Annotated in this window: 35 protein-coding genes and 2 pseudogenes (1 of these 37 running past the window's edge); 14 read left to right on the forward strand and 23 right to left on the reverse strand. The window is 69.3% G+C overall.

The features are described 5' to 3' along the window. Positions 1-24 precede the first annotated feature (24 nt). From JHW38_RS04745 to JHW38_RS04755, 3 genes are all read left to right on the forward strand, one after another. The gene (locus JHW38_RS04745) at positions 25-1,575 is read left to right on the forward strand and encodes a M4 family metallopeptidase (protein ID WP_207524870.1); all 1,551 of its coding nucleotides are present in this window, start codon (positions 25-27) and stop codon (positions 1,573-1,575) included. Positions 1,576-2,367: 792 nt separating this feature from the next. Further along, positions 2,368-4,275 carry a M4 family metallopeptidase gene (locus tag JHW38_RS04750; protein WP_207524871.1) on the forward strand — a complete coding sequence of 636 codons (1,908 nt, stop codon included), beginning with the start codon at positions 2,368-2,370 and terminating at the stop codon, positions 4,273-4,275. Between the two features lie 342 nt (positions 4,276-4,617). Next, a complete protein-coding gene (locus JHW38_RS04755) occupies positions 4,618-5,508 on the forward strand; it encodes a S1 family peptidase (RefSeq protein WP_207524872.1) in 891 nt (296 codons plus the stop codon). A 63-nt stretch (positions 5,509-5,571) separates the two neighbouring features. Here JHW38_RS04755 and JHW38_RS04760 read toward each other — a convergent pair whose 3' ends face one another. Beyond that, on the reverse strand, positions 5,572-5,925 hold the full coding sequence (locus tag JHW38_RS04760; protein ID WP_207524873.1) for a DUF1428 domain-containing protein: 354 nt from the start codon (positions 5,923-5,925) through the stop codon (positions 5,572-5,574). Between the two features lie 410 nt (positions 5,926-6,335). Here JHW38_RS04760 and JHW38_RS04765 point away from each other — a divergent pair, with 410 nt between their 5' ends. Continuing rightward, positions 6,336-6,890: a GNAT family N-acetyltransferase gene (locus JHW38_RS04765; protein WP_207524874.1), complete on the forward strand. Its 555-nt coding sequence runs from the start codon at positions 6,336-6,338 to the stop codon at positions 6,888-6,890. A 94-nt stretch (positions 6,891-6,984) separates the two neighbouring features. On the opposite strand, the gene JHW38_RS04770 is transcribed toward JHW38_RS04765, so the two are convergent. From JHW38_RS04770 to smc, 10 genes and pseudogenes are all read right to left on the reverse strand, one after another. Continuing rightward, a complete protein-coding gene (locus JHW38_RS04770) occupies positions 6,985-7,581 on the reverse strand; it encodes a YceI family protein (RefSeq protein ID WP_207524875.1) in 597 nt (198 codons plus the stop codon). 550 nt (positions 7,582-8,131) lie between these two features. Continuing rightward, positions 8,132-10,831: a DNA gyrase subunit A gene (gyrA, locus tag JHW38_RS04775; protein WP_207524876.1), complete on the reverse strand. Its 2,700-nt coding sequence runs from the start codon at positions 10,829-10,831 to the stop codon at positions 8,132-8,134. A 751-nt stretch (positions 10,832-11,582) separates the two neighbouring features. After that, positions 11,583-12,641: an S-methyl-5-thioribose-1-phosphate isomerase gene (mtnA, locus tag JHW38_RS04780; protein ID WP_207524877.1), complete on the reverse strand. Its 1,059-nt coding sequence runs from the start codon at positions 12,639-12,641 to the stop codon at positions 11,583-11,585. A 237-nt stretch (positions 12,642-12,878) separates the two neighbouring features. Next, positions 12,879-13,643 carry a DUF3011 domain-containing protein gene (locus JHW38_RS04785; RefSeq protein WP_207524878.1) on the reverse strand — a complete coding sequence of 255 codons (765 nt, stop codon included), beginning with the start codon at positions 13,641-13,643 and terminating at the stop codon, positions 12,879-12,881. 218 nt (positions 13,644-13,861) lie between these two features. Then, a complete protein-coding gene (locus JHW38_RS04790) occupies positions 13,862-14,632 on the reverse strand; it encodes a DUF3011 domain-containing protein (protein WP_207524879.1) in 771 nt (256 codons plus the stop codon). A 173-nt stretch (positions 14,633-14,805) separates the two neighbouring features. Continuing rightward, positions 14,806-15,792: an EF-P lysine aminoacylase EpmA gene (gene epmA, locus JHW38_RS04795; protein ID WP_207524880.1), complete on the reverse strand. Its 987-nt coding sequence runs from the start codon at positions 15,790-15,792 to the stop codon at positions 14,806-14,808. Continuing rightward, a pseudogene (locus JHW38_RS25875) lies at positions 15,789-16,028 on the reverse strand (BRCT domain-containing protein); the annotation flags it as partial. The gene epmA and the pseudogene JHW38_RS25875, both read right to left, overlap by 4 nt. A 185-nt stretch (positions 16,029-16,213) precedes the next feature. Further along, a pseudogene (ligA, locus tag JHW38_RS04800) lies at positions 16,214-18,149 on the reverse strand (NAD-dependent DNA ligase LigA); the annotation flags it as partial. Between the two features lie 275 nt (positions 18,150-18,424). Beyond that, positions 18,425-19,198, reverse strand: a complete 774-nt coding sequence (gene zipA / locus JHW38_RS04805) for a cell division protein ZipA (protein WP_207524882.1) — start codon at positions 19,196-19,198, stop codon at positions 18,425-18,427. A 229-nt stretch (positions 19,199-19,427) separates the two neighbouring features. Then, positions 19,428-22,931: a chromosome segregation protein SMC gene (gene smc, locus JHW38_RS04810; RefSeq protein WP_207524883.1), complete on the reverse strand. Its 3,504-nt coding sequence runs from the start codon at positions 22,929-22,931 to the stop codon at positions 19,428-19,430. Between the two features lie 457 nt (positions 22,932-23,388). Between smc and JHW38_RS04815 the strand changes: the two genes are divergently transcribed. From JHW38_RS04815 to JHW38_RS04840, 6 genes are all read left to right on the forward strand, one after another. Beyond that, positions 23,389-24,402 (forward strand): LacI family DNA-binding transcriptional regulator, encoded by a 1,014-nt coding sequence (locus JHW38_RS04815; protein WP_242691200.1) that lies wholly within the window; start codon positions 23,389-23,391, stop codon positions 24,400-24,402. A gap of 264 nt (positions 24,403-24,666) precedes the next feature. After that, entirely contained in the window at positions 24,667-25,467 is an 801-nt protein-coding gene (locus JHW38_RS04820) for a hypothetical protein (RefSeq protein ID WP_207524884.1), read from the forward strand. 303 nt (positions 25,468-25,770) lie between these two features. After that, entirely contained in the window at positions 25,771-28,797 is a 3,027-nt protein-coding gene (gene pgmB / locus JHW38_RS04825) for a beta-phosphoglucomutase (RefSeq protein ID WP_207524885.1), read from the forward strand. 123 nt (positions 28,798-28,920) lie between these two features. After that, positions 28,921-31,290: a TonB-dependent receptor gene (locus JHW38_RS04830; protein WP_207526251.1), complete on the forward strand. Its 2,370-nt coding sequence runs from the start codon at positions 28,921-28,923 to the stop codon at positions 31,288-31,290. 194 nt (positions 31,291-31,484) lie between these two features. Then, on the forward strand, positions 31,485-32,741 hold the full coding sequence (locus JHW38_RS04835) for an MFS transporter (protein WP_242691203.1): 1,257 nt from the start codon (positions 31,485-31,487) through the stop codon (positions 32,739-32,741). 155 nt (positions 32,742-32,896) lie between these two features. Then, positions 32,897-34,960 carry a TerD family protein gene (locus JHW38_RS04840; RefSeq protein WP_207524886.1) on the forward strand — a complete coding sequence of 688 codons (2,064 nt, stop codon included), beginning with the start codon at positions 32,897-32,899 and terminating at the stop codon, positions 34,958-34,960. A gap of 272 nt (positions 34,961-35,232) precedes the next feature. Here the strand turns inward: JHW38_RS04840 and JHW38_RS04845 are convergent, their stop codons facing one another. The 4 genes from JHW38_RS04845 to JHW38_RS04860 all read right to left on the reverse strand — a co-directional run bounded on the left by JHW38_RS04845 (position 35,233) and on the right by JHW38_RS04860 (position 39,138). After that, on the reverse strand, positions 35,233-36,297 hold the full coding sequence (locus JHW38_RS04845; RefSeq protein WP_207524887.1) for an SDR family oxidoreductase: 1,065 nt from the start codon (positions 36,295-36,297) through the stop codon (positions 35,233-35,235). Between the two features lie 153 nt (positions 36,298-36,450). Further along, entirely contained in the window at positions 36,451-37,023 is a 573-nt protein-coding gene (locus JHW38_RS04850) for a hypothetical protein (protein ID WP_207524888.1), read from the reverse strand. A gap of 38 nt (positions 37,024-37,061) precedes the next feature. Then, the gene (locus JHW38_RS04855; RefSeq protein WP_207524889.1) at positions 37,062-38,486 is read right to left on the reverse strand and encodes a phospholipase effector Tle1 domain-containing protein; all 1,425 of its coding nucleotides are present in this window, start codon (positions 38,484-38,486) and stop codon (positions 37,062-37,064) included. A gap of 118 nt (positions 38,487-38,604) precedes the next feature. Beyond that, a complete protein-coding gene (locus tag JHW38_RS04860) occupies positions 38,605-39,138 on the reverse strand; it encodes a hypothetical protein (RefSeq protein ID WP_207524890.1) in 534 nt (177 codons plus the stop codon). A gap of 641 nt (positions 39,139-39,779) precedes the next feature. On the opposite strand from JHW38_RS04860, the gene JHW38_RS04865 reads away from it, so the two are divergent. Continuing rightward, positions 39,780-40,568, forward strand: a complete 789-nt coding sequence (locus tag JHW38_RS04865; RefSeq protein WP_207524891.1) for a TetR/AcrR family transcriptional regulator — start codon at positions 39,780-39,782, stop codon at positions 40,566-40,568. 200 nt (positions 40,569-40,768) lie between these two features. Here JHW38_RS04865 and JHW38_RS04870 read toward each other — a convergent pair whose 3' ends face one another. Continuing rightward, complete coding sequence (locus JHW38_RS04870; protein WP_207524892.1) at positions 40,769-41,863, reverse strand: ABC transporter ATP-binding protein; 1,095 nt, start codon at positions 41,861-41,863, stop codon at positions 40,769-40,771. 413 nt (positions 41,864-42,276) lie between these two features. On the opposite strand from JHW38_RS04870, the gene zwf reads away from it, so the two are divergent. The 3 genes from zwf (at position 42,277) to pgl (ending at position 45,750) form a co-directional block, all read left to right on the forward strand. Then, entirely contained in the window at positions 42,277-43,698 is a 1,422-nt protein-coding gene (zwf, locus tag JHW38_RS04875) for a glucose-6-phosphate dehydrogenase (RefSeq protein WP_207524893.1), read from the forward strand. Beyond that, complete coding sequence (gene glk / locus JHW38_RS04880) at positions 43,695-44,684, forward strand: glucokinase (protein WP_207524894.1); 990 nt, start codon at positions 43,695-43,697, stop codon at positions 44,682-44,684. The genes zwf and glk overlap by 4 nt, the downstream gene beginning before the upstream one ends. Positions 44,685-45,003: 319 nt before the next feature. Beyond that, positions 45,004-45,750, forward strand: a complete 747-nt coding sequence (gene pgl / locus JHW38_RS04885; RefSeq protein ID WP_207524895.1) for a 6-phosphogluconolactonase — start codon at positions 45,004-45,006, stop codon at positions 45,748-45,750. A 247-nt stretch (positions 45,751-45,997) separates the two neighbouring features. Here pgl and JHW38_RS04890 read toward each other — a convergent pair whose 3' ends face one another. The 7 genes from JHW38_RS04890 to JHW38_RS04920 form a co-directional block, all read right to left on the reverse strand. Beyond that, positions 45,998-49,210 (reverse strand): discoidin domain-containing protein, encoded by a 3,213-nt coding sequence (locus JHW38_RS04890; protein ID WP_207526253.1) that lies wholly within the window; start codon positions 49,208-49,210, stop codon positions 45,998-46,000. Between the two features lie 134 nt (positions 49,211-49,344). Further along, positions 49,345-50,181 carry a carbohydrate ABC transporter permease gene (locus tag JHW38_RS04895; RefSeq protein WP_207524896.1) on the reverse strand — a complete coding sequence of 279 codons (837 nt, stop codon included), beginning with the start codon at positions 50,179-50,181 and terminating at the stop codon, positions 49,345-49,347. After that, positions 50,178-51,056, reverse strand: coding sequence for a carbohydrate ABC transporter permease (locus JHW38_RS04900; protein ID WP_207524897.1), 879 nt, complete (start codon positions 51,054-51,056; stop codon positions 50,178-50,180). Before JHW38_RS04900 ends, JHW38_RS04895 begins: the two co-directional genes overlap by 4 nt. After that, on the reverse strand, positions 51,053-52,351 hold the full coding sequence (locus tag JHW38_RS04905) for a sugar ABC transporter substrate-binding protein (RefSeq protein ID WP_207524898.1): 1,299 nt from the start codon (positions 52,349-52,351) through the stop codon (positions 51,053-51,055). Before JHW38_RS04905 ends, JHW38_RS04900 begins: the two co-directional genes overlap by 4 nt. A gap of 103 nt (positions 52,352-52,454) precedes the next feature. Then, complete coding sequence (locus JHW38_RS04910; RefSeq protein WP_207524899.1) at positions 52,455-54,113, reverse strand: glucoamylase family protein; 1,659 nt, start codon at positions 54,111-54,113, stop codon at positions 52,455-52,457. 144 nt (positions 54,114-54,257) lie between these two features. Then, on the reverse strand, positions 54,258-57,218 hold the full coding sequence (locus JHW38_RS04915; protein WP_428995309.1) for a TonB-dependent receptor: 2,961 nt from the start codon (positions 57,216-57,218) through the stop codon (positions 54,258-54,260). 209 nt (positions 57,219-57,427) lie between these two features. Next, positions 57,428-57,671 carry the final stretch of a LacI family DNA-binding transcriptional regulator gene (locus JHW38_RS04920; protein ID WP_242691208.1) on the reverse strand. Its footprint extends 815 nt past the window's final position, so the window shows 244 of its 1,059 coding nt (coding positions 816-1,059); its start codon lies off the right edge, out of view — the gene reads right to left on this strand; the stop codon is at positions 57,428-57,430.

The raw sequence follows: 57,671 nt of genomic DNA on the forward strand, positions 1-57,671 counted from the left end.
TCCCTCACCTCCGGAGCCTTTCCCATGAATCGCAACGTATCGGTATTGTCCCTCGCTCTCTCGCTGGCCCTCGCCGGCGGCGCCGCCGACGCGGCCCAGGTGATCGATCTGCACAGCGTCGACGTGGCCAAGCTCAACCGCCAGTACCAGGCCGCCACCGCCAAGTCCGGCGCGGTCGCCAAGGCCGACGCGCGCCACGCCGAAGTGATCGCGCTCGACACCGACTCGGCGCTGAGCCAGATCAAGAGCAGCGTCGACGCCGACGGCTCGCGCAACTACCGCTATCAGCAGACCTACCAGGGCGTCGCCGTGTTCGGCGAGCACGTGGTCGTGCGCGAAGACGCGCAAGGCAACGTGCGCGCGCTGTTCGGCCGCTCGGTCGCCGGGATCAAGGCCGACCTGCCCAAGCTCGACGCCAAGCTCAGCGCGAGCCAGGCGCTCGGCCTGGCCAAGGCCGCCGCGCACGGCAAGCGCGCGGTCGCGCTGCAGACCCGCAACGAGAACAGCCGCAAGGTGATCTTCATCGACGACGCCGGCCAGGCGCGTCTGGCCTATGCCGTCGACTTCGTCTCCGATTCGGCCGCCGGCGGCGAGCCGAGCCGTCCGTTCGCGATCGTCGACGCGTCCAGCGGCAAGATCCTCAAGCAGTGGGACGGCCTCAACCACGCCCAGGTCGGCACCGGCCCCGGCGGCAACCAGAAGATCGGCCAGTACGAGTACGGCAGCGGCGGCCGCCCGTTCCTCGACGTCGCCCAGAGCGGCAGCACCTACACCTTCAACACCACCAACGTGAAGACGGTGAACCTCAACCACGGCACCAGCGGTTCGACCGCCTATTCCTATACCGGCCCGCGCAATACGGTGAAGACGATCAACGGCGCCTACTCGCCGCTCAACGACGCGCACTACTTCGGCAAGGTGGTGTTCGACACCTACCAGGCCTACGTCGGCCTGTCGCCGCTGACCTTCCAGCTGACCCTGCGCGTGCACTACAGCCGCAACTACGAAAACGCGTTCTGGGACGGCCGCGCGCTGACCTTCGGCGACGGCGCGACCACGTTCTATCCGCTGGTCTCGCTCGACGTGGTCGCGCACGAGGCTTCGCACGGCTACACCGAGCAGCAGTCGGGCCTGATCTATTCCGGCCAGTCCGGCGGCATCAACGAGTCGTACTCCGACATCGCCGGCGAAGCCGCCGAGTTCTATTCGCGCGGCAGCAACGACTTCCTGGTCGGCGCCGACATCTTCAAGGCCTCCGGCCGCGCGCTGCGCTATTTCGACGACCCGACCCGCGACGGCCGTTCGATCGGCCATGCCAGCAACTACACCAACGGCCTCGACGTGCACTACTCCTCGGGCGTGTTCAACAAGGCCTTCTACATCCTGGCCAAGAAGCCGAACTGGGGCACGGTCAAGGCGTTCAAGGCCTTCGCCAAGGCCAACAAGGACTACTGGACCCCGAGCACCAACTTCAACCAGGGCGGCCAGGGCGTGCGCCAGGCGGCCGCGGACCTGGGCTACAGCTCCGCCGACGTCATCAACGCCTTCAGTCAGGTCGGCGTGAACGCGCAGTAAGCGCTGCGACCGCAGCGCCGGCGCGGCCACGGCCGCGCCGGCCTCGTACGCTATTGGCGACCCCGGCCCCGGCCGGGGTTTTTTTTCGGATTTTCGCCTCCGGCAAAAAACCGCAGCGAGGCCGGCACGCGACGTCGCGTTATCCGGCGACGATATGAGGCGCCGTTCCTGTTTCCGCACTGCGCCCGGACTCATGAAGAAACATAATGATCGGGTATTGCAATGGGCCGAGCAGAACCGTGCGTGCACGGGTCACACCAGCCAGTGGACATAATCCGGGAAAAGGAAACTGAGAAATCCATACGACTGCGGCGAAACCCAGCTGCGGCGCGGGTTTGCGGCTGCAAGCGCTTCCATCCGACCGCAGTCACAGTAATTGAACGCGCGACGCGCCGAAACACCCTACCCCGACCCGCAATATCCTGCTGCATCGCAGCAATATCGGTGAAACATTATTACGCCGATGTTTCGAAGCCCGATTTCGCGACCTCGCGCCGCAGCCGAGGCGGCGCAATGCTTTCAGCAGAAACCGTGTCGCCGGCACGCCCGCGCACGTCGCATTCGCACTGTGAACTGCGCAACCCGCGTTGACGGTTTTTTTGCCCCGCCCCTAGCGTCCCTCCGCCGCGTGGCGCCATCGCGGTATCCGCACGAAGTCCGGCAACGCACGCGCCCTCGCGGCACGGATCGTCCGAGAGCGCTGCCGCGGGCTACGGGGGAGCGGATTGCACGAGCACTGAGAGCCGGCCGCGAACGCGGCCACCATCCATAACTCGTTTGGGGGTAATACCAGTGAATCGCAACGTATCGGCCCTGTCCTTCGCCCTGTCGCTCGCCCTCGTCGCCGGCGCCGCCGGCGCCGCCCAACGCGTCGACCTGCACAGCGTGGACGTCGCCAAGCTCAACCAGCAGTACCAGGCCGTCGCGGCCAAGTCCGGCGCCGCCGCCAAGGCCAACGTGCGTCACGCGGAACTGATCGCGCTCGACGCCCAGTCCTCGCTGAAGCTGCTCAAGAGCAGCGTCGACGCCGACGGCTCGCGCAACTACCGCTATCAGCAGACCTACAACGGCCTGGCCGTGTTCGGCGAGCACGTGGTCGTGCGCGAAGACGCCAAGGGCAACGTGCGCGCGCTGTTCGGCCGCTCGGTCGCCGGCCTCGCCGCGGAACTGCCGGCCGGCCTGAAGGCCAAGTTCGACAGCGCCCAGGCGCTGAGCGTGGCCAAGGCCGCGGGCATGGGCAAGAGCGCCGGCTCGCTGCAGGTGCGCAACGAAAGCAGCCAGCAGATGATCTACGTCGACGACGCCGGCAAGGCCCACGTCGCCTATGTCGTCAACTACTTCGCCGACGCCCCGCAGGGCGGCTCGCCGATGCGTCCGTTCGTGATCGTCGACGCCAACAGCGGCAAGGTGCTCAAGCAGTGGGACGGCCTGAACCACGCCCTGGTCGGCACCGGCCCCGGCGGCAACCAGAAGACCGGCCAGTACGAGTACGGCACCGACTTCGGGTTCAACGACGTGACCCAGAGCGGCAGCACCTGCACGATGAACAACACCAACGTGAAGACGGTGAACCTCAACGGAGGCACCAGCGGCACGACGGCGTTCTCGTACACCTGCCCGCGCAACACGGTCAAGACCATCAACGGCGCGTTCTCGCCGCTGAACGACGCGCACTACTTCGGCCATGTCGTGTTCGACATGTACAACAGCTACGTCGGCACCCCGCCGCTGACCTTCCAGCTGAGCATGCGCGTGCACTACAGCAGCAACTACGAGAACGCGTTCTGGGACGGCTCGGCCATGACCTTCGGCGACGGCCGCACCACGTTCTATCCGCTGGTCGCGCTCGACGTCGCCGCGCACGAGGTCTCGCACGGCTTCACCGAACAGCAGTCGGGCCTGGTGTACTCCGGCCAGTCCGGCGGCATCAACGAAGCCTACTCGGACATCGCCGGCGAAGCCGCCGAGTTCTACATGCGCGGCACCAACGACTTCCTGGTCGGCGCGCAGATCTTCAAGGGCACCGGCGCGCTGCGCTACATGGCCAACCCGCCGCAGGACGGCCAGTCGATCGGCAACGCCGCCGACTACTACAACGGCCTGGACGTGCACTACTCCTCGGGCGTGTACAACAAGGCGTTCTACCTGCTCGCGCAGAAGTCGGGCTGGGGCACGGTCAAGGCGTTCAAGGTGTTCGCCAAGGCCAACAAGGACTACTGGACTCCGAGCACCGACTTCAACCAGGGCGCCTGCGGCGTCGAACAGGCGGCCACCGACCTGGGCTTCACTCTGGCCGACGTGTCCGATGCGTTCCTGCAGGTCGGCGTGGACTGCCCCGGCGGCGGCCCTGGCCCGGGCGGCCAGACCTACACCAACGAAACCGACTACGCGATCAACGACAACGCCACGGTCGACAGCCCGATCACGGTCTCCGGCCGTACCGGCAACGCGCCGACCAACGCGCAGGTCTCGGTCAACATCATCCACACCTACCGCGGCGACCTGAAGGTCGACCTGGTCGCGCCGGACGGCTCGCTGTACAACATCAGCAACCGTTCGGGCGGCAGCGCCGACAACATCGTCGGCACGTACACCTTCAACCTCTCCAGCGAACCGCTCAACGGCACCTGGAAGCTGCGGGTGAACGACAACGCCAATGCGGACACCGGCCGCATCGACAAGTGGAGCATCACGTTCTGATCGCTTGAACCAGCGCAAGGATGCGTCGAGGACCGTTCATGGTTCTGAAAAACCCCGGCTTCGGCCGGGGTTTTTTCGTTTGCGCGCGGCGTGCACGGCGCATGCAGGCGATGTAATCGAATTGTGTTCTGGAATCGGATAAGCACAACGCGGCGCGAACGCGGCGTTCGCCGCGCGCCTTCGCGCTGCGCGCGGCGGTATCTGTGGTGTGCGGCCCGCGCGTCCGCCCCCACGTCCCGCATCGCGCGCGCACGGCTTCCCGGCCGGCAATCGATCTGTCGCGTACGCGCGACGGAGCGGGACGGCTCGTTCCTGCAATTCGCCACCAAGGAGCATCACCCCATGAAAGCTTCGCACTGCATCGGCCTGGCCACCGTCCTGGCGCTGGCCGGATTGAGCGCTTCGGCGCAAGCGGCGCAAAAAGACGCCGGCGACATCGTCCGCCCGCAGATCATCGGCGGCATCGACGTCGGCAACGGCAAGTACCCGTTCATGGTCACCGTGCAGCTCAAGCTGCTCGGCGGCGACAACGCCTACGACAACCACTGGTGCGGCGGTTCGCTGATTTCGCCGTGGCTGGTGCTGACCGCGGCGCACTGCGTCGGCTTCGACGCCGCGCAGTACACGGTGATCGCCGGCCGCACCGCGCTGAAGAACGAGGCGCAAGGCATCAAGGCCGAAGTCGCCGCGGCCTATGTGCATCCCAAGTACCTCGCCGGCGACGGCGGCTACGATGTGGCGATCCTGGAGCTGAAGGCGCCGATCACCAAGATCAAGCCGGTCGCGCTGGTCACCGCCGGCACCGATGCGCTCGAACGTCCCGGCACGCAGCTGACCAACATCGGCTGGGGCAACACCATCCAGCAAAATCCGTTCCCGCCCGGCGGCAACGGCGTGAACCAGCCCAACCGCCTGCAGGAAGTGCAGCTGCCGGTGGTGTCGTACGCCGAATGCGAATACGCCTACCGCGGCACCGGCATGCTCGCCTCGCAGGCGCTGGACCTGTGCGCCGGCCGCACCGGCAAGGACGCCTGCCAGGGCGATTCCGGCGGCCCGCTGTTCGTGGCCCTGCCCGGCAGCAAGAACTTCCTCCAGGTCGGCGTGGTCAGCCGCGGCGCCGGCTGCGGCGCGACCGGTTATCCGGGCATCTTCACCCGCGTGGCCAACGAGGAGATCTCGGCCTTCATCGCCAATCCCGCCGCGAAGGGCGTGAAGCTCGGCAAGGCGAAGTGACGGCGCATTGAGCGCATCGCCGCCGCGCCGGCCGGGCCGGCGCGGCGGTTCGCGCTGTCGCGCTTAAAGCACCACCAGCGGCTTGAAGCCGCCGAAGATCATGCGCTTGGCGTCGAACGGCATCTTGCTCGGGTCCATGTCCAGGCGCGGGTCTTTCATCACCTGCGCGTTGACCTTGTCGCGATGCTTGCGCGACTTGAACACGATCCACGAGAACGCCACCACTTCGCCGGGCTTGAGCTTGACCGCCAGCGGGAACGAGGTGACCTTGCCCGGCGGCACGTCGTCGCCGATGTTCTCCCAGTACGCCACCGCGCCGTACTCCATCCAGATCTTGCCGGCCTTGCGCGCCAGCTTGCGGTACGCGGCGATGTTGTCCTTCGGCACCGCCAATACGAAACCGTCGACGTAACTCATGCGTCCTCCTGCGGGCGTCTGGCCCTGTGTGGGGAAACCGCTGCGCGCCGCCGTCGCGGCGGCGATTCGAATGCGTCCGTGTTTCGGCGCACGATGCCTCGTGCGCATCCGCACGGCCCGACTATCGGCGCTGCGCGCGGCGCGCCCCAGTGTGGTTTGTCATGCGCGCGTTCGAACGAACGTACGGCCTGAATGCGCAGCTTCGCGACGATTCCGGAACATGTTTCTGCGTTGTGCGCTTGCGCAAGCGGAAGTCTTGTTTCCGCAGCTGTCGGCGGCCTGTCGCATCGCGACGCGAATGCGCGCGGCCGCGCCGCCATCGCCGCGCACGCGGCGTCCGGCCATCGTTGCGGCGCCTGCGCCGCTCGTGCCGGCCGGCCTTTATACTGCCGCGAAATTCCGACGATCCGATGCGCGCCGATCGCCCGACCGAGCGTGCCGACACCGGCTCGTCGCCACGTTCGACGGATGCAAGCACACCGATGGATCACCGCAACCTGCGCCTGCGCGACTGGCGCGCCGACGACCGCGACGCCGGCCTGGCCTTGTTCGACAGCAATACGCCGCGTTTTTTCGCCGCATCGGAACGGCAGGACTTCATCGACTTCATCGACGACCTGCCGGGTCCGTACTTCGTCCTCGAAGACGCGCACGGACGCGCGCTGGGATGCGCAGGCTATGCGGCCGCGCGCAACGACGCATCGAAAGCGGTGTTGTGCTGGGGCATGGTGCATGGCGAACTGCATCGCAGCGGCCTGGGTTCGGTCCTGCTCGCGCAGCGGCTCGCCCGCATCGCGGCCGATCCGGCCTGCCGTTCCGTGTCGATAGAAACCTCCCAGCACAGCTGCGGATTTTTCGCGCGCCATGGCTTCGTGGAGCTCCGCCGGACCGTCGACGGCTTCGCTCCGGGCATGGATCTGGTCGAGATGATGCTGGTCCTGGCCCGGCCCGCACCGACGGGCTGAGCCGCTCGCGTTTTTCCGCCGCCGCGCGTCGCCGGCTGTCGACGCCGCGCGCGAACGCGATCGCGCGTCCGCGCACGGGCCCGAGCGCCGCGGCTCACTTCGCCGCGGGCGTTTCCTCGGCGATGGCTTCGATCTGGATATGCAGCGCTACGGTCATGTCGAAACCGTAGTCCTTGCCCGCCGCCATGCCGAACTGATCGCGCTGGAAGCTGGCGCTGGCGTCGGCGCCGCAGACCTCGCGCTTGTACATCGGATGCGGCATGCATTTGAACTGGCCGATGCGCAGCTCCAGCGGCTTGGTCACGCCGTGCAGGGTGAACTCGCCCTCGACCTTGCCCGGCTTGCCGTCCTTGAAGCCGGCGAGCTTGCCCTTGTAGGTCGCGGTCGGGAACTTGGCGGCGTCGAACAGCATCGGCTTCTTGGCTTCCTCGTTCATCGCATCCAGACCGAAATCGATGCTGGCGATGTCGATGCTGACCTCGACCGTACCGGTGCCGGCCTGCTTGTCGAGAACGATGCTGCCCGCGGACTTGTCGAACTTGCCGCGCCACTTCGACAGCCCGCCCATGTGGTCGGCTTCGAAGCTCGGATAGGTGTGGCTGGGATCGATCTTGTAGGTCGTCGGCGCGGCCGCGGCGGAGCCGGCGAACAGGGCGAGCGAGGTCAGCAGGCAAAGCGCAGTCAGGTTCATGAGGATCTCCGGGGCGGGCGATGAGGGAAAGCCGTGGGACGCTAGCACCGGCCTCGCCGGCGCCGCAATCGCAGCGATGCGCCGGTGGGTTGCGCCGATGCCGGCAATCCGGCGGTTCGTGCGGTGCAGCATGGTTGCGGTCCGTCGTGGGGCGACGCGCCGAAACCGGGCTGCTGTCAGTACGACGATCCAGCCGCGGCGGTTTCGACATGGGCGGGCAAAAAAAAACGCCGCCCGGAGGCGGCGTTGGTTCGTGCGGATGACGACCCGTTGAACGCGGCGCCCCCTCCTATCGTCATTCCCGCGAACGCGGGCTCCGCTTCATTTCGGCGCAGCCGAACATCCAGGGCGTCATCGAGGCATGATTCTGAAGTCTCTGGATCCCCGCCTTCGCGGGGATGACGGCTGGGAGAACGCGGCGAAACCCGCCTGCCCGCCATTCCAGCGAAGGTGGGCTCCGCTTCATTTCGGCGTAGCCGAACATCCAGGGCTTCACCCAGGCACTGCTCTCAGCCTCCAGCCGCGGCCTCGCGGCCGCGGCTGAAACGCATCAAGCCTCCGGCGCCGGAGTCTCCGGCCCCTCGCCCGCGGCGTCCGCGACCGGCGGCGCGGCCAGTTCGCCTTCGCCGTCCTCTTCGTCCAGCGACGCGTCCACGCGCTCGATGGTCTGCAGGGTCTCGCCTTCGGACAGCCGCATCAGGGTCACGCCCTGGGTGTTGCGCCCGACCTGCGAGATCTCCGCCGCGCGCGTGCGCACCAGGGTGCCGCCGTCGGAGATCATCAGCACTTCGTGGTGGTCGCTGAGCTGGATCGCGCCGACCAGGGTACCGTTGCGCTCGTTGGTCTTCAGCGCGATCACGCCCTGGGTGCCGCGGCCCTTGCGCGGATAGTCGCCGACCGGCGTGCGCTTGCCGTAGCCGCGCTCGCTGGCGGTGAGGATGTCGCCGTCGCCTTCGACGACGACCAGGCTCACCACGTAGGTGCCGCTGTCGTTCGGCGCATCGACCGCGTCGACGTCGCCTTCGACCGCCGCCGCATCGTCGCCCTCGCTGTCGGCCGCCGACGCCGCGAGCAGGCGCATGCCGCGCACGCCGCCGGCGGTGCGGCCCATCGGCCGCACGGTCGATTCGGCGAAGCGCGCGGCGCGGCCGTTGGAGGCGAACAGCATCACGTCGCGCTCGCCGTTGGTCAGCGCCACGTCGACCAGCGCGTCGCTGTCGTCGAGGTTGATCGCGATCTTGCCGCGCGCCAGCTTGAACGCGAACTCGGTCAGCGGGGTCTTCTTGACCCGGCCGTTGCGGGTGGCGAAGAACACGAAGTGGTCCTCGTCGTACTCGCGCACCGGCAGCACCGCCTGCACCTGCTCGCCGGCTTCCAGCGCCAGCCAGTTGATGATCGGGCGGCCGCGCGCGTTCGGGCCGGCCTCGGGCAGCTGGTGCACCGGCAGCCAGAACACCCGGCCGGTGCTGGTGAAGGTCAGCAACGTGTCGTGGGTGTTGACCAGCCACAGCTTGTCGATGAAGTCCTCGTCCTTGGTCGCCGCCGCGTTGCGACCCTTGCCGCCGCGCTTCTGCGCGCGATAGGCGCTGACCGGCTGGCGCTTGGCGTAGCCGGCGTGCGACAACGTCACCACCACGTCTTCCGGCGCGATCAGGTCGAGGATGTCGAGATCCTCCTCGCTGGCGCGGATTTCGCTGCGGCGCTCGTCGCCGAATTCTTCCTTGAGGTTGCGCAGCTCGGTGCGGATCACTTCGAGCAGCACGTCGGGATTTTCGAGAATCTCGATCAGGCCGCGGATCGCCTCGAGCAGCTGGCGGTATTCCTCGGTGAGCTTTTCCTGCTCCAGGCCGGTCAGGCGGTGCAGGCGCATTTCCAGGATCTGGTTGGCCTGGACCTCGGTCAGCTGGTAGCGGCCGTCGTGCAGGCCCACGCCCTGCGGCAGGTCTTCCGGACGCGAGGCTTCGGCGCCGGCGGCCTGCAGCAGCGCGCCGACCAGGCCCGGTTCCCAGGTCTTGGCCAGCATGCGCTCGCGCGCTTCGTTCGGGTTCGCCGAGGTCTTGATCAGCTCGATCATCTCGTCGATGTTGGCGAGCGCGACCGTCAGGCCTTCCAGGATGTGCGCGCGCTGGCGCGCCTTGCGCAGTTCGAAGATGGTGCGCCGGGTCACCACCTCGCGGCGGTGGCGCACGAACGCTTCCAGCACCTGCTTGAGCGTCAGCAGCTGCGGCCGGCCGTCGACCAGGGCGACCATGTTGATGCCGAACACCGACTCCATCTGCGTCTGCTGATAGAGGTTGTTGAGCACCACTTCGGCCGCTTCGCCGCGCTTGACCTCGATGAAGATGCGCATGCCGTCCTTGTCGGACTCGTCGCGCAGCTCGCTGATGCCTTCCAGGCGCTTTTCCTTGACCAGCTCGGCGATCTTCTCGATCAGCCGCGCCTTGTTGACCTGGTACGGGATCTCGGTGACGACGATCGCCTCGCGGCCGGTGTCCTGGTTGACTTCGATCTCGGCGCGCGCGCGCATGCGCACGCGGCCGCGGCCGGTGCGGTAGGCGGCGACGATGCCGGCGGTGCCGTTGATGATGCCCGCGGTCGGGAAGTCGGGGCCCTGGATGTACGCCATCAGGCCGTCGACGTCGATCTCCGGTTCGTCGATCAGCGCGATGGTCGCGTTGATGACTTCGGTGAGGTTGTGCGGCGGGATGTTGGTCGCCATGCCGACCGCGATGCCGGCCGAGCCGTTCACCAGCAGGTTCGGCACCCGCGTCGGCAGCACGATCGGCTCGAGTTCCTTCTCGTCGTAGTTGGGCTGGAAATCGACGGTTTCCTTGTCGATGTCGGCGAGCAGTTCGTGGGTCAGGCGCGTCATGCGCGCCTCGGTGTAACGCATCGCCGCGGCGTCGTCGCCGTCGACCGAGCCGAAGTTGCCCTGGCCGTCGACCAGCAGATAGCGCAGCGAGAACGGCTGCGCCATGCGCACCAGGGTGTCGTACACCGACTGGTCGCCGTGCGGGTGGTACTTGCCGATCACGTCGCCGACGATGCGCGCGGACTTGACGTGCGGCTTGTTGGCGTGGGTGCCGAGCTCGTTCATCGCGTACAGGACGCGGCGGTGCACAGGCTTGAGGCCGTCGCGGACGTCGGGTAGCGCGCGCCCCACGATCACGCTCATGGCGTAGTCGAGGTAGCTGCGGCGCATCTCGTCTTCGAGATTGACCTGGATGATTTCCTTGGCGAGTTCGGCCATCAGGGTTCCGTTGCGTGCGGTGGTCGTGCGGAGGTGTCGCGGTCGTCGCACGCCCCGTGCGCGGACCCGCATCGGGCCGGAAATTCCGCGAGAAATCCCGGCCGGAGCGGCTGGCGCCGAGCCACAGGCTACGCCCCAGCGGGCATGTCCTGCAGCGCGCTAGGGGCGGCAAAAAACAGACGTGAAATCATAGCACGAAACCGCGCCTCATGGGTGCGCGATTCTTTCGCAGAAACAAGCACTTGCCGGGCGTTTTCAGCTGCATTGCAGCATCGCGGCGGGGGTGGCGCACCGGGCTGCGGTACGCGGCGGTATCGAAGCCGGTGCGAAGGGTCGGAAATCGCGGTTTGCGGGCGCGCGGGAACGTCGCCGGCGCGGGGCTGCAGTAGCGCGGACGTGGCGGCCGGATGGCGCTGAAGTCTCTGGACCCCCGCGTTCGCGGGGATGACGGCTTGCGGGAGCGCCGCGAAACCGACTTGCCCGTCATTCCCGCGAACGCGGGAATCCAGGGCTTTATCCAGGCATGACGCTGAAGTCTCTGGATCCCCGCCTTCGCGGGGACTACGACTCGTGAGAGCGCAACACCACCCAACTGCCGTCATTCCCGCAAACGCGGGCTCCGCTTCAATTCGGCGTAGCCGAACATCCAGGGCTTTATCCAGGCATGACGCTGAAGTCTCTGGATCCCCGCTTTCGCGGGGATGACGACCGGCAAGAACGCGGCGAAGCCCACCGTCGCCCTCGCCCGCCCTCAGCCGCCGAACGCCGCCCGCATCGCCGCCGCATCCGGCCGCTCGATCACGCCGCGCTCGGTCACGATGGCGTCGATCAGCGCGTGCGGGGTCACGTCGAACACCGGGTTCCAGGCGCCGACCCGCTCGGCCGCGGTGCGCGCGCCGCCGACCGCGAACAGTTCGCCCGGGTCGCGCTCCTCGATTTCGATCAGCTCGCCCGATGGGGTGTCCATGTCCACGGTCGAGGACGGCGCCACCACCATGAACTTGACGCCGTGGTGGCGCGCGGCGATGGCGAGCTGGTAGGTGCCGATCTTGTTGGCGGTGTCGCCGTTGGCGCAGATGCGGTCGGCACCGACGATGACCCAGCCGACCTGGCCGCTTTTCATCAGGTGCGCGGCGGCCGAGTCGGCGATCAGGGTCGGGGCGATGCCGTCCTGTTCGAGTTCCCACACGGTCAGGCGCGCGCCCTGCAGCCACGGCCGGGTCTCGCCGGCGAACACGCGGCCGATCCGGCCCTGGGCGACGCCGGCGCGGATCACGCCGAGCGCGGTGCCGAAGCCCGCCGTGGCCAGCGAGCCGGTGTTGCAATGGGTCAGCACGCCGAGGCCGGGTTCGATCAGGGCCGCGCCGAGCGCGCCCATGCGGCGATTGGCGGCGAGGTCTTCGTCGGCGATGGCCTGGGCTTCGCGCTCCAGCACCTCGCGCCAGTCGGCGCCGGCGCCGGCCAGCGCGCGGCGCATGCGCGCCAGCGCCCAGGCCAGGTTGACCGCGGTCGGGCGCGCGGCGTTGAGCCGCTGCAGCGCCGGTTCGATCAAAGCCAGCGCCTGCGCGCCATCGCCGGCCTCGACCGCGCGCGCGGCCAGCACCGCGCCCCAGGCCGCGGCGATGCCGATCGCGGGCGCGCCGCGCACGGTCAGCGCGTGGATCGCCGCGGCGACGGCGTCGCTGTCGGCGCAGGTCGCGTATTCCACGGCGAACGGCAGCTTGCGCTGGTCGAGCAGTTCCAGGGCCTGGCCGGTCCAGCGGATCGGGCGGATGCGGTCGTAACGGTCGAAATCGATGGCGTCGTTCATGGCTCGCAGTTTAGCGGATGCGTGTGTCGGGCTCGAATGCGGTGTGCGGCGGCTGAGGCAAAAGCGCCCGACCTGAAGGCCCTCCGGCAACAGCCAAGCCCAGGCGGCGCTGCGTTTTTGCGAAGGCCTTCGGGCCCGACGCTTTGCGCTCAGGTCGAGGTTCGCGCGGTCGACGCTTACGAAAACGCCCCGGCTTGCGGCCGGGGCGTTGGTCGTTTCCATGCGCAGCAGCGACGATCAATCGACCTGGAAGCGCCCGCGGCAACCGCCGGACACCCACACGCCGGAGCGGTCCCAGCCCCAGGTCTGGCCTTCGATGCACGGCGAGCCCGAGTTCTGGCGGATCAGGCGCACGTCGCGGCGAATGCTCATGTTGCAGCGGTTCTGGCGGTTGTTGTTGGACTCGCAGCTGATCTCGCGGCCACCGCCGCCCCAGCCGCCGCCGTTGTTGCCGCCGCCGTTCCAGCCGCCACCGCCGCGCCCGGCGACGAACTCGCCGCGGCAGCCGTTGTTGACCCACACCTCGCCCGGACGCGAACCCCAGCTCTGGCCCTCGATGCACGAGGTGCTCGACAGCTGGCGCTGCAGGCGCGCGCGGTTGCCGTTGATCGGGCAGCTGCGCCAGCGGCCGCCGTCGGATTCGCAGCGCACCACGTCGCCGCCGCTGCCGCCGCCGTTCCAGCCGCCGCCGCCGCCCCAGTTGCCGCCGCCGCGGCCCAGATCGAATTCGGCGCGGCAGCCTTCCGACACCCACACGCCGTTGCGGTCGGAGCCCCAGCTGCGGCCCTGGATGCACGACGAGCTCGACAGCTGGCGCGACAGGCGCACGCCGCCGCGGGTGTCGGCTTCGCAGCGGCGATAGCGGCCGCTGTCGGATTCGCAGCGGATGGTGCCGCCGCCACCGTAACCGTCGTTGTACTGCGGCGCGGCCTGGGCGGCGCCTGCGGCGCCGAGGCCGAGGGCCAAGGTGAGACCAGCGGTGGAAAGCATGCGTGCGGACATTGTTCGTGCTCCTTGTCGTCGTGATCGGTTTGTCGAGGACTCTAGCGTCGTTCGCTTAACGCCAGCTCAAGATTCCGGTGCGCGGACGAAGCCGATTGCGAATGTAAAAACCGCATTCATCGCGTGCTTATTGTTAAACGTTTACAGGCCTGAAAGCTGCCGTTGGTCGCGTGACTTTCGACCTAGACGCGCCGCGCGACGCAAGCTTCGCGCAAGCTTCAGCCGCCGCTGCCGCGGTAGTCCAATTCGAACTCCGCGCGGCAACCGCCTTCGACCCAGACGCCGTGCGCGTCGTAGCCCCAACTGCGGCCTTCCACGCATTCGGTCCGCGACAGTTGCTTGACCATGCGCACGCCCGATCCGGTCTCGCCATCGCAACGGCGCGCGCGGCGGTCCAGCGATTCGCACTTGAGCAGCTTGCGCGCATCGCTCGCGGCCGCCGCCGCGGCGGCATGCTCGTCCTCGGGTTGCGCGCCGAGCAGTCGGAACTCGCCGCGGCAGCCGCCGGCGACCCAGATGCCGCTGTTGTCGGTGCCCCAGGTTTGATTGCGCAGGCAAGGTTGCTTGGACAACTGCTGGGCCAGCGCCACGCCGTCTTCGCTGCGCGCCGCGCAATGGTTCCAGCGGCCGCCGACCGACTCACACTTGATCACCCGCGCGCCGCTGGTGCTGTCGGCGCCGCTGCCGCCGCGGCCGAGCACGAAGTCGGCCGAACAGCCCTGCGCGACCCACACGCCGCCGCGATCGGCGCCCCAGCTGGTGCCTTCCACGCACGGCTTGCCGGAGGTGCGCCGGACCAGGCGCACGCCGCCGCGGGTATCGGCCGGACAACGCACGGTTTGTTCGCCTTCGGACGTGCAGCGCAGCAGATTGCCGCCGTACAGCCGCTCGCCCGCGGGCTCGGCGAAGGCCGGGTCCGAAAAGGCCGCGCCGGCGCCGGTCACGGCGGTCAAGGCGCACAGCTGGATCGCGGCTTTCAGACTACCCATGCACGGCCCCCTGCGAGTGGTGCCAACACTCTAACCGCGAACCGTGAACTTGCAACGTAAAACGCCTAGCCGGCCGATCCGGGCAGGCACCCGGTTCACCGCGGTCAAGCGCAGGTGAAATCGAATGCGCCGGCGCCGTCAAGCGCAGGTGAAATCCGCCGCGGCCGGCGCGTTCAAGCGCGCGCGAAATCGAACGCCACGGTGTCGGCGATGCGCGCGCTGTCGAGCATCGCCATCAGCAAGCGGTCGACGCCGAGGGCGACGCCGGCGCAATCGGGAAAACCGGCGGCCAGCGCGGCCAGCAAGGCCTCGTCGCGCGGCGGCGCGGCGACGCCGCGTTGCGCGCGCACGCCGCGGTCGCGATCGAAGCGCGCGCCCTGCTCGGCCGCGTCGCGCAGCTCGTGGTAGCCGTTGGCCAGTTCCAGCGGCCCCAGGTACAACTCGAAACGCTCGGCCACTTGGATGCCGTCGGCGTCCGCGCGCACCCGCGCCAACGCGCATTGCGAGGCCGGGTAATCGCGCACGGCCAGCATTTCGTCGCGGCCGAACTGCGGTTGCAGGCGATGGGTCATCAGCAGGTCGAGCCAGTCGTCGCGCTGCAGTCCCGCGGGATCGATGACGACCTCGCCGAGCGCGGCGCGCAGTTCCTCGTCGCTGGCCGCGAACGGATCCAGTCCGAGACGCTCGCGGTAGAGCTCGCGGTAAGTCATTTCGCGCAACGTCGCCTCGCGCCCGACCAAAGCCAGCGCCGCGCGCACCAGTTCGGCGGTCTCGCCGATCAGGCGGCGGTGGTCCCAGCCGAGCCGGTACCACTCGAGCATGGTGAATTCGGGGTTGTGGCGGCCGCCGGCCTCGCCGTCGCGGAACACCCGGCCGAGTTCGTAGCAATCGCCGAACCCCGCCGCGAGCAGGCGCTTGAGCGCGAACTCCGGCGAGGTGCGCAGCCAGCGCGTGCGCGGCGCGCCGTCGAGGCGGCCGCTGAATTCCAGCGAGAACGAAGCGATGTTCGGATCGGTGTTGCCGGCGCGCGACAGCACCGGGGTTTCCACCTCGGTGACCGCACGCGCGGCGAAGAACGCGCGGATTTCGGCGTTAAGGCGCGCGCGCAGGCGCAGGGCTTCGAAGTCCGCCGAAGGCCGCCAGTCCGCCGTCGCGCTCATTCGTGTTCGGCCAGGAACGCCAGCAGCTTCGCCTCGTCCCACACATCCACACCGAGTTCCTGCGCCTTGGCCAGCTTGGAACCGGCGTCGCTGCCGGCGACCACGAAGCTGGTCTTCTTCGACACGCTGCCGGAGACCTTGGCGCCGAGCTTCTCCAGCCGCTCCTTGGCTTCGTCGCGGCTCATCGCGTCCAGGCCGCCGGTCAGCGCCGCGGTCTGGCCGTCGAGCGGTCCAACCGAAGAGGACTGAGCCACAGGCGTCAACGCATCGAGCCGCTTGAGCGCGTCGCCCACCCGCATCAACAAGCGCGCGTTCTCGTCCACGCTGAGCCACGACGCCAACGCCTGCGCGCTTTCCGCCGGCAAGCCCGCGGTCACGTACGCATGCTCCGGCGCGTCGAGCAGCTTCTGCGCGTCGCCGAACGCGGCGCCGAGCTGGTCGGCGCGGATCTTGGTGACCTTGGGAATCTCCATGTCGACCAGCAGCGTCGCCAGGTTCAGGCCTTCGCGCAGTTTGGCCGAAGGCGCCCGCACCTCGCCGACGCCGACCCCGCGCGCGAGCAGATCGTCGATGACCTGCTGGTTGCCGGGCTGGTCGAAGAAATGGCCGAGCGCGCGCGCGACTTCGCCGCCGACATCCGGCAGGCGCTTGAACACCGGCCACGGCAGCGAGCGGATCAGGGCCAGATCGCCGAGCCACAGCGACAGCGCCTTGGCCGTGCTCTCGCCGACGTGCTGGATGCCGAGCGCGAACAGGAAGCGCTCGAGCGTGCTGGCGCGGCTGTGGTCGATGGCCTCGATCAGGTTTTCGGCCCACTTGGTCGCGACCTTGCCGGCCTTCACCGTCTCCGGCGTGGTGCCGTCGCGCTCGTCGGCGCGGCGCTTCATTTCCAGCAGGTCGTCGAGTTCGAGCTTGTACAGGTCGGCGACCGACTGCACATAGCCCAGGTCCGACAAGTCCTCGATGTAGCGCTCGCCGAGGCCTTCGATGTCCATCGCCCGGCGCGAGGCGAAATGGCCGATGGCCTGCTTGCGCTGGGCCGCGCAGGTCAGGCCGCCGGAGCAGCGCCAGACCACGCCGTCCTCCTCGCGCAGGATTTCCGAACCGCACACCGGGCAGTGTTCGGGCATGCGCCATTCCGGCGCGTCGGGCGCGCGGTATTCGGGCACCACTCGCGCGACTTCCGGGATCACGTCGCCGGCGCGGCGCACGATCACCGTGTCGCCGACGCGCACGTCCAGGCGCGCGATCTGGTCGGCGTTGTGCAAGGTGGCGTTGGTGACGACCACGCCGGCGACCTGCACCGGCTTGAGCCGTGCGACCGGGGTGGCGGCGCCGGTGCGGCCGATCTGGATGTCGATGCCTTCCAGCAGCGTCGACTGCTCCTGGGCCGGGAACTTGTGCGCGATCGCCCAGCGCGGCGCGCGCGAGACGAAGCCCATTTCGCGCTGGCCGGCGTAGTCGTCGAGCTTGTAGACCACGCCGTCGATGTCGAACGGCAGCGAATCGCGCTTGGCGCCCATCTGCCGGTAATAGCCGAGCAGCCCTTCGGTGCCGGCGACCACGCCGCTTTCGGTGCTGACCGGGAAGCCCCAGTCGCGCAGTTGCTTCAAGGTCGCCGAATGGCTGGCCGGCAGTTGGTAATCGTCCGCGACCACGCCGACGGCGTAGGCGTAGAACGCCAGCGGCCGCAGCGCGGTGACGCGCGGGTCGAGCTGACGCAGCGAGCCGGCCGCGCCGTTGCGCGGATTGGCCAGGACCTTGCCGCCCTCGGCGATGGCCTTTTCGTTGTAGGCCTTGAACGCGGCCAGCGGCATGTAGACCTCGCCGCGCACTTCCAGCAACGCCGGCCAGCCTTGGCCGCGCAGCTTCATCGGGATCGCCTTGACCGTGCGCAGGTTCGCGGTGACGTCCTCGCCGGTGGCGCCGTCGCCGCGGGTCGCGCCCTGGACGAAGGCGCCGTGTTCGTAGCGCAGGCTGATCGCCAGGCCGTCGAGCTTGGGCTCGACCGAGAACTCCGGCGCCGTGCGGTCCAGGCGCTCCTCGATCCGGCGCACGAAGTCGGCGACTTCCTCATCGGAGAAGGCGTTGCCTAGCGAGAGCATCGGCACCGCGTGGCGCACTTCGGCGAACTGGCCCGACGGCGAGCTGCCGACGCGCTGGGTCGGCGAATCGGCCGTGGCCAGTTCGGGGTGTTCGGCTTCCAGCGCTTCGAGCTCGCGCAGCAAGCGGTCGTACTCGATGTCGGCCAGGGTCGGATCGTCGAGGACGTAATAGCGGTAGTTGGCGTCTTCGAGCCGGGCGCGCAGTTCGGCGGCGCGTTGCGCGGCGGGGGTCGCGGTGGTTTTCGGGGTCACGGGTCGGCGTCCTGGCGCGGCGATGGCGGCATTTTGAACGGGAATCGCGCAATTGTGCATGGCGGATGTCGCCCGAAGTGCGACTGCTCGCTGTAGGAGCGGCGCGAGCCGCGACTGCGGAACATCGCTTGCGACGCGCGCCGGAAGCCCGATGTTCGGCCATGACGACGATTGCGGAGGTTCGTCGTTGTTTCGTTGGCGCGGTCGCGGCTCGCGCCGCTCCTACACAGGAAAGCCTCGAACGACGACGCCCCGCCGAGGCGGGGCGTGAGGGCTTACCAGCGCGTCGGCTTGCTCAGCGGCGGCGCTTCGCGCTGGCGGTCGTAGGCGCGCAGTTCGTCGCGCAGGTGGGCGATGCGCTGGCGGCCCAGGGCGTTGCGCTGTTCGTCCAGGACCACCGCGTCGAGCAGTTCGGCCATGCGCTGGGCGGTCGGCAGCATGGTTTCCCAGGCGTCCAGCGCCGGCACCGGCGCCGGCAGGGTCAGGAAGAAGGCGATCGCCGGGGTCTCCAGCGCCTGGATCTGGCTCATGTCGAAGCTGCCGGGCTTCATGATGTTGGCCACGCTGAACACCGGGCCGCGCTCGGGATGGCCTTCGACCAGGCGGTGGAACACGCCCATGTGGCCGTAGACCAGGCCGGCCTTTTCGGCGGCGACGACGATGTCGGGGCCGTGCAGCTTCTGCCCGGCGCGCGCGGCCAGGTACAGGGTCACGATCTTGTCGAACTCGTCGCTGACGCGCCGGCCGAGCTCGCTGGTCGCGGCGTTGCCGCCGCCTTCCAGGGTGCGGTCGAACAGCTCCAGCTCGGCCTGGGTGGTGGCCTCGCCGGGCGGCTGGCCGCCCTCGCCGAGTTCGTGTTCGAGCTGCTCGCCCAGGGTCGGTTCCTGGCGCGGCGCGGCCGGCTTGCGCTCGCCGGCGCGGGCTTCGTCCTCGCGGGCGATGCGCTTGCCCTGGCCGGGCTTGCGCGGACGGCCGAAGAACACGATCGCGCCGATCAGGATCAGGCCGGCGATCAGGATGCCGATCCTCATCAGGGTCACGTCGGACATTCGGTTGCTCCTTTTGCTGCTGGGAATCGGAAGTCGGGAATCGTCGCGGCGCAACGCAGCCGTTCGTCCGCTTACCCATCGTTCCGATTTTTGTTGATCTTGTAGTGGAAACGGAAACCGCGAGATAGAAAATCGTTAAGGCCCGTCGCTGCGATCCGGCGCGATCCGAACGCCGGAAGCGAAGCGACCGCCGCGACGATTCCGGCCCCGGTTCCCGACGCAGCGCGGCTTACGCAGCGCCGGCCAGACGCGTCGCCTCGGCCAGGTCCACCGACACCAGCCGGCTCACGCCGGGCTCGCGCATGGTCACGCCCGAGAGCTGGTGCGCGGCTTCCATCGTCGCCTTGTTGTGGCTGACGAACAGGAACTGTACCTGTTCGCTCATCTCGCTGACCATCGCGGTGAAGCGGCCGACGTTGGCTTCGTCGAGCGGCGCGTCGACCTCGTCGAGCAGGCAGAACGGCGCCGGGTTCAAGCGGAAGATCGCGAACACCAGGGCCACCGCGGTCATCGCCTTCTCGCCGCCGGACAGCAGCGAGATGTTCGACACGCGCTTGCCCGGCGGCCGCGCCATGATCGCCACGCCGGTGTCGAGCAGGTCCTCGCCGGTGAGTTCCAGATAGGCGTGGCCGCCGCCGAACAGGCGCGGATACAACTCCTGCACGCCGGAATTGACTCGGTCGAAGGTGTCCTTGAAGCGGCCGCGGGTTTCGCGGTCGATCTTGCGGATCGCCTCTTCCAGGGTTTCCAGCGCGGTGGTCAGGTCGGTGTTCTGCGCGTCCAGGTAATCCTTGCGCTGCGCGGCCTCGGCGTGCTCGGCGATCGCCGCCAGGTTCACCGGTTCGAGCCGGCGCAGCTTGTTGTCGAGGTCGGCGACGGCGCGTTCCCAGGTCTGCGGGTCGGCGTCTTCGTCGAGCGCGTTGACCACGTCCTGCAGCACCGCGCCGGCTTCGGCGATGGCTTCGGTCAGGGTTTCGGCCTTGAGCACCAGCGCCTGCTGCTCCAACCGGCGCTGGCCGATGCCTTCGCGCTGTTGCAAGGCCTGTTCGTCGCGCTGCTGGCGGGTCTGCTCGAACTTGCGCAGGTCGTTGTCGATGCCGTCCAGCGCGGTGCGCGCGCCGGTCAGGTCCTGCTCGGCGACGACCCGCTGTTCCAGCGCGACCTGACGCTGCTGCTCCAGGTCCTGCACCGGCCGGTCGCCGTCGCTGAGCTGCGAGGTGAGCTCGCTCAGGCGCGTATCGAGCTGGCCGCGCTGGCCGCCCATGCGCTGCAGGGTCTGGGCCAGCCCGGCGATCTGCGCGCGCTGGGTTTCCAGGCTCAGCACCAGGGCGTGGGCGGCGTCGCGCGATTCGCGCGCCATGTTGCGCGCCGAATCGCGCGCTTCGAACAGGCGGCTGCGCTCGGCTTCCAGGCGCTGGCGCTGGTCTTCGAGTTCGCCCATGCGTTCGACCGCGGCTTCCTGGCGCAGCCGCGCCTCGCGCGCCTGCTCGTTGCCGGCGTCGAGCGCGATCAGCAACTGCTCCAGGTCGGCGTCGATCTTGTCGATGCGGTTGCGGGCCTGATCGAGCCGGCCCTGGTGGCTCTGCAACTGGCCGGCCAGCTCGGACACGCTGCGGTGGGCCATGTACAGCGAGCGCTGCGCGTCTTCGCGGTGCTGCTCGGCGGCCAGGGCGCGGTCGCGCAGCTGGATCTGGGTCTGTTCGAGCTCGCGCTCGCGTTCCTGCAGTTCTTCGATTTCGCTGCGCAGGGTCTGGATCTCGCGCTCGCGCAGCAGCGCGCCCTGCTTGGCCGCGCCGGAGCGCAGCACCCGCAGCCAGCCGGCGCCGAGGCGCTCGCCGTTGCGGGTGATGACGGTCTCGTCCGCGCCGATCTGCGCGACCAGCGCGCGCGCCGCGGCGAGGTCGTCGGCGCCGTGCAGGCGCGCGAGCAGGCGGCGGATCGCGGCCGGCCCCTGCACTTTCGAAGCCAGCGAGGTCGCGGGATACGTCGCTGCGTCGCGCTCGGGCGAGACCAGCGCCAGCCGGCCCTCGCCGAGTTCGCCGATCGCGTCGACCAGGGTTTCCGGCGCTTCCACCAGCACGCCTTCGATCAGCTGGCCGAGCGCGCTTTCGACCGCGTTCTCCCAGCCCGCCTCGACGCTGAGCGCTTCGCCGACGCGCTGGGCCGAATCCAGCCCGCGCGCCTTGAGCCAGGTCAGCGCCGCGCCCTGCTCCTGGCCGAGCGCGGCGTGCTGCAGGGTTTCCAGCGACGACAAACGGCCGCGCGAGGTCTGCGCCTGCTTGCGCACCTCGGCCAGTTGGTTCTGGGTGCCGCGCTGCTGCTCCTGCAGGTCGCTGAGCGAGGTCTTACGGTTTTCGAGTTCTTCGGTGAGGCTGTCCAGCGACTCTTTCTGCAAGTCGTGCTGGCTCTGCAATTGTTCGAACGCCGCGGCCAAGGCGGCGACGTCGAGTCCCGAGCGCTCGCTGGTCAAGGCTTCGCGGCGGCGATCGGCGTCGAGGGTCTGGCGGTCCAGGCCTTCGATGCGGGTGCGCTCGACTTCGGCCGCGCGCGCGGCTTCGGATTGTTCGCGGCTGTGGCCGTCCCAGCGCTGCTGCCAGTCCTGCAGCTTGGTTTCGGCCTCGCGCAGCGCGTCCTGGCGCGCTTCGTCGTCCTCGCGCAAGGCCTCCAGGCGCGGCTCGGCGTCGGCGACCGCGGCGGTCAGCACGTCCAGGCGCGACTGGTCGCTGCCGATGTGCTCGCCGATTTCCTCCAGCTGCGCCAGCGCTTCCTCGCGCGCCTTGCGCAGGCGGCCGGACAGGTCGCGCTGGTGCTGGATCTGCTGTTCGATGCGGGCCAGCGCGCCGCCGACTTCGTAGCTGGCGGCTTGGGCCTTGTTCAGCGCCGCGGCGGCTTCCTCGCGGCGCACGCGTCCGGTTTCCAGTTCGCGCTCGGCTTCGCGCTGCTCGGCGATGAGCTGCTGCAAACGGGTTTCCTGCGACGCCAGCTTCTCGCGCTGGGCCTGCAGTTTCTGGTCGAGGGCGCGGTATTCCAGCGCCTTCCACTCCACGTCCTTGACTTTGCGCTCGGCCTGGATCGTCTGGTACTGCTCGGCCTGGCGCGCCTGCCGGCGCAGGTGTTCGAGCTGCTTGCCGACTTCTTCGCGCAGGTCGCTGAGGCGGTCGAGGTTCTCGCGGGTGTGGCGGATCCGGGTCTCGGTTTCCTTGCGCCGTTCCTTGTACTTGGAGATGCCGGCGGCTTCTTCCAGGTAGACGCGCAGTTCCTCGGGCTTGGCCTCGATGATCTGCGAAATCATGCCCTGCTCGATGATCGAGTAGCTGCGCGGGCCCAGGCCGGTGCCGAGGAACAGGTCGGTGATGTCGCGGCGGCGGCACTTGGCGCCGTTGAGGTAGTACTGGTTGACGCTGTCGCGGCTGACCGTGCGCTTGACCGAGATCTCGTTGAACGCGCCGTATTCGCCGGTGATGGTGTGGTCGGAGTTGTCGAACACCAGCTCGACCATCGCCTGCGAGACCGGCTTGCGCGCGGACGAACCGGCGAAGATCACGTCGGTCAGCGAATCGCCGCGCAGCCGGCTGGCCGAGCTCTCGCCCATGACCCAGCGCACCGCGTCGATGATGTTCGACTTGCCGCAGCCGTTGGGACCGACGACGCCGGTCATGTTGGTGGGCAGGTGCAGCGTGGTCGGGTCGACGAAGGACTTGAAACCGGACAGCTTGATCGTGGACAGACGCATGCGGCGTTGGGGCCTCTGGGCGGCGGACGCGGCCGTGAACAGGTGGATTAGAAACTGCGGCCAAGTGATTGAATCCGCTGGGCCAGACGCGGTTCTGGGCCGCGCTTACCCGGGAGTATAGCGGGCCGCGGCCGAGCCCGCCGTCGACACCGGCCGGCGGCCGCTGGCGGCGGTGGTCCGCGCTGCGCGCCCGCCGGCCTGGGACGCGGGCGTCGGGTCCGGCGCAGCCGTGGCGGCGGCGGTCGCCCGGACGGCGCCGCGGGCCCACGGCGGCGGCGCCTCGCGCGCCGGCGGCGCGCGATCGCCACGGCGCGCATGAGCGCCGCGCCCGGCGCCGCTGGCGGCCCCGCGCGCGGCCTCGCGCCGGAACCGGTAGCGCCGACCCCGCGCGCGGCATGGTAAATAGGGGCGGCCCGTTTTCGTCGCGATCCCGGAAGGATCCGTTGCCTACCCGCCTATGAGCCGACCGCGCGCTTCCAATCCGACCCGCAAGGCCGGCGAGCACCTGACCATGGCCGATCTGGCCGAGCTGGCCGGGGTCTCGGCGATCACCGTCTCGCGCGCCTTGCGCGACAGCCCGCTGGTCAATCCCGAGACCCGCCAGCGGATCAAGGAACTGGCCGAACGCCAGGGTTACCAGTTCAACATCTCCGCGCGCAATCTGCGCCTGCGCCGCAGCATGACGGTGGCGGTGGTGGTCGAGATGAAGCCCACGGTCGAGCGGCAGATGTCCGGCCCGTACCCGCTGGACCTGCTCGGCGGCATCAGCCAGGAGCTGACCTCGGCCGGCTACAGCGTGCTGCTGACCTCGCTGCAGGGCGGCGCCCTGCCGAGCGTGCAGGCCGCCGACGGGGTGATCCTGCTCGGCCAGGGCGCGCACGAGGACGCGATGCACGAGGTCCGGCGCTGGGGCCGGCCGATGGTGGTGTGGGGCGCGGTCAGCCGGCACGAATCGCAGGTGGTGGTCGGCAGCGACAACCAGCGCGGCGGCAAGCTCGCCGCCGAACGTTTCCTGGCCCTGGGCCGGCGCCGGCCGGTGTTCCTCGGCGATGAGGCCCACGGCGAATTCGCCGAGCGCCTGCTCGGCTTCCGCGAAGCGCTGGGCGAGCGCGGGATCGAACCGCTGACCCCGACCGTGGCCAATTTCACCGTCAGCGCCGGCGCCCAGGCGGTGCACGCGCTGCTCGACCAGCACCCGCAGTTCGACGCCTTGTTCGCCGCCAGCGACTTGCTCGCGATCGGCGCGATCCGCGCGTTGATCGAACGCGGCCGGCGCGTGCCCGAGGACGTGTCGGTGATCGGCTACGACGACACCCCGCTCGGCGCGACCTACCTGCCGCCGCTGACTTCGATCCACCAGAACTTCGTCGACGCCGGCGTGCTGCTGGCGCGCAAGGTGCTGGCGCTGATCGAAGGCGAAGCGGCGGCGTCGGAGATCCTGCCGACCCATCTGGTCGCGCGGGTGACCTGAGCGCCGACCCGGCACCGGGCCGCTACGCGCGGCCGGGCCGTCCGACCGCTCCGCCAAGCCGATCGCAGATCGGCGAATCCGCCGCGCGCAACAGCGACGCAATCGCGGTTCCGGGTTTGAACTCGCCACCGCGCGCGCTGGACGCCGCCGCGCGGACGCGACTAGCGTGAGCGGGCGCGAGCCACTGCGCGCAGCGCCGCCGCAACGGGCGGCGCGCCCGTCGTCGAGTTTGCGCCTGCCTCGCCGCACTCAAGGAAGAACGCCATGACCGCGCTCCCGTCCGCACTCGCCTCCCCTCGCCTGCGCGCTGCGCTGCTTCGCCTCGCCGCCGTCGCCGGCCTGCTGCTGGCCGGCGCGGCGCAGGCCGCGCCGCCGTACAGCGGCACGATCTATCTGGCCCCGAACCTGATCACCGCCGCCGACCCCACCGAGTACGTCGGCGCCAGCTATATCGGCCAGGCGCCGCGGCAGATGTTCGACCGCCGCGTCAACGCGTTCGTGGTCTACAACGCGTTCCTGTTCGATGTCGCCTTCGCCAACGGCTACCACGTCGAAGCCCAGGTCAATCCCGAATTCGGCAGCCCGGCCGCGGCCTACGCCGAGGTCGATCACTACGCCCGCGTGGTCGGCCGGCTGCCGCGCGCGCTGCGCACCCACTTGGCGACGCTGTGGATCCACCGCGGCGACCAGCCGTTCGGCGGCGGCAACAACAACCTGCTGATCCACACCGGCAGCTACGCGGCCGACTACATCGCCCGCGGCATCCTCGAAGAAACCCTGGCCCACGAAGCCACCCACACCTCGATCGACCCGAACCACGCCGCTGCGTTCGGCTGGCTGATGGCGCAGGCCTGGGACCGCGAATACATCTCGACCTACGCGCGCGACAACCCGACCCGCGAAGACCTCGCCGAAACCTTCCTGATGTGGCTGGCAGTGCGCCACGGCATGGCCCGGATTCCGCCGGACGTGGCCTACAACGTGCTGACCACGGTGCCCAACCGGCTGGCGTATTTCGACCAGCTGCGGCCGGATCTGGCGCCGTACGTGTACACCCACCCGTAAGCCGCGCCGGCGCGCCGCGGGTTCGCGCACGCGGACGCTCGCGGCGTGTTGCGGCGCAGCGCGAGGCGGCCTGCGGCGCGCCTGCGCCCGGCCCGCGATTGCGCACCGCAACAATCGGCTAAGCCTCTGATTCGCGCGGCTCAAGCCGGCGCGGCGCGGTCCGCCGCAGCGGGCGCGGAACCCAGCCCCGGCGCGACCGCGGCCACACTCTGTTATCGATAACTTGACATCGATAACAATCAATCCCTAGGGTCCGCCTCCAAGCCGCCGCGTTCGCGGCGTCCACGATCCAGGACCTGTTGCGTGATTCAGCCTCAAACCGCCGCCGCCCCCCTCGACGCCGATCCGGCCTCCGCTCCGGCCGACGCCTGGACCCTGCGCCAGACCGCCCGCGACCCGGCCCGCGCCCGCCGCGACGAAACCCTGTTCGCCCTGGCCAACGGTTCGCTCGGCGTGCGCGGCGGGCTCGAGGAAGCCGACGGCGGCAGCGACGGCAGTTTCCTGGCCGCGGTCTACGAGCAGCACCCGATCCACTACCACGAGCGCTTCGCCGGTTTCCCGCGCCACACCGACACCCGCCTGCCGGTCGCCGACGGCCAGCGCATCGCGGTGTTCGCCGGCGCCGAACGCCTGCTGCCGGCGCCGGCCGAAGACTTCGAACGCGAACTCGACCTGCGCCGCGGCCGCCTGTCGCGCCGCAGCGTGCTGCGCACCGCCGCCGGCGCGCGCATCGAGGTCCGCGCCGAACGGGTGGTGCCGTTCGACAGCGGCGTCGCCGGCGTCGACCTGCTGGCGATCCGCTACCGCGTCACCTCGCTGGACTACAGCGGCGAACTGACCCTGGCTTCGGCGATCGAATGCGGCCACGCCGCGGCCGAGCAAGGCGACGACCCGCGCATCGGCGTGGCCTCGGCCGAAGGCCTGCAACTGCTCGCGCGGCGGGCCGACGAGCGCGGCGCGCAGGTGGTCCAGGCGACCCGCCGCAGCGGCGTGCGCGCGGTCTGCGAACAGGCCCACCGCGGCGAAGGACTCGAATTCGCCGGCGCCGAACTCGGCGACGAGCGCGTGGTCCAGCGCTACCGCGCGCAGTTGCAACCCGGCCGCTCGGCGACGCTGGAAAAGTTCGTCGCCTACGTCAGCGACCGCAATCCGCACGCCACCGATCTCCCCGTCGCCGCCGCGCAGGCCTTGCAGCAAGCGCAGGCGCAGGGTTTCGACGCAGTCGCCACGCGCCAGGCCGAAGCGCTGGCGCGGTTCTGGGACGGTGCCGACCTGTCGATCGAAGGCGACGCCGCGTCCGAACAGGCGCTGCGCTTCAACCTGTTCCACCTGCTGCAATCGGCCGGCCGCAACGGCATCGACGGCACCGCCGCCAAGGGCCTCACCGGCGAAGGCTACGAAGGCCATTATTTCTGGGACACCGAGGCCTTCATGCTGCCGGTGATGGCCTACACCGACCCGGACGCGGCGCGCGCCATGCTGCATGCGCGCTACCTCGCGCTGGAGCCGGCGCGCAAGCACGCGCGCGAGATGAACCACGCGCGCGGCGCGCTGTTCCCGTGGCGCACCATCACCGGCGGCGAATGCTCGGCGCACTACCCGTCCGGTTCGGCCGCGTACCACATCAACGCGGCGGTGGCCTACGGCATCGGCCTGTACCTCGACGCCAGCGGCGACCGCGATTTCCTCGCCGATTTCGGCGCCGAGATGCTGTTCGAGACCGCGCGCATCTGGCCGCAGGTCGGCCACTTCAATCCGCGCCGCGGCGGCGCGTTCTGCATCCACGACGTCACCGGCCCGGACGAGTACACCGCGCTGGTCGACAACAATTTCTATACCAACCGCATGGCGCAGCGGCATCTGCTGCGCGCGGTGGCGGCGTGGGAGGAGCTCGAACGCGAGCGCCCGCAGCGGCTGCGCGAACTGGCCCAACGCCTGCAACTGGACGCGCACGAAGTCGCGACCTGGCGCCGCGCCGCCGAATCGATGTTCCTGCATTACGACGAAGCCCTGGGCATCTACGCCCAGGACGACACCTTCCTCGACAAGCCGCGCTGGCCGTTCCCGGCGCGCGACGGCGAACACCGGCCGCTGCTGCTGGATTACCACCCGCTGACGCTGTACCGCTATCAGGTGTGCAAGCAGGCCGACGTGGTCATGGGCCTGGTCCTGGCCGGCGACGGCATCGCCGCCGACATCAAGCGCCGCAGCTACGACTACTACGCCGCGGTGACCACCCACGATTCGACCTTGTCGGCGTCGGTGTTCGGCATCCTCGCCAGCGAAGTCGGCCACGCGGACCAAGCCGAGCGCTTCTTCCACGACAACCTGCGCGTGGACCTCGACGACCTGCACGGCAACACCGACCACGGCGTACACATGGCCGCGCTGGCCGGCACCTGGCTCGGCCTGACCTCGGGCTTCGCCGGCCTGCGCGCGATCGACGGCGTCCTGCACTTCGCCCCGACCCTGCCGCAGCGCTGGGACGGCTACGCCTTCGGCCTGCGCTGGCAGGGCCGGCGCCTGCGCGTGCGGGTGCGCCGCGACGGCGTCGAGTATTCGCTGCTCGATGGCGCGCCGCTGACGCTCGCGCATGCCGGCCAACGTTTCGAACTGAGCCAGGACGCACCGGCGCAGCGCGCGCTCGCCGCGCCGCAGATCGATGCGCGCGAGCGTTTTCCGCGCCCCGCGCAAGCGCTGATCTTCGATCTCGACGGCGTGCTGACCGACACCGCGCAGACCCATTACCGCGCCTGGAAGCGCATGGCCGACGAAGAAGGCCTGCCGTTCGACCAGCACGTCAACGAACAGCTCAAGGGCGTGGACCGGATGACCTCGCTGGAGATCATCCTGCGCCATGCCGGCCGCAGCCTGAGTCTTGAGCAGAAGCAAGCGCTGGCCGAACGCAAGAACGGCTACTACGTCGAAGCCATCGCCGAGGTCAGGCCGAAGGACCTGTTCCCGGGCGTGGCGCGGGTGCTGGAGCAGGCGCGCGCGCGCGGGCTCAAGCTCGGCGTCGCCTCGGCCAGCCGCAACGCCGCCGCCCTGCTCGACCGGCTCGGCATCGCCGGGCGCTTCGACTACATCGCCGACGCCGCGCGCATCGCCCGCGCCAAGCCGGCGCCGGACATTTTCCTCGACGTCGCCGCCGCGCTCGGCGTGGCGCCGTCGCGCTGCATCGGCCTGGAGGACGCCGCCGCCGGCGTGGCCGCGATCAAGTCCGCCGGCATGGCCGCGGTCGGCATCGGCGACGCGCGCACGCTCGCGCAGGCCGACGCTTGCCTGGCGGACATCGCGGCGTTCGACGTAGACGCTTTCGTTTCGCCCTGACCGCGCCGGCACGTACCGTCGCGGCGGGGACGCCTAAACCAACAATCCATATCGAATGGGTGGGGAGAGAACAGCATGCAACACGTTGCAGACAAGCAAGTCCGGCTCGCGCACGGCCGGTTGATGCGTTACGCGCTTTCCGCGGCGATCGCCGCGGCGCTCGCGCCGGGCGCCGTACTGGCTCAGGACGCGCAGCCGGCAGCGGCCGCCGCCGCTGATTCGGCCACCACCCTCGACGCGGTCGTGGTCAGCGGCACCGCGCGCTTCAAGGGCGTGCGCAAGCGCGACGCCAGCTTCTCGATCACCACCGCCTCGGCCGAGCAGTTGCAGGAAGCCGTGCCGCTGAGCACCGCCGACGCGTTGAAGGTGGTTCCCGGCGTGTGGGCCGAATCGGCCGGCGGCAGCACCGGCGCCAACATCTTCGTGCGCGGCATGCCGTCGGAAGGCGACGCGCCGTTCGTGACCGTGCAGATGGACGGCGCGCCGCTGTTCCCGCCGCCGACCCTGTCGTTCCTGGAGAACTCCACGCTGTTCCGCATGGACGACACCATCGAGCGCATGGAAGTGCTGCGCGGCGGCCCCAGCCCGATCTTCTCCAACGGCCAGCCCGGCGCCACCGTCAACTTCATCCAGAAGAAGGGCGGCGAAGAACCCGCCGGCAGCCTGCGCCTGGGCCTGGGCAGCGACGGCTTCCGCCGCGTCGACCTGTTCAACAGCGGCAAGCTCGGCGAAGGCTGGTACTACAGCGTCGGCGGTTTCTACCGCAGCACCGACGGCGTGCGCGACACCCAGTTCCCGGCCGACAAGGGCGGCCAGCTCAGCGCGACCCTGACCCACAGCTGGGACGCCGGCGAGATCACCGTCTACGCGCGCCACACCGACGACAAGAACGCGTTCTTCACCCCGATCCCGCTGCTGTCGCGCGACAACGGCTCCAGCCTGTCGAGCTTTCCGGGCCTCAACGCGCAGACCGGCACCCTGCTCGGCAACGATTTCCGCCACGTCACCATCCCGACCGGCCGCGGCACCAGCATCAGCCGCGACCTCGCCGACGGCCGCGGCATCAACCTCGACGTGTTCGGCGCGTCGATGGACTTCTACGTCGGCGACTGGACCATCAGCGACCGGGTCAACTTCGTCACCGGCTCGGCGCCGACCAACGGCCTGTTCACCGGCGCCAGCCCGCAGACGCTGTCGTCGTTCATCGCCGGCTACGGCAGCGCCGGCACCGCGACCTACGTCAACGGCGGCGGCGCGGTCGATCCCAACCAGCAGGTGCTGACCGCCGGCTTCTGGGTCGTCGACAAGGAAATCGAGTCGTTCACCAACGACCTGCGTTTCAGCAAGGACCTGTTCGAGGGCAACACCCTGACCGCCGGCGTGTACTTCGCCAAGTATTCTTCGAAGGACACCTGGTACCTCGGCAACAACATGCTGCTGACCGCGCAGAACAACGCGCGGCGCATCAACCTGACCCTCGCCGACGGCCGCCAGGTCACCCGCGACGGCTTCACCGGCACCTCGTTCTTCTCGCTGCGCGGCGACTACGACGGCCAGAACACCGCGGTGTTCCTGGCCGACGAATGGCAGGTCAACGAGCGCCTGCGCCTGGACGGCGGCATCCGCTACGAGTGGCAGCAGGTCGACGGCACCGTGCACGACACCGCCACGGTCGACCTGGACGGCAATCCGAACACGCTGTACGACAACGCCACCTCGATCTCGCTGCCGAGCTCGCGCCGCATCGACCAGGACGACAAGCATTTCTCCTGGACCCTGGGCGCGAACTACAAGCTGACCGACAACGCCAGCGTGTTCGCCCGCGCCAACTCGGGCTACAAGCTGCCGGCGTTCGACAACCTGCGCGACGGCAACACCAAGGTGCAGGAGATCGACCAGTACGAACTGGGCTTCAAGTCCGGCGCGCAGAGCTACGACCTGTACCTGACCGCGTTCTACAACAAGTTCACCAACTCGCCGTTCCAGGCCTTCCTGCAGGACGGCACCAACTTCACCACGGTCGGCGATTCGCGCGCTTACGGCGTGGAGGTCGAAGGCGCCTGGCGCCCGGTCGGCGGGCTGGAGCTGGCCTTGACCGGCGTGTGGCTGGATGCGAAGTACGAGAACTACCGCGAGTTCACCGGCAACCAGGTGATGCGCCAGCCGAAGCAGCAGTTCCGCTTCACGCCGAGCTATTACTGGACGTTGCCGTTCGGCGATCTGAAGGTGTTCGCGACCTATTCGCGCATCGGCGACCGGTATGCGGATCTGGCGAATACGCAGAAGCTGCCGTCGTACCACACGCTGGATGTCGGCGCGAACCTGCATGTGGGCGAGCATTGGGAGTTCGCGGCGACCGGCAGCAACGTCAGCAACGAACTCGGGTTGACCGAGGGCAATGTGCGGGTGCCGGGCGCGGCGACCGGCGGGGTGTTCATGGGGCGGCCGATCGCGGGGCGGTCGTATTTGTTCTCGGCGGCTTACAAGTGGTGATCGGGTAACGCTGCCCTCATCCGCCCCTTCGGGGGCACCTTCTCCCGTAAACGGGAGAAGGGACAGCTGGCGACGCTTGCGCTTTGAAGCCCCTCTCCCGCTTGCGGGAGAGGGGTTGGGGTGAGGGCCGTCCCTACCCCGCGCCGCCCCCATGCCGCACGATCTCCCCGCAGCCACCGCCTCCCGGAGCCCGCATGACCGTCGCCACCGCCCACCGCCGCCGCATGATCGCGGCCATGATCCTGACCTACATGATGTTCGGGGTCCTGCTCAACAGCGTCGGCACGGTGATCCTGCAGTCGATCCAGGGCTTCGCCATCGACAAGGCCCAGGCCAGCATCCTGGAAGCGTTCAAGGACCTGCCGATCGCGGTCGTGTCGTTCCTGACCGCCTCGCTGCTGCCGCGGCTGGGCTATCGCCGCTCGATGATGATCGGCCTCGCCCTGGTCCTGGTCGCCTGCGCGGCGATGCCGCTGGTCGCCGCGTTCTGGATGACCAAGGTCTTGTTCATCGCCACCGGCGTCGCCTTCGCCCTGGTCAAGGTCTCGGTGTATTCGTCGATCGGCCTGCTGACCGACGGCAAACAAGCCCACGCCAGCCTCACCAGCATCATCGAAGGCTGGTTCATGGTCGGCGTGCTCGCCGGCTACTGGATCTTCGCCTGGTTCATCGATCCGCAATCGCCGGGCGACCCGGTCTGGCTCAACGTCTACTGGCTGCTGGCCGGCATCGCCGCGGTCATCATCGCCCTGCTCGCCGGCGCCCGGCTCGACGAGCGCGCCGCGCGCGACGGCCATGCCGCGGGCGAATCCTTCCTCGACATGTTCCGCCTGATCGCCCTGCCCCTGGTCGCCGCGTTCCTGGCCTCGGCGTTCCTGTACGTGTTGATCGAACAAAGCGTCGGCACCTGGCTGCCGACCTTCAACCGCGAAATCCTGCACCTGCCGGCGAAGATGAGCGTGCAGGCGGCGAGCATCTTCGCGGTGTCGCTGGCGCTGGGCCGGCTCGCCGCGGGCCTGGCGCTGCGGCGCGTGCCCTGGCACTGGCTGCTGATCGGCTGCGTGCTGGCGATGGGCGTGCTGGTGCTGCTGGCGCTGCCGCTGGCGCGCGGCGCCCAGCCGCAGGCGCAGATGAGCTGGATGAGCGCGCCGCCGGCCGCGTTCGTGTTCCCGCTGATCGGCTTGTTCATGGCGCCGATCTATCCGGCGATCAACTCGGTCGTGCTGAGCTCGCTGCCGAAATCGCGGCACGCGGCGATGACCGGGCTGATCGTGGTGTTCTCCGCGCTCGGCGGCACCACCGGCTCGTTCATCACCGGCCAGTTGTTCGCCCGCATCGGCGGCGGCGGCGCGTTCTATCTCTCGCTGCTGCCGATGACTTTGCTGGTGCTGGCGATCGCCGCGCTCAAGCGCCAGTCGGCGCGCGCCGAAGCCGCGGCGGCCGCCGCCTGAGCCCCGACCGGCGGACTTGGCGCGCGCGCCGGCGCTGGCTATGCTCGCGGCGTGGCTATGGGCGTCCTTCCTTCTTCTGAGAACCTAGGGCGCCCGCTTCCCACACCGGCCCGCTTCGGCGGGCCTTTTGTTTGCGGCGACCGAAGGAGCGCGCGATGAACGGAATCTTCCTGCGCAGGAGCGGCAAGTTCCTGCTCAAGCCCGGCGACGGCGGCGCCAGCGACGCGCAGGTCGCGATGGTGCAGCAGGAGCTGGAGCAACTCGGCTTCGCGCTCGCGCCCGAGGCGCTGGAGCGGCTGCAAACCCAATCGCCCGAACAACTGGCGCGCTGCCTGCGCGAATTGCGCCCGGCGCTGGCCAAGATGACCGGCGCGCACCGCCAGCTGCGGCCGCTGTTTCCCGACTTCCCGGTCGGGGTGCTGCGGGTCGAGGAAGTCCAGCTGTACCAGCGTGCGATGTTCCACTACGTCACCCGGCTGCAACTGCACGCGATCGAACCTGAGCCGTCGCCGCCGTTGCGCGGCGGGCGCGCGCTGCGCCTGATCGGCCTGGGCACGAGCGAGGAATTCGAAGCCGTCTGCACCCGTCTGGCCGCCTCGCCGACCTCGCTGTCGCAGCAGGACAAGGACGACCTGGGCTGGTTCGTCGGCCAGTACCGCGAGCACGTGCTGCGGATGCTGCCCGAATCCATCCCGTTCAAGGAAAACTTCGCCTTCATCGCCGCCGCGCTGCTGCGCCGCGCGCCCGGCGCGCGCAGCGAGGCGTTCGTGCGCGAACGCCTGGCCACCGCGACCGATGCACTGCGCGTGGCCGTGGCCTTCAGCGAAGGCGACGTGTCGCTGGCCGAACCGACCCGCTTCGGCCGCTTTCCGCGCGCCGTGCGGCGCCTGCTGCTGCAAGCGCTGGAAGCCTGCGGCGACCCCACTGAAGACATGCTGCGCTGGAAGGAACGCTGGAAGCGCCTCGGCGAACGCCTGCACCCGGGCGAGTACCGCGAGCGCCTGCCGGCGACCTGGAACGCGTTCCTGACGCTGCGCGAGGACCGGCCGTTCGAGCGCTTCAACAGCGCGATCGAACGCGACCTGCGCGAAGGCCGCGGCGATGCCGCCGCGCAACGCCTGAGCCAGCGCCCCGGCGAACTGGCGCGGCGCCTGGACCACTTGCTGCGCAGCGGCGCCGGCAGCGACGAGGTGCTGCGCCGGTTCCAGGCCGCGGCGCCGCGCGTGTCGACGCCGGTGCTGCTGCAACTGCACAGCCATTTGCGCCACCGCGGCCGCGCGCCGCTGCGGGTGTTCTTCCCCAAGGGCGACACCGCGCGCGCCTGGGGCGCGCGCGACCGCCGCGCGCCGCTGCCGCCCGGCACGGCCGAAGCCGGCGCGGCGATCTGCGCCGACGCCCTGCGCGCGCGCTTCGCCGAGCGCGCGCAGCTGGGCCGTTGCTGGATCGACCCGGCCCTGCGCGAGCTGCGCGCGCCGCTGGCGCAGCGCGCGGCCTCGCGCTCGCTGCGCACGCTGACCCGCGGCAGCCGTCTGGCGCTGCCCGACGCGCGCTTCATGCGCCTGTTCCTGTGGTGGAAGAACGGCCGCAGCCGCACCGACATCGACTTGTCGGCGGCGTTCTTCGACCGCGAGTTCCGCTTCCTCGATACGATCTCCTACTACAACCTGCGCGGCTACGGCGGCCACCACAGCGGCGACGTGGTCGACGCGCCGAACGGCGCGGCCGAGTTCATCGACCTGGACCTGCCGCGCTTGCGCGAATCCGGCATCGGCTTCGTCGCGGTCAGCATCCACAGTTTCACCGAGCAGCCCTACTGCGACCTGCCGGAATGCTTCGCCGGTTGGATGGCGCGCGAGGACATCGCTTCGGGCGAGCCGTTCGAGGCGCGCACCGTGCACGACCGCATCGATCTGGCGTCGAAACAGAACAGCTGCCTGCCGTTCCTGCTCGACCTGGAGCGCGCACAGGCGGTGTGGTGCGACGTCGGCATCGGCGGGCATCCGCGCTGGAACAACGCGGCCAACCAGCTGTCGGGGATTTCGCTGATCCTGCGCGCGATGGAGTACGACGCGTCGCCGGATCTGTACAGTCTGTTCGAGCTGCACGCGCATGCGCGCGGAAGTCCGGTGGCCGAGCGCGCGCAGGCCGATACCGTGTTCGCGGCCGATGGCGACGTCGATCCGTTCGATGTCGACCGCATCCGCGCCGAGTTCCTCTGAATCGCGGACGCCGAAGTCCTGGCCAAAGCGGCCAGCCTCCCCGTCGCCATGCCCGCGAACGCGGGCCCATCGTCATACCCGCGAAAGCGCACCCATCGTCATGCCCGCGAAAGCGGGCATCCAGGGCTTCATCGCGACACGACTCCGAAGTCTGCGGCTCCCCGGCTTCGTGGAAAAGTCTTCGCTACCGCCCCTCTCGCGCCAGGGCGCGGCGATCCCAAACACAGCCTCGCGGCCGAACCCCGCCCCACAAAAGCGGCCGCCCTCGAAACTCAGCCGCGCACCAGCCCCAGCTCGATCAGACTGCGCGCCGTCGCCAGCAACGCCTCCGGCGCGCTGCGCGGATTCCAGCCCAGCAGCCGCCGCGCCTTGGCGTTGCTGGCGTTCTTGAACTTGCCCAGGTCCGGCAGGATCTGCCGCACCGTCGGATCGGCCAGCGCGGCCAGCCGCACGAGCCAGTTCGGCAACTGCCGCGACGGCACCCGCCGCGCGGCCGCGCCGAGCTCGTCGCGCAACACCGCGGCCATCTGCGCGACGCTGAGGAAATCGCCGGCGGTGGCGAGGAAGCGCTGGCCGCGCGCGGCCGGGTCGGTCATCGCGCGCAGGTGCAGGTCGGCGACGTCGCGCACGTCGACCACGCCGAAGTAGAGCTTCGGCGCGCCCGGCAGCGCGCCGTCGAGCAGGCGCTTGACCAGCAGGATCGAGGTGGCGAAATCGTCGCTGAGCACCGGCCCGAAAATGCCGACCGGATTGACCGTGGCCAGTTCCAGGCTGCCGCCGTACGTGGCGATGAAATCCCAGGCCGCGCGTTCGGCCAGGGTCTTGGAGGCGACGTACGGCGCCAGCGGCGTGGCGGTGTCGCTCCAGGTTTCCTCGTCGAACGGCTGCGAACGCGGCGGATGGCCGTAACCGACCGCGGCGAACGACGAGGTCAGCACCACCCGGCGCAGGCCGGCGTCGCGCGCGGCGCGCAGCACCCGCAGGGTGCCCTCGCGCGCCGGCACGATGAGCTCGTCGGCATTGCGCGGAATGTCGGCCGGAAACGGCGAGGCCACGTGCAGCGCGTAATCGCAGCCGGCCGCGGCCTGCGCCCAGCCGGCGTCGTCGCGCAGGTCGGCGGTGTGCAGGCTGAGCCGGTCGCCGGCGTCGACGCCCGCGCGCGCCAGTACGGCGCGCAGCTGCGGCTCGCGCGCGAGGTCGCGGACGCTGGCGCGCACGCGATGGCCGGCGGCGAGCGCCTGGGCGATGCAGCGGCTGCCGAGGAAGCCGCTGCCGCCGGTGATCAGGATCGTGGCCGGTTCGATGCGGGCGTCGGTATGCGGGGCGGTGTCGTTCATCGCTGCAGCCTACCCTGCCCGCGCGCGTCGGCGGTAGCTCCCTGTAGGAGCGACGCGAGTCGCGACCGCGACAACGCAGCTACGGCGAAAGTCGCGGCGTAGTTGCATTGTCGCGGTCGCGACTCGCGTCGCTCCTGCAGTCGGGTTCCCGGCTTATTTCTTCGGCTGCTCCAGCAGCACGTATTCGCCCTTCGGCCCGGCCCGCTTGTTGCCGGCGCGCGCGCACAGGGCGCCGTCGCAGCGGGTCAAGGTGCCGTTGCGGGTGGCTTCGACGATGTCGCGGGCGAACTCGGCGCGCTGGATTTCGCGCGCGGATTTGTCGATGTAGTACCAACTGCCGCCGACCGCCAGGATCGAGCCGACCAGCAGCGCCAGCACCGCCTTGTAGATCAGGATCTGCTGCGAGCGCTCCAGCGCCTTGCGCTGGTCTTCCAGCGCCTTGGCCGCGCGCTGGGTCAGCTCGACGCTCTCGCGCAACTGCGCGCCGGCGCTGCCGAAGGCCTGCTCGACGCCGCGGCCGATGGCTTCGTGGGCCTGGTTCTGGACCACGCCGATCAGTTGCTGGGCCAGTTCCTGCGCGCCGGCGCCCATGCCGAGCGCGGCGCGGTGCAGTTCGTCGGCGCTGCGGTCCACGTGCTGGACCGCGCGTTCGTTCTGCTCCTGCAAGTGCTGCGCGAACACCGCCAGGTCGGCGGCCAGTCGTTTCAGTTCCTGTGCGTCCTGCACCGTCGGATTCGCCTCTGGATAAAATCGTTGATCGCTCATCACAGGCCCGGCGCGCGCTGCGGCGACGGCCCGTCGGCCTGCGGCGGCGGTTGCCGCTGCGTTTCCGGCTGCGCGGGCAGCTGCGGCGTCGGCGGGTTGAGCTGCTGGTAGCGCTCGAGTCCGGCCTGGAAGCGCTCCTGCGTCTGCGGGTTCTGCGCATGCTCGCGGGTGGCGTCGCGGAACGCGCCGGTATCGCCGTTGCGCGCGGCTTCGACCAAGCGCGCGAAGGTGCGGTCGATATCGCTGTCCTGGCTGCGGCCGCCGGCGACGATGCCGGTCTCGCCGCCCGGGGTCGGGCCGATCCGCACCGGATTGCGCTCGAACCGCGCGCTCATCGCTTCGTCGATCGGCTCCTTGTGGTTCGGATCGGCGACGAGGTGGCGGCGCACCTGATCCTTGCTCGCGACCGTCTCGATCCGGTCGCGCTCGCCGTCGCGGAAGCCGAAGGTGGTGTAGAACAGCGGCTGGTCGGAACGGTGCACCACATTGAGCTTGGGGTCGGTCGGCTCGGCGCGTTTTTGCAGGTACGGCTGGTCGCTGAGGCTGTTGAGGTAGTCCACCATCAGGTTGCCGCTGCGGATCGACAGCCCGTTGAGCTCGTAGCTGCCGCCGATGTTGCTGTGCGCGCCGCCGACGGTGACGTTGAGGAAGCGCTGGTTCTCGCTGTGGCCTTCGCGCACGATGCTGGTCGACTTGAACAGGTCGCGGCGCTCGTCCTCGGCGGTGATCTGGAACGCCGACATCACCGACGGCGGCAGGCGCCGGTCGTGCTTGCGCGGCTCGCCGGTGCCGACCGGATCGAACAGGCCGACCGCCTGCGGCACCTTTTCCTGCGCCGGGTCCTGCAGCGGCGCGTTGCGATACGTAGGCGGCGCGACGATGTTGCCGGCCTTGTCCTTGACGTAGACCGCGCCGGCCGGGTCCTGGATGCCGCGCTCGTCGACCAGACGCGAGAACGCGGCCTCCTGCTCGGCGCCGCGGCTGTAGCCGATGCCGGCGACGCGGATCTTGGCGTCGGGGTCTTCGGCCTTCCACGCCTTGGCCTGTTCGATGAACTGCGCGTACATCTTTTCCAGGCGCGGATCGAAGCTCTTGCCGGTGGCCGCGTCCAGGCCGCGGGTCAGCGCGTTCTTCTGCGTGCCCGGGCCTTCCACGTAACCCACCGCGATGTCGTCGCGCAGGCCGTTCTGCAACTGCTTGGCGACCTCGGCCACGTTGGTGTGGTTCTTCGGGTCGGTGCCGTACATGCTGTTGCCGGTGCCGTCGAAGCAGGCCACGAACAGGCGCGAGTGCGGGTCGCGCGAGTCGAGCAGCTTCGGCGCCTGCAGCTGCGACAGCGCCTGAGCGGCCTCGACGTAGCTGTCCAGGTCGTGCCGGTCGGCCGGATAGGTTTTGACGCCGTCGGGATTCTTGCCACCGCCCATCGCGAACTCTCCTTGATTCTGGCTTGCGGTGCCGCGCGGCGCCTCGGGCGGCCGGCTTCGGCTCGGTCGCGGCGCTGCGCCGCGTGCGCGATCGGCTTGCGGGCCGCCCGCGCGTCGCTCAGTACGTCTGCGAGTACACCCGCACCAGGTCGGCGCGGAAGTCGCTGTTCGGGTTGGCCGGATCGAGCGGCGCCTTCAACGGAATCATGCAGCGCATGTAGACGTTGATGGTGCGGTCGTTCACTTCCAGGATGATTTCCGGATCGTTGAGGCTGACGCCGGCGGCGACGTCCTCGCGCGCGGCTTCGTGGCGGATCAGCCCGTCGGCGAAGATCGCGCCGATGTCGATGCGGGCGTGGTGCTCGCTCTTGTCCTTGGCCCGCCAGCTGACCTCGGCCGGGGCCGGGAAATTGGCGATGTCCAGGTGCGCGGCCTTCATCCGCTTCGGGTACGCGGCGCCGAACGACGCCGCCGAGGCGCTGAGCCGCTCGCGGTCGTCCTGGCCGTGCGGAAAGCCGTCGTAGACGATGCTGCAGCCCCAGGTGTCGAAGCAGAAGCCGCCGAAGCGGTGGCGCTGGAACCGCAGCGGCCACTGTTCGGTGGTGACGGCTTGCGCGCCGGCGCTCGGGTCTGGGGTGGCGGAACTGGACATGGCGGTTTGACATCCTGTTGCGGCGAATAGGGCAAGCAGCGCGGCCGCGGCGCGGGCGCGGCGCACGCGCGCCCGGACGGGCGGCGGTGCCGGGCGACGGCCGGGCGCGGACGGTTTGTCCATCGGGTCCCTCCCAAGGTTCCGGTCCCGGCTGCGCCGGGGGTCGATGCGGCCACGGCGCGGACTCCCCTCCTCGCCGCGTATCGAGTGTGGCCGGAACACTCGGCCTCAGTGTGCACGCAATCGGCGGCAAGACTCAACACGCTTGCGGCCATTTTCGCGCCCACGTCGCGAACGCGCGGCCATGCCCGGGCATCGGCGCGAACCGCCGCGCGCGTTCGCGGCGCGGCGCGGGCCTGGGCGAAAGCCGGCGCGCGCGGGATGTCCGCCGGATTCCGCCGCTGCCGCCGCAACCGCGCCGGACCGGCCGCGCCGCCCGATCGCCGCGATCGGCAAAGCCGGCGCGCGAAATCGCTCACGCCGCGAGTGCGACCGCCGTCGAACTCATGACATATTGCGACGCAGCGTGATTCGCTGTCGCACGTATGCCAGAAAGCGCGCTGACCCTAGGTCGCGCAACCTTCGTCCTGTCTTGCCGCCGGAGCGCGGCCGCTTTTGGAGGGTCCGGCGCAAGCCGTTGAATGAGCACGAAAATCCTCAACGCCGGCCACACCAAGGCGCGCTTGCTGGAAGCCGCCGAGGCGCTGTTCGTCGAACACGGCTTCGAAGCCATGTCGCTGCGCCAGATCACCACCCTGGCCGGCACCAACCTGGCCGCGGTCAACTACCACTTCGGCGGCAAGGAAGGGCTGATGCAGACCTTGCTGCACGCGCGCCTGGACCGGCTCAACCAGGAGCGCCTGCGCCTGCTGTCGGCGTGCGAGCGCCAGTACGGCGGCGCCGGCCTCGACGCCTCGGCGGTGCTCAGCGCGCTGTTCGTGCCGGCGCTGCGCATGAGCCGCGCCAGCGAGGACGGCAGCGGCTTCGTGCGCCTGCTCGGCCGGGTCTACAGCGATCCCTCGCCGTTCGTGCGCAACTATCTGCGCGAGCACTACGAACCGATCTTCGGCCGCTTCTTCGAGGCGTTCGCGCGGGCCTTGCCGCAGGTGTCGCGCAACGAGCTCGGCATGCGGTTGCACCTGTGTCTGAAGGCGCTGTCGGGGCTGTTGGCCGGCGAGCGCCTGGACGAGCTGATCGCGTCCTTGTGCATGGGCGAGAAAGTCAGCGACGCGCTGATGCTGGCGCGGCTGATCAGCCTGATCTCGCCGACCCTGACCGCGCCGTTCGGCGACCGCGAGCAGATCGCCCAGGTCGAGCGCGTGGTGCTGCTGGCCGACGACGCGGCCGCCGCCGCGGATGCGCAGGCGGCCGGCGCGGGGCGGCCGGCGGGGGTGTTGCCGCCGTGGGCGGTGGAGACGGTGGAGGCTTGATCGTTCGGGGGATTCGTCGCGATGGAGCCCTGGATTCCCGCGTTCGCGGGAATGACGGACCGGAGACGACGCGGCGAGTTCTTTCTACGTCGGCGCGCCCCTAGAACCGCGCCGAATCCCTCCTACCGTCATTCCCGCGAACGCGGGAATCCAGAGACTTCAGCGCGATGCCACCGCAACGCCTGCCCTGACTTCGACACTCAAAGCCGCAACTCGCTCTCGCGATCGAAGAAATGCATGCGCTCGGCCGCATACGACAAATGCACCGTATCGCCGGCGCGCGGCAGGTGGAACGGCGGCAAGCGCACGACCAGATCGCAGCCGCCGCAGCCGAGATTGAGGAAGGCTTCGTTGCCGACCGGCTCGACCACTTCGACCTTGGCCGGCACGGTGTCGGAGCCGGCGTCGGCCAGATGCATGTCCTCCGGCCGCAGGCCGACCATCAACTCGCGGCCGATGTAGCCGCGCACCTTCTCCAGCAACTCGCCCTGCGGCCGCAAGCGCAGTTCCACGCCCTCGCCGATCTTCAGGTGCAGCCCGCCGTCGCGCTCGCTCACCGGCCCCCACAAAATGTTCATCTTCGGGCTGCCGAGAAACGTCGCCACGAACAGGTTGACCGGCCGGTTGTAGAGCTCCATCGGCGTATCGATCTGCTGGATCTTGCCGTCCTTCATGACCACGATGCGATGCCCAAGGGTCATCGCCTCGACCTGATCGTGGGTGACATAGACCATCGTGGTGCCGAGCTGGCGGTGCAGCCGCGCGATCTCGACCCGCATGGTCATGCGTAGCTTGGCGTCGAGGTTCGACAGCGGTTCGTCGAGCAGGAACACCTGCGCCTTGCGCACCAGCGCGCGCCCCAGCGCGACGCGCTGGCGCTGGCCGCCGGACAGCGCGGCGGGCTTGCGCTCCAGCAACGGCTCCAGTTCCAGCATCGCCGCCGCCTCGGCGACTTGCCTGGCGACCTCGGCCTTGCCGAGGCCGCGCAGCTTGAGGCCGAAGCCGAGGTTCTCGGCCACGGTCATGTGCGGGTACAGCGCATAGCTCTGGAACACCATGGCGATGTCGCGGTCCTTCGGCGGCACCTCGTTGACCAGGCGCTCGCCGATGCGCAGTTCGCCGCCGCTGATCGATTCCAGCCCCGCGATCATCCGCAGCAGGGTCGACTTGCCGCAACCCGACGGCCCGACCAGCACCAACAGCTCGCCGTCGGCGATGTCGAAGCTGGCGTCGGCGACGCCGACATAGCCGTTCGGATAGACCTTGCGCAGATGCTGCAGACTGACCTTCGCCATGAATTCTCCGGACTGAGCGGGCGCGCGGTGTGCAATCGGCCGCGCCGTGGGCTATTCTGCCCATGTAATCGTTTTCATGCACGTCCTGTCGCAATCCCTGGCCCGCCGAGCGGGCCGCCACGCAGGCCAGCGCCGATGACCGACTTTACCGCTGCCGCTGTCGCGGCCGCTCCTGCCGAGGCCGGTCGCGGCGCACGCGCGCTGCGCGCGCACGCCGCGGCTCGCCGGCCCGATGCGGCCCGTTCGCGCCGCGACGCGCGTCGGAATCCTTCGTTGCGTCCGCCCTGAGCGGCCGGCGAAAGTTCGCCCGCCGCCCGGGCAGCGTCTATGCTTGGGCGCCGGTCGCGAACGCCGCTTCGCACCGCCGCCGAGCGGCTTCCGGCTTCCCCCTTTCCTCTTGGTCCGTCCGCTCCATGCACGACACTCTGCTGCTGTTCGGCGCCACCGGCGATCTCTCCCAGCGTTACCTGTTCCCCTCGCTGGTCCATCTGTGGCGCGACCGGCTGCTGCCGGCGTCGCTGCGCATCGTCGCGGTCGGCCGCCAGGAACTGAGCGACGACGAGTTCCGCGCCTGGCTGCGCGAGCGCATGGCCGGCGAGGTCGCCGACGATCCGGCCCTGGTCGAGGACCTGCTCGCGCGCATCGCCTACGTCTCGGTCGACCTGCGCGACGAATCGGCGATCGCCGCCGCGCTGTCGGCCTACGCCGACCGTCCCAGCGTCAGTTACCTGGCCACCCCGCCCGACCTGTTCGTGCCGTGCGCCAAGGGCCTGAAGGCCGCCGGCCTGCTCGAAGGCGAGTCGCGGCTGGTGCTGGAAAAGCCGATCGGCCGCGACCTGGCCTCGGCGCGCGCGATCAACGCCGCGCTGCGCGCCTGCCTGGACGAGTCGCGGATCTTCCGCATCGACCATTACCTCGGCAAGGCCGCGGTGCAGAACCTGCTCGCGCTGCGCTTCGGCAACACCTTGCTGGAGGCGGTGTGGCAGCACCGCTGGATCGAGTCGGTCGACATCTTCGTCGGCGAGACCGCCGGCGTGGACGGCCGCGAAGGCTATTACGCCGGCTATGGCGCGCTGCGCGACATGGTCCAGAACCACATGCTGCAACTGCTCGCGCTGATCGCGATGGAGCCGCCGTCGGCGCTGGACGCCGATTCGATCCGCGACGAGAAGCGCAAGGTGCTGCGCGCGCTGCGGCCGGTCACGGCCAGCGACGCGGCGCAGCGTACGGTGCGCGGGCGCTACGGCGCCGGCGTGGTCGAGGGGCGCGCGGTCAAGGGCTTCGTGCACGAGTCGCCGGTGGAAACTTTCGTCGCGGTCGAGACCTTCATCGACAACTGGCGTTGGGCGGGTGTTCCCTTCCGTTTGGTCACCGGCAAGCGCCTGGCCGAGCGCGCAACCGAGGTGGTGGTGTCGTTCCGGCCGACCTCGCACTGGCTGTTCGAACGCCCTCGCCGCGGCCGCGAACGCCCGAACCGCCTGCGCATGCGCCTGCAACCCGACGAGACCATCGAACTGGGCCTGATGGGCAGCCTGGCCGCGCCGGAATGGGGCGCGCTGGAGCTCAAGCCGATGTCGCTGGACCTGTCGATGTCGGCCTCGCCGCAGCGGCGCATCGCTTACGAGCGGCTGATCGTCGACGCGCTGCGCGGCAACCAGACCCTGTTCGTGCGCGACGACGAAGTCGAGGCGGCGTGGCAGTGGATCGACAGCATCGAGAGCGCGTGGAGCGAAACCGCGCAGCCGGCGCTGGAGTATCCCGCCGGTTCCTGGGGCCCGGTCGAAGCCGAGCGTTTCCTCCCGCCCGGCAACGGCGAACGTGGAGGCGGCGCATGACCGGCGCGTTGTTGGCCGATATCGGCGGCACCAACGCCCGCTTCGCCCTCGGCACCTCCGACCCGTCCGCGCCGGCGCTGCTGCCCGACAGCGTGCAGGTGTACGCGGTCGCCGACTTTCCGTCGCTGGCCGACGCCGCGCGCCATTACCTCGACAAGGTCGGCGCCGCGCCGAGTCATGGCGTGTTCGCGGTGGCCGGGCGGGTCGACGGCGACGAGGCGCGGATCACCAATCATCCGTGGGTGATTTCGGCCGAGCGCACGCGCATCGCGCTGGGATTGACCCGCATCGACTTGGTCAACGATTTCGCCGCGCAGGCGATGGCGGTGTCGCTGCTCGGCACCGGCGACGTGGTGCCGATCGGCGGCGTGCGCTGGAACGGTTGGAACGACAGCGGCGACCGCACCTACGCGATCATCGGCCCCGGCACCGGCCTCGGCGTCGGCGCGCTGCTGCGCCGCGACGGGCGTTTCTATCCCTTGCAGACCGAAGGCGGCCACGTCAGCTTCGCGCCGAACAATCCCGAGGAGATCGACGTCCTCAAGCGCCTGTCGGGCGAATTCGGCCGGGTGTCGAACGAGCGGCTGATCAGCGGCAGCGGCCTGGTCAACCTGCACCGCGCGCTGAGCCAGATCGCCGGCGAAGACCCCGGCCCCTTGCAGCCGCAGGACATCACCGCGATGGCGCGCGAAGGCGACGTGCGCTGCCTGCGCGCGATCGACGTGTTCTGCGCGGTGTTCGGCGCCGCCGCGGGCGACCTCGTCCTCACGCTCGGCGCCTGGGACGGCGTATTCCTGCCCGGCGGCCTGGTGCCCAAGCTGATGCCGTGGCTGGCGCACTCGGGCTTCCGCCAGCGCTTCGAGCACAAGGGCCGGTTCTCGCCGACGATGGCGCGGGTGCCGACCCTGGCGGTGACCCATCCGCAGCCCGGCCTGCTCGGCGCCGCCGCGCTGGCCGCGCAATGCGCGCTCAAAGCCGCGGCATAACCGACAACCGCCCCGTGTAGGAGCGGCGCAAGCCGCGACCCGGCCCCCGCAACCGCCGATGCGATCCAATCGAAGGCCGCCCTCACCCGGGCGGCCTTTTCGCTGCGCCCGATAAAACCGGCAGCCGCTTTTCCATGAAAGAAACTTCGTCTCCGAACGCTTGCGCCAAACCCGCACCGAACCGGCCCAGCGATCCCGCAACGGCCAACGCGAGCGCGCCGCCCACCGACGCACTGCGCACTTCAACCGCCCGCACATGAGGCATCAGTCACATTCAGTCAGCACACCGGCTTAAACCGCCGCATGCGAAGATCGCCGCATGCTCGACGATTCCCGCCCCGTCCCGCACGATCCCGCCCAGCGCGAGGCCGCGCCTTATCGCTGGCACGAACACCGCAACGCCGACGCCTGGACCTGGGCCAGCGCGGTGGCGATCGCCGCCGAACTGCGTCGCGACCTCGCCCGGCGCCCGCGCGTGCGCCTGCTGCTGTCCGGCGGCACCACGCCGGCGCCGGTCTACCGCGCGCTGGCGCGCGCGCCGCTGGACTGGGCGCGGGTCGACGTCGCCTTGGTCGACGAACGCTGGCTGCAACCGAGCGACCCCGACAGCAACGCCTGGCTGGTGCGCACCAACCTGCTGCGCGACAACGCCGCGATGGCGCGCTTCGAATCGCTGACCCGCCCCGGCCACGGCATGGAGGAAGCGGTGTCCTTCGCCAACGCCCACGCCCGCCAACCGGTCAGCGCGGTGGCGCTGGGCATGGGCGAAGACGGCCACACCGCGTCGCTGTTCCCCGGCATGGCGGCGCTGGATCGGGTGTTGAACTCGCGCCAGCCGTACGTCGCCATCGATGCCGGCGGCTCCGCGGGCGCGAAGCAATGGAGCAAGCGCATCAGCCTGACCCCGGCCGGGCTGGCGCTGGCGCAATCGCGGTTCCTGCTGATCCAGGGCAAGGCCAAGCGCGAGGTGTTCCGGCAGGCGCTGGCCGATGGCGATGTGAAGCGTTATCCGGTGTTGTTGGCGATGCAGGGCGAGGTGCCGTTGGATGTGCATTGGTGCGCGTGAGGGCGGTGCTTGGCGACCGGGTCGCAAGACGTCGGGCCTGAAGTCCCTTCTACAACAACGACCGGCCTCTCACCAGGACGTCATCCCCGCGAAAGCGGGGATCCAGGGCTTTATCGCAGCATGGCTCTGAAGTCTCTGGATCCCCGCTTTCGCGGGGATGACGACTTCCAAACAGCGCTTTGAAGCGGAAGGCGCCTCGCGCCCGACGCTCTGCGTCGACACCGTTACCCCAGCGCAAGCGCCGAACTCATTCCACCTCGACCGTCACCCGCGCCGGCACCCGCTCGATCTTGAGCTCGCCGTCCTTCCATTCGCGCGCTTTGCCATCGACCAGCGTGCGCCCCGGCGCCGTCGCCAACGGCCATTTCAACGCCACCCCGCCCGGCGGCAGACGCAGCCCCGATTCCAGTTCGAACGACACCTGCGCCCCGCTGCGGCGCAAGCGATACCCCAACGCACCGTACGGCGTGCGCAACCCCGACACGCTCACGCCCTCGCCGTCGAGCCACGCCGCCGGCACGCCCGCGGCCAGCACCAGCGACCGATCGAGGTCGCGGGTGTAGGCGAACATCTCCAGCACCGAGCGCACATAGTCCGACTCGACCCAGGCGTGCGGCAGGTCGCCGACGAAGAACGGCTTGCGCGGCGTGCGCGAGACCACTTCGGCCCACTGGTTCCAGCCGCGCGGCTGCTGGTCCTTGAAGAAGAAATCCAGCGCCTCGTGCGCGCGCTCGCGCCAGCCCAGGCGGACGAAGCTGCCGACCGTGCGCAGTTCGTAAGGCGTGTAGTCCTTCCATTCGCGGCGGCCGTCGCGGCGGTCGACGAACTCCTTCCAGTAACGCTCGAACGTGTTGTCGAGCAGCGGCTGCGGCAGCCGGCCCTGTTCGCCGCCGGGCGCCAGCGCGATGGTGGTCGAGGTGGCGTCGAAATCGCCGAGCTCGGCCGCGCCGGGGATGTAGTCGATGCCGTGGCGGCGCGCGGCGTGGTCGATGGATGCGTACAGATCGGTGCGGAACTCATCGCGCGAGGCGGCGAACGCGCGCGCTTCCTCGTCCTTGCCCAACCACGTCGCGATCTCGACCGCGTCCTTGTAGCCGCGCAGCGCCCAGAAATTGTCCCAGTACGAATGCATCGGCTTGGCCGAATAGCCTTCGTGGCTGATCGAAGCCGGCATCATTCCGTAAAAGGCCGGATCGCGCGCGCGATTGGCCTCGGTACGCTCGCTCGCGCGCAGCTGATCCATGTAGCGCACCGCGCCGACCACGTGCGGCCACATCTGCGCCAGCAGCGCGCGGTTGCGGTCGTAGCGGTATTGCTCGGCGATGGCGAAGATCAGCTCGCCGTGGCTGTCGTTCTCCGGCACCGGGTCGCTGCCGCGGTCGTCGACGCAGCACGGCACCTTGCCGTTGGCGAACTGGTACGGCGCGTACCAGCGCAGGAATTGTTCGGCCACGTCCTCGCGGCCGAGCCGCAGCAGGCCTTCGTTGATCATCGCGCCGTCGCGGATCCAGGCGCGCGCGTACGAGCGCGTGCCCGGCTGCAGGCGCGGGCCGGTGCGGCTGATCAGCATGTGCGCCAGCGCGGTGCGCAGCGTATCGACCACGTGCTGGCCGGCGGCCGGCACCCGCAGCGCGACCCGGTCGAGCTTGTCGCGCCACTGTTGCGCGACCAGTGCCTGGCGCGCGGCGACTTCGGCGGCATCGCCGAAGCCGCCCTCGTCCGCGCCGATCAGCGCGCTGCTCCAGACGAACTCGCGCGACTGGCCGGGCTGCAACGTAACGCGATAGACCAGCGCGCCGGACGCCATCGCGTTGCGGTCGTTGTCGACGGCGGTCTGGACCGAACCGCCGAAGCGGCCCAGGAACTCGGCTTCGGCGCTGCAGGCCGCGCACGAACGCGCCCAATCGGCCTGCGCCAACAGCTTGACCACGTCGCCATGATCGAAGGTCGCCGCCAGCGTCGCATCGGCGGCGCTGGCCTGGATCCGCCGCGACGCCAGCCGCCCGTCGCCGCCTTCGACACTGAAACCGTGCTTGTCGCTGCGCAGGCTGCGGATGCGGCTGACGCCGCCGACCTGACTGAGGAACTGGGTCGGCGGATTGACCTGCAACGGCCGCAGCGCCAGCACGAACTGGTAGCTGCGCGGTTGCGCGCCGGTGTTGGTCAGTCGGTAACGCGCCATCAAGCGCGAACCGCCGCCGCTGTCGCGGCGGTCGTCGGCGAAGGCGGTGATGTCGAGACCGAACTGCGGATGCTTCCAATGCGAGGACGGAATCGGCAGATAGCCGTCCTGCAAAGTCTGCGAGACCTGCGCATCGGCCCAGGTCGCCAGCTTGCCGTCGCTGACCACGAACGGCTCGAGACTGAAAGCGCCCTTGCCGACTTCGATCGCGCCGTCTTCGCCGATCAGCGCCTGATCGGTGCCGCCGTCGACGCCGATCAAGGTCCAATACGGCTGCTCGCCGCTGAACCCGCGCGGGTAGCGGCCGCGCGGCGCTTCCGCGGCGACGGCGCGGACGAAATCGTTCGGCGTGGCGGCGAACGCCAGCGGCTTGACCTCGAACTCCGCCAGCGCGATCTCCGCCTTCGGCCCGCCCCGCGCGGTGAGGCGCAGGTAGCGCGCCTGCGCTTCGGGCAGCGCGATGAAATCCGCATCGCCGTCGCCATCGCCGAGCGCGGCGGCATCGCGCCAGCGCTGGCCGTCGTCGGACAGCGCCAACCGATACGCCGACGCGTAGGCGTCGCCGAGCCAGCGCAGCACCACGCCGCCGAGTTCGCGCGAGCGGCCCAGGTCGACGGTCAACTGCGGCGGCGCGGCCGGATCGAGCTTGGCCCGCCACGCGCTGTCGCGCTTGCCGTCGACCGCGTTGCCCGCCGCGCCGCCCGGCAGCGCCGCGTTCGCGCTGGCGCGTGCCAGATACGGCCCGCCCGGATCGACCGGCAACGGCTGCAGGCTCAGCGAATCGAAACACACCGAGCCCTTGCCGCCGGCGCTGTTGTAAATGGTGAATTCGAGCTTGGCGCTGCGGCGCAAGCTCGGATCCGGATCGGGGCCCCAGGCGCGCGAGATGTGCCGCTTCTTGTAGACCACCGGCGTCCACTGCTTCGGGTAGTCGTAACGCGGCGTGTTGACCCACCACACGTTGTCGCCGCTGGCGTCGACCAGCTTGAACTGCAGGTCGTTGGCCGGCGAATCGCCGCGCAGTTGGAACGCGAACTGGTAGTTGTCGGGATAGTCCAGCGGCAACTCGCGCTGCAAGCCCGCGTAGCCCGACACGCCGTTGAAATCGTAGTCCAGGCACAGCGCCGCGCCGTCGGCGCCGTCGGTCTTGCGCAGTTGGGCGGTGACCTGATCGGAGACGACGACCTTCCACGGCCCGGCGGATTCGAAATCGTCGAGCGTGCGCGGCGCCGACACTGCCGGCGCGGCCGCCGCGGCTGCGCACGGCGCGAGCGCCATCAGCCAGATCGCCGCCTTCAAACCCGTCGTACCGCCTCGTCGTTCCGCCATCGCTCGCACTCCTTCCGCCGCAGCCCGCGGCTCGCCATCGCAACCATCGCGCCCGCGGGCGCCCGAACCGCGCGCCGCCGGCCTCAGCCCTTGACGCTGCCGACCAACAGACCCTGCAGGTAGTGACGCTGCAACGCCAGGAACAGCAGCAGCACCGGGACCACGGTCACCACCGAGCCGGCCATCATCATTTCGTTGTCCTGCACGTGCTCGCGCGACAGCGAGGCCAGCGCCACCGGCAGGGTCTGCAGGTGTTCGTCGCTGAGCACGATCAGCGGCCACATGAAATCGTTCCAGGCGCCGAGGAAACTGAACATCGCCAGGGTCACCAGGATCGGCCGCAACGCCGGCAGCACGATCTGGAAGAAGATCCGCAGCTCGCCGGCGCCGTCGATGCGCGGCGCCTCCAGCAGTTCGTCGGGAATCGAGCGCGCGTACTGGCGGACCAGGAAAATGCCGAAGATGCCGGCCATGCCCGGCACCACCGCGCCGGCGTAGGTGTTGATCAGCCCCATCTGCTTGAGCATCAGGAACAGCGGCATCATCGACACCTGCGCCGGAATCACCAGCGCCGCCAGCAGCAGCCGGAACACGGTCTCGCGCCCGGCGAAGGCGAGCTTGGCGAAGGCGTAGCCGGCCAGGGTGTTGAGCAGCACCGCGATCACGGTGACCAGGGTCGAGACCAGGAAGCTGTTGAGCAGGTAGCGGCCCATGCCCATGCGCGAGAACAGCTCGCTGTAGTTGTGCAGGGTCGGCGACTTCGGCCACAGCGGCGGCGGGAACGCCGCGGCTTCGCCGGGCTGCATCAGCGACACCGCCAGCATCCACAGCAGCGGCGCCAGGCTCAGCGCGGCCAGCGCGATCAGCAGGCCGTTGACGATGGCGCGGGCCAGCCACGCCGGCATGCCGTCGCGGTTCATTCGATCCCCTTGCGCCGCGCCAGCCACATCAGCGCGCTGGTGGTCGCGGTCATCAGCACGAACAGCAGGAAGGCCACCGCCGAGGCGTTGCCGAGGTTCCACCACTTGAAGCCTTCTTCGTACATCAGGTACAGCACGCTGACCGTGCTTTGCAGCGGGCCGCCCTGGGTCATCACATAGGGCTCGGCGAACAGCTGGAAATAGCCGGCCAGGGTCAGGATGCTGACCATCAGCAGCACCGGCCCGAGGATCGGCAGGGTGATGTGGCGGAACTGGCGCGAAGCGCTGGCGCCGTCGATGCGCGCGGCTTCGTACAGGTCTTCGGGGATCGCCTGCAGGCCGGCGAGGAAGATGATCATGTTGTAGCCGAAGTTCTTCCACACCGCGAACAGGATGATGCTAGGCATCGCCCAGTGCGGATCGCCGAGCCAATCGACGGGATCGATGCCGAGCGCCGACAGGCCCCAGTTGATCAGGCCGTAACGCGTGTGCAGCAGATAGCGCCAGATCACCGCGACCGCGACCACCGTGGTCACCACCGGGGCGAAGAACGCGGTGCGGAAGAACGGCTTGAACGCGCCGAGTTTCGAATTGAGCAGCAGCGCCGCGCCCAGCGACACCGCGATCGACAGCGGCACGCCGACGACGACGAAGTACAAGGTGTTGCCGAGCGCCTTCCAGAACAGCGGATTGCGCAGCAGGTTCAGGTAATTGTCGAAGCCGACGAAACGCAGGTTCTCGATGTGGGCCAGCGAGTAGATGTCGAAGTCGGTCAGGCTCAGCGCCAGCGCGGCCAGCACCGGCAGGCCGAAGAACACCCCGATCACGGTCAGCGCGGGCGCGGCGAACATCCAGCCGGCGGTCGAGGGCTTCATGCGCCCTCCCCGGCCGCGGCCGCGGGCTTGGCCGCGTGGTCGAGCATCCAGCGGCGCTTTTCCAGGATCCGGTCGGCGCGGCGGTCGAGTTCCTCGGCGGCCTGGTCGACCGTCAGCCGTCCGTTCGCGAGCTGCTCGCCGACCAGCTTGATCTCCATCGCGATGCGCTCCCATTCCGGCACCTTCGGCGCCGGCCGCGCGCGCTCGAGCTGGTCGCGGAACGCGCGCGCGTACGGGTCGGCGACCAGCGCCGGCGCGCTCCACGACTCGCGCCGCGGCGGCAGGTTGCCGGTGAAGCCGTGGAAGCGGATCTGGGTCTGCGGTTCGGACAGGTAGGCGATCAGCTTCCACGCCGCGTCCTGGCGCTGCGAGCCGCGGAACAGCACGAAGCTGGCGCCGCCGGCGACCGACGCGCCCGGGCCGTGTTCGCCCGGCAGCGGCATGGTCATCCAGGTGTCCTGCAGTTCGGCCGGCAGGCGCTTCTTGAACTCGGCGATGTTCCAGGGGCCGTTGACGTAGAAACTGAAATAGCCGCGGCCGAATTCGTTCCAGACGTTGGCGATCTGGGTGTTGCTCGCCAGCGGCGCCCACTGGCGCTCGAACGCCTCGCGATAGAACGCCAGCGCGCGCTTGAAGCCGGGGCTGCGGAAATTGCCGTAGCGGCCGCCGTCGCGCAGCAGCGGCTCGTCGGCCTGGATGCCCAGGTTCAACAGCGGCTCGGGTTCGTTGAGCGGAAACAGCGCGGCGTAACGGTCGGGGCCGACTTCGCGCTTGATCGCCGCCATCGCGGTCTTCCACTCGTCCCAGGTCTTGGGCGGCTGGGCGATGCCGGCCTTCAGCAGCAGGTCGCGGCGGTAGTACGGCAGCCGCGTTTCGACGTACCACGGCACCGCGTAGACCCGGCCGTCGATCACGCCGGTGTCCCAGGCGCCCGGGAAATAGTCCTGCGCGCGCAGCGACGCCGTCGCCGCGACGCGCGCGTCGAGCGGCTGCAGCGCGTCGAGCAGCGCGAACTCGGACACCCAGGTGTTGCCGATCGCGCACACGTCCGGCAGCGAATCGCCGGCGAACGCGGTCAGCAGCTTCTCGTGCGCGGAGGTGATCGGCAGCTGCTGCACCTGCACGCGGATGTCGGGATGGCGGCGTTCGAACTCGGGGATCAGGCGCTGGACCATCTCGCCTTCGAAGCCCATCGCCCAGAACTTCACCACCGTGCGCCCGTCGCCGCGGCCGGAGCAACTGCCCAGCAGCGTGGCCAGCAGCGCCAACGCGATCAGTGCGAACAGGCGCCGCATCGCCGCGACAGCGCGCGCGCGGCGGCCGCCTCGTTGCCGCGCGCGAACGCCCAGACCCTGCCTGCCGCCGTCGGGCGCGACCGCACTCATGAGGCTCAAGCGCTCATTCGGGCTTCGGCGCCGGCTTCGGCGGCGTGCGCGCGGCGCGCGACTCCGCCTCGCCGAGCGCGCGCGCGGTGGCCGGATCCATCGGGCCGGCCGGCTTCGCCGCCGGCTTGGCCTCGGCGGCCTTGTCCTTGCCCGCGTCCTTGCCGCCGTCCTTGCCCTTGTCCTCCGGCGGCGCCAGCCAGCCGCCCTTGAAGCCCGCGCGCTCCAGCCCGGTGCGGATGTAGGCATTGCGCTTCATCACGTTCCAGACGAATTCGTTGCGGTAGTTCGAGATCATGGTCAGGATCGGCCCCTGGTCGATGCCGATGTAGTCGCTCGACACCCAGCCCTGGTTCGGCACCAGCCGCCCGGTCTTGAGCGGAATGTCGTAGTTGAAGCTGGGGTTGAACGAATCCAGGAAGCCGTAGCTGGAATAGATGTACTCGCCGTAGCGCTCGTGCATCGACACGGTGGTCGGAATCACGATCTCCGGCGCGAACGGCAGCGAGGCGATCGCCGCGGTCGGGGCGATGGTGCCGTCGTCGAAGTTCTCGCGCAGGCCGGCGCCGCGCGCCGAGTAATGGCGGAACTGGCGCTGCTCGCCGCGGTATTCCTGCAAGGTCTGCTGCGGGCCGTCGCTCGCGGTCAGGCCCCACAGCTCGGGGCCGTAGTCCTTCCACTTCATCGGGTTGGCGATGGCGTAGGCGCGCTGGGCGTAGGCGGCGCGGCGGCTGTTCTCGAAATAGTCGATGCCGCGCTCGCGCATGTACTCGTCCTGGATCCCGCGGAAATCGATCCAGACGTGACTGTACTGGTGGCCGAACATCGGGCCGAAGGCCAGGAACTCCTCGCCCTGGTACACGCCCCAGACATCGTTGTAGGTGCGCGTCCACACCGTCCAGGCTTCCGGCTCGACCGGATGGCTCGGCGAGCCCAGCGCCAGCACGTACAGCAGCATGGCCTCGTTGTAGCCCATCCAGTCGTGCTTGATGAAGCCCGACTCCGGGAACCAGCCCATCGAGATCAGCGGCTTGTTCTGTTGCAGCCACTGCCAGTCGACCCGCTTGTACAAGGCGTCGGCGATCTCGCGGATTTCCTTCTCGCGCGCGTCGTCGCGGTCGTAGTACGACTGCGCGAACAGCACGCCCATCATCAGCAGGCCGGTGTCCACGCTCGACAGCTCGACCCAGCTGTCGTAACGCTCGCCCTTCTGCATGTCGAGGAAGTGGTAGTAGAACCCCTTGTAGCTGCCCTTGCCGCTGGCCTGCGGGCCGGCCGGCAGGTCGCGCAGGAACTTCAGCGTGACCAGGGTGCGGTCGACCGCCTGGGTGCGGCTGACCCAGCCGCGTTCGATGCCGATAGGATATGCGGTCAACGCGAACCCGACCGAAGCGATGGACGCGAACGGCCTTGAGGGATAGCGGTCAGGCGTCAAGCCATTGCGCTCGTTCGACGTATCCCAGAAAAACTGGAACGTCCGCTTCTCGATATCGCGGAACAACGGCGGCAGTTCGAGCCGCTCCTGCTTCAGCGGCTCGACCACGACCGGCTCCGGACTGACGATGGGTTGCGTCTGCGATTGCTCCTCCGGCTTCTTGCAAGAGGACAATGCGAGCAACAGCGTGCCCAGGACAGCGAAGGAGACTGCGCGCGTTGTCGTTTTTGCGTGTTGCATGAAGCCAAAGACCCCTGTGTCTTCGTGAACCCGTCCGCGCCCCGGGCGCGGACACCTCGTTTGCTTTGTCCCTGCCTCGCCGCGATTGGTTCCCGCTGCGAGCGCAAACCGGCGCCGGCCGCAGACGCGGCCGGCGCGCGGCGTTTACCAGCTGAAGCCCATCGACAGCTTGAACGTGCGGGTCGGCAGGATGATGCCGTCCTGGTGATCGCCGAAGTTCGGGTTCGGCGCGCCCAGACGGCCGGCGAACGTATCGAACTGGTTGTAGTTGCGCGCGTTGGTGACGTTGAGCACGTCGCCGCGGATGCGGAACTTGAACCCGGCGCCGGTATCGAACTCCTTGCTCACCGCCAGATCCAGCTGCTTGAAGCCGATCGTGCGGTCTTCCTTGTACTGGTCGGTGAAGCAGGCGCGGTCGTTGCCGTCGGGCGACTGCGAGCAATTGACGAAGTAATAGCCGGTCGGGCTCGCCAGGGTCAGCTTGCCGGAGAACGTCAGCCCCCACGGGCCGTCGTAGATGCCGGTGGCGACCATGCGATGGCGCGGCACGCCCTTCGGGTCGTGCCAGCCGAAGCCGGCCAGGCTCGGATGGTCGAGCGAGAACGACTCGCCGGTCTCGCGGTTTTCCTCGGCGTCGGTGAAGGTGTAGGCCACCGTCACGCCCCAGCCCGACTCGCGCGTGTAGGGCTTGTCGATCTTGACCAGCAGCGAATTGGCGCGGGTCTCGATGCCGTTCACGCCGAGAATCAGCGCGCGGCCGAAGCCCGGAATGCCGGCGCCGAACGGCGCGCCCCACTGCGCGCCCGGCGGATAGAACGAGCCGTCCGGGTTGCGGTTGCCGAGCAGGAACGCGAAGCCGTCCTTGCTGACGATGCGCGAGACGCCGACGTCGGTCTGCCACTCGGTCTCGCCGATCGTCACCGCGTTGCGCATGCCGATGCTGAACTGATCCGAGTACGGCGTCTTCAGGTCGTTGCTGAGCAGGAACACTTCGCGGCCGAAGTTCGGATTGGCCGCGACCAGCGCTTCCAACGCTTCGCGGTTCATCAGGCCGGGATTGAACGCCAGACAGTCGCCGACGCCCGGCGTGCACGGATGGCCCGGCTGGTTGAAGCGGTACGAATAGGTCGGGAACGTGCCCTTGGTCGTTTCCAGCTGCAGGTTGTTGAAGATGTTGCGGTCGTAGGCGCGGCCGGCGCCGCCGTAGATCACGTGGCGCTGGTCGGCGTTGAGATCGTAGGAGAAGCCCAGGCGCGGCTGGATCGCGTCCTTGAAGTTGCTGCGCTGGCTGCCGTCGCTGATGAACTTGTTGAGGTCGATGCCGCCGTTGGCCAGGCTCTGGCGGTAGCTTTGTCCGGCCGGCGCGCGCGGATCCTGGCTGTTGAGCGCATTGAGCACATCGGCCGGGGTGCGGTAGTCGGTGTAGACGTCGCTGGTCTCGTAATCCCAGCGCACGCCGAGGTTCAAGGTCAGCTTGTCGTTGACCTCCCAGTCGTCCTGGATGTAGATGCCGAACTGCTTGTTGCGCGACTCCACGCTGCCGTTGGCGATGCCCGGCAGGCCGGCGCCGAAGCGCACCAGGTACGGCGACACCAGATCGCCGCCGATGTCGTAGAAGAACTGCGGGTTGTACGGGATCTGCTCGGTCGCGCTGATGTCGATGGACTTGTACTTCACGCCCATCTTGACGGTGTGGTTGCCGTGCCACTGCAGGTCGGTGAAGGTCAGGTCGTCCTGAAACGACCAGCCCTTCTGCGACTTGTTCTGGAAGTTCTCGCCGGGACCGGCGTTGAGCACGCGCTTGTCGCCGCTGGAGCCGTTGTCGCCGCGGGTCAGCACATAGCCGTTGCCGAAGGCGTTGGCGCGCGGGTTGTAGGCGGCGTCTTCGAAGGTCAGGTGGGCGTCGTTGATCCAGCCCTCGCCGGTGTACTGGTAGCGCAGGTCCGCGCGCTTGTCCTGGTTGTCCTTGGCGGTGCCGAACGGAACCGTGCTGATGCCGTCGACGCCGGTCAGTTCGGTCTCGTCGCGGTACTTGCCGGTCAGTTCGAAGTAGTGGTTCTCGCCGACGCTCAGGTCGAGCTTGGCGAAATACAGGTCTTCCTTGAACGGCGCGTTGACGCCGCCGATCAGCGACTGGAACTGCGCCGGCAGGGTCGCCGCGGTGACGCCTTCGCCGGGCTTGATCGTGAACGGCGTGTTGTATTCCTTCGCCTCGTAGGCGACGAAGAAATGCATCTTGTCCTGGATGATCGGGCCGCCGAAGGAGATGCCGTACTGCTCCTCCTTCGAATCGGTCTTGACCCCGGCCTTGTCCTCGGCCGGGGTCGGCGCGCGCCACTTCTCGAAGGTGTTGTCCCAGAAGAAGTCGCCGTGGAATTCGTTGGTGCCCGAGCGCGTCACCGCGGTGATCGCGGCCGAGCTGAGCTGGTCGAACTCGGCCTTGTAGTTCGAGGTGATGACCTTGTATTCGCCGATCGCCGACTGCGGGAACGGATTGCCGCGGGTGTCGTCCTGGCCGGAAATGCCGCCGGCCAGCACGTAGTTCTTCTGGCCGACGCCGTCGATGTAGACGTTGACGCCGTTGGAGCTCTGCGCGCCGCTGCGCAGCGACGCCGAGCCGTTCGACGCCTGCACGAACTGCACGCCCGGCACGGTGTCGGCGAAGGCGAGGAAGTTGCGCGTGCCCTGCGGCAGCGCCTCGATCTGCTTGGTCGAGATGTAGGTGGCGTTCTCGGACGTGCGCACCTCGGCCAGCGCCGCGGCGGTCACGGTGACCTTGTCGATGTCGGTGGCGCTCTGCCCGCCCGGCGCGGTCTCGGCGACGCCGCCGGTCGACAGGTTCAAGGTCGCGGTCTGGCCCACCGCGACGGTGACGTTGCGGGTGTTGGTCTGGCCGTCGGCGTCGACGTCGATGCGGTAGGTGCCCGGCGGCAGGCCGGCCAGGGTGTAGTTGCCGTCGCCGGCGGTCTGGACCTTGCGCACCAGGCCGCTGGCGAGGTTGGTCGCGCTGACGCTGGCGTTGCCGGACGGGCCGGCGTTGCCGCTGACGACGCCGCGGATCGTCGCTGCGGTGCTTTGCGCCAAGGCGGCCGGCGCCGCCAGCATCAGGCAGCTGGCCAGCGCGCAGGCCAGCAGGCTGCGGCCGGGCGCGCCGGCCAGGCGCGAGCGCAACGATGGATGTCGGCGTCGGTTATCGATTGGGTGATGCATCTGCGTTCCTCCCTCCAAGGAGCACGTCGCTGCGCGGGGCAGCGTTGAGAAGCGGCGTGTTTTGTAATCGCTTACACGCGCGACCAAATTTTTTTCGCCCGCGATCAGGCGCCGCCCCCTCGGCGTAGCCCCGACTCGCGCACGATCAATTCCGGCCGCAACGGCTCGCTTTGCCGCGGTTTTTCTTGGTGTTCGTGATGTTCGCCCGACGCCGGCGCGGACTCCGCCGCCGGTTCGGGATTGAGCCGGGCCAGCAGCATCCGCGCCGCGCGCGCGCCGAGCTCGGCGATATTGACCCGCATGGTCGTTAGCGCAGGGTGGACGTAGCGCGCCAGCGGAATGTCGTCG

Source organism: Lysobacter enzymogenes, assembly GCF_017355525.1.
Classification (GTDB): domain Bacteria; phylum Pseudomonadota; class Gammaproteobacteria; order Xanthomonadales; family Xanthomonadaceae; genus Lysobacter; species Lysobacter enzymogenes_C.

Excerpts from the sequence above, each read along its gene's own strand:
- JHW38_RS04845 (WP_207524887.1), bottom strand. The coding sequence starts at position 36,297 with ATGAACGACACCGCCCCGCATACCGACGCCCGCATCGAACCGGCCACG.
- JHW38_RS04835 (WP_242691203.1), top strand. The coding sequence starts at position 31,485 with ATGACCGTCGCCACCGCCCACCGCCGCCGCATGATCGCGGCCATGATC.
- JHW38_RS04900 (WP_207524897.1), bottom strand. The coding sequence starts at position 51,056 with ATGAAGCCCTCGACCGCCGGCTGGATGTTCGCCGCGCCCGCGCTGACC.
- JHW38_RS04840 (WP_207524886.1), top strand. The coding sequence starts at position 32,897 with ATGAACGGAATCTTCCTGCGCAGGAGCGGCAAGTTCCTGCTCAAGCCC.
- JHW38_RS04870 (WP_207524892.1), bottom strand. The coding sequence starts at position 41,863 with ATGGCGAAGGTCAGTCTGCAGCATCTGCGCAAGGTCTATCCGAACGGC.
- JHW38_RS04890 (WP_207526253.1), bottom strand. The coding sequence starts at position 49,210 with ATGGCGCTCGCGCCGTGCGCAGCCGCGGCGGCCGCGCCGGCAGTGTCG.
- smc (WP_207524883.1), bottom strand. The coding sequence starts at position 22,931 with ATGCGTCTGTCCACGATCAAGCTGTCCGGTTTCAAGTCCTTCGTCGAC.
- zipA (WP_207524882.1), bottom strand. The coding sequence starts at position 19,198 with ATGTCCGACGTGACCCTGATGAGGATCGGCATCCTGATCGCCGGCCTG.
- JHW38_RS04815 (WP_242691200.1), top strand. The coding sequence starts at position 23,389 with ATGAGCCGACCGCGCGCTTCCAATCCGACCCGCAAGGCCGGCGAGCAC.
- JHW38_RS04785 (WP_207524878.1), bottom strand. The coding sequence starts at position 13,643 with ATGTCCGCACGCATGCTTTCCACCGCTGGTCTCACCTTGGCCCTCGGC.
- JHW38_RS04910 (WP_207524899.1), bottom strand. The coding sequence starts at position 54,113 with ATGCAACACGCAAAAACGACAACGCGCGCAGTCTCCTTCGCTGTCCTG.
- gyrA (WP_207524876.1), bottom strand. The coding sequence starts at position 10,831 with ATGGCCGAACTCGCCAAGGAAATCATCCAGGTCAATCTCGAAGACGAG.
- JHW38_RS04855 (WP_207524889.1), bottom strand. The coding sequence starts at position 38,486 with ATGGGCGGTGGCAAGAATCCCGACGGCGTCAAAACCTATCCGGCCGAC.
- JHW38_RS04770 (WP_207524875.1), bottom strand. The coding sequence starts at position 7,581 with ATGAACCTGACTGCGCTTTGCCTGCTGACCTCGCTCGCCCTGTTCGCC.
- JHW38_RS04765 (WP_207524874.1), top strand. The coding sequence starts at position 6,336 with ATGCGCGCCGATCGCCCGACCGAGCGTGCCGACACCGGCTCGTCGCCA.
- zwf (WP_207524893.1), top strand. The coding sequence starts at position 42,277 with ATGCACGACACTCTGCTGCTGTTCGGCGCCACCGGCGATCTCTCCCAG.
- JHW38_RS04905 (WP_207524898.1), bottom strand. The coding sequence starts at position 52,351 with ATGCGGCGCCTGTTCGCACTGATCGCGTTGGCGCTGCTGGCCACGCTG.
- JHW38_RS04865 (WP_207524891.1), top strand. The coding sequence starts at position 39,780 with ATGAGCACGAAAATCCTCAACGCCGGCCACACCAAGGCGCGCTTGCTG.
- JHW38_RS04860 (WP_207524890.1), bottom strand. The coding sequence starts at position 39,138 with ATGTCCAGTTCCGCCACCCCAGACCCGAGCGCCGGCGCGCAAGCCGTC.
- JHW38_RS04830 (WP_207526251.1), top strand. The coding sequence starts at position 28,921 with ATGCGTTACGCGCTTTCCGCGGCGATCGCCGCGGCGCTCGCGCCGGGC.
- pgl (WP_207524895.1), top strand. The coding sequence starts at position 45,004 with ATGCTCGACGATTCCCGCCCCGTCCCGCACGATCCCGCCCAGCGCGAG.
- epmA (WP_207524880.1), bottom strand. The coding sequence starts at position 15,792 with ATGAGCGCGACGGCGGACTGGCGGCCTTCGGCGGACTTCGAAGCCCTG.
- glk (WP_207524894.1), top strand. The coding sequence starts at position 43,695 with ATGACCGGCGCGTTGTTGGCCGATATCGGCGGCACCAACGCCCGCTTC.
- JHW38_RS04820 (WP_207524884.1), top strand. The coding sequence starts at position 24,667 with ATGACCGCGCTCCCGTCCGCACTCGCCTCCCCTCGCCTGCGCGCTGCG.
- mtnA (WP_207524877.1), bottom strand. The coding sequence starts at position 12,641 with ATGAACGACGCCATCGATTTCGACCGTTACGACCGCATCCGCCCGATC.
- JHW38_RS04790 (WP_207524879.1), bottom strand. The coding sequence starts at position 14,632 with ATGGGTAGTCTGAAAGCCGCGATCCAGCTGTGCGCCTTGACCGCCGTG.
- JHW38_RS04895 (WP_207524896.1), bottom strand. The coding sequence starts at position 50,181 with ATGAACCGCGACGGCATGCCGGCGTGGCTGGCCCGCGCCATCGTCAAC.
- JHW38_RS04760 (WP_207524873.1), bottom strand. The coding sequence starts at position 5,925 with ATGAGTTACGTCGACGGTTTCGTATTGGCGGTGCCGAAGGACAACATC.
- JHW38_RS04915 (WP_428995309.1), bottom strand. The coding sequence starts at position 57,218 with ATGCTGGCGGCGCCGGCCGCCTTGGCGCAAAGCACCGCAGCGACGATC.
- JHW38_RS04745 (WP_207524870.1), top strand. The coding sequence starts at position 25 with ATGAATCGCAACGTATCGGTATTGTCCCTCGCTCTCTCGCTGGCCCTC.
- JHW38_RS04755 (WP_207524872.1), top strand. The coding sequence starts at position 4,618 with ATGAAAGCTTCGCACTGCATCGGCCTGGCCACCGTCCTGGCGCTGGCC.